Genomic DNA, 57,381 nt, shown 5'->3' on the forward strand with positions numbered 1-57,381 from the left:
TCAGGCAGGAGACCGGGCGCGAGGTGCCGCACACCGTCAAGCCGCGCCGCGCCGGCGATCCCACTTATCTGGTCGCCGACCCCTCCGCAGCGCGGAAAGCGCTGAATTTCGTGCCGCGCCATTCCGACCTCTCCACCGTGATCCGGACCGCCTGGGCCTGGCACCAGAAGGCGCATCCGCTTAAGCAGCCCTGATGACATCGTCGAAATCAATCAGGCAGGCATAAGGTGTGGCCTATGGTCTATTGCGTTCTGACCCGAGCGATCCCGGCCCAACCGGATGGCGCGGCCGGGAACGGCTGTCGAGGCCCTTGGGCAATTTGTCATTGAGCTTCACGACCGCGCATCGAGCATCGCTAACCGGCGCATCTTCCCGGCTGTAGATCAGCGTCGCCTCGAACGTCACATCGGGCGCTTCCCTGGCCGTTCCCGAGCAGGTCGCCATCGCACCGCTGCACACGCCCGCGAGCTTGAGCTCGACCTCGTCAGTCCCGAACACGGTCGGCGGCCCCTCGGCATGTCGCCGCGTGGTCAGAACCGCCGTGAAGCGCTGCTCCTCAATTCGATAAGAGCCGTCGTAGGTGAAGAAGCTGTCGCTGCCGGAGATCCGCCCCTCCGCCAGATGCACGACGCCCGTACCCTGACCGCGCGGGGTCCTGAACCAGGCAGCGTATTTGCCGTCCTTCAGCATGAAAAATCCGTCCCGAAATTCACCTCGTATGTGCGACCAACTCTGGGGCGCGACAATGACCGATGCGGCAAGCATTCCGCCACGGTTAATGCCCTGCAAAGCCAACCAGTCAAATTGCTGCGGACTCGCGGAGCGACGCTGGCAGCGACGTCAAAACAATTCTATGCCGTCATCGGCGGTCTCGACCGCCTCGCCCCGGCGTGCGGCGGCGATCGACGCCAGCCCTAGCGCTCGAAGGAATTCCCGGTGGACGTCCCGCTCGCGCTCCATCGTGTAGTGCGCGAACAGATCGTCGAGCACGGCCTCGTCCTGTGGCTGCGGCCGCCCTGCGCCCGCGCTCGCGGTCTCGAGACGCGCGGCGACCGCGGGCAATGCCGCGGAGCCTTCGCCGAGCTCGGTCATCAGCCCTTGCGCCGAATTCATCAGCCGCTCGAACTCCGCGCCTTCATCGACGAGCCGGCTCATCAGCTTGCCGAGCCGTTCGTTACCGGCCTCGACCTCGCGCAGCGCCTGGAGGATCTGCGGCTCGAGCTCGGCGAGCTGCGTGGGATCGCCCTGCACGCGGAGCTCCTTCAACTCCCTGGCCGATCGCTCGATGCCGTCGAGCACGGGGCGCAAGCGCCCCGCGCCTGCCGAGACCTGGTCGGCGGTCGCCTTGAGCTCGTTGGCGATGACGACGAAGGCGCTGCCGCGGCTGCCGAGATGGCTTGCCTTGAGGCCGGCGTTCATTCCGATCAGCGTGATGTCGACGGTCGCCCCGGCGAGGTCAGCGATCGCGTGGCGAAATTTTGCCAGCGTGTCCTCGACGATCGCGAGCGCCTCGTCGACCGAGCGGCCGGCACCCTCGCAGGTGGCGATCAGGATCGAGGCATGCGCCAGCGTCTGCTTGATACGCGCCAGGAACGACGACGAGCCCCCATCCTCGCCGCCAAACAGCGCGCGGCCGTGGCCGACGACGCCCCCCGCATCGTGCAGGATAGCCGTCAGCGCGCGAACGATCTGGCCGATGTCGCCGCCGAATTCGCGCTGGGCGTCCCTGAGCAGCGCCGCCTGCAACTGGCAGATCGCGCGCGTGCCGTCGTCGCTCGCAACCGCTTGGGGAACGAGGTTCGGGGCGGAGCCCGACACAAGGCCGAGGCCGTGAGAGACGTGCTCGAGACGCTGGCGCGTGCTGTCTCCCGCCTGCAGGGAAACGATGGCGCTGCCGACCGCCTCAGCGATCTTTTTGGTACTGCTGCCGGCAAGAACGGCGAGCTGGCTGCTGTTGCGGCGCTGGTCGCGCAATCCCGAATAGGCCGTTCCGAGCTCGGCGCTCTCGGACACCAGTTGATTCCCGTAGCGGCTCTCGAACTCCCTCTGCCGGCCGGACGCGGTGACGACCGCTTCCGACAAGCGCTGCTGATCCCGCGCGCAGCCCTCGATCGAGCGCTGCACGGCCTTGCCGAGATCGTAGGCCTCCTGCGTGAAGGCCAGAAAGCCCTCGCGATCGGCGTCGAGCGAAGCCGCCTCGATCCGCGCGCTGCGCGCGATGATGGTGATCATCTGGATGTGCTTGAACAGCGGCTTGAGTAGCGCAGACGCCTGCGCGGTGCTCGTGCCGATCGTCGCAAGCAGGGCACTCTCGGCCGGGAGTGCCTGCGCAAGCTCACTGAGCCGCGCGGCGATCTCCTGTAACGCCGTCGCCGCCCGCTCGATCTCGGCGCCCGCGAGCTCCTCGGAGAGCGTCGCGAGGCCCTGGTTCAACTCCTTGAAGATGAGGTGGCCGCGCCCAAGCTCGTGGCCTACGCGCGCGAAGACGTCCTCGATCCGCGAGGAGACGTCATCGATCGCGGCGACCGCCTCAGTGAGCGTACTGGCCGGAATGATGGACATTGTGATCAACCTGCCACTGCGGCGTGCCCGGCCTGATACCAGAGCATGATCTCGCGCGGGATCTGATGCAGCGAGACGACTTTCTCGACGCCGCCATGAGCGATGGCTTCTTTGGGCATGCCGAACACCACGCAGCTCTCTTCATCCTGCGCCCGCGTCGAGGCGCCGAGCTTGCGCATCTCCAGCATTCCGCGTGCGCCGTCGTCGCCCATGCCGGTCATGATCACACCAAGCGCGTTGGCGCCCGCATGCTGGGCCGCCGAGCGGAACAGCACGTCCACGGACGGGCGATGCCGTGACACCGGCGGGCCATCCTTGATGGCGATCTGATAGCGCAGGCCGATGCGCTGGAGCAGCATGTGACGCGCACCGGGGGCGATATAGGCCCAGCCCGGCAACACCGCCTCGCCGTCCTCGGCTTCCTTGACCCGGATCTGGCAGACGCTGTCGAGACGCTTGGCAAAGGCCGCGGTGAAGCCTGCCGGCATGTGCTGGACGATGACGATCGGGGGACAGTGCGGCGGCAGCATTTCGAGAACGTCGTTGAGCGCTTCGGTCCCGCCGGTCGAGGCACCGATGCACACGATGCGTTCGGTCGCCGGCCGGACCTTACCCTGCACCGGGGGTGGAATGATGGCGTCGGCCGTGAGCTTCTTCTCGATCGTGCGCCGCTCCGAACGAGGGCGCACCCGCGCGCGCGCTGCCGACTTCACCGCCTCGCGCAGCCGCGTGGAGCATTCGAGCAAAGCCTGCCGCGTGTCGATCTTCGGCTTTGGCACGATGTCGACGGCGCCGGCCTCGAACGCCTCGAACATCACGTTCGAACCCTCTTCGGTCAGCGAGGAGCAGATGATCACGGGGATCGGACGCTGCGCCATGATCTTGCGCAGGAACGTCATGCCGTCCATGCGCGGCATCTCGATGTCGAGAATCATGACGTCGGGGATCTCGCTCTGGAGACGGCGCGCCGCGGCGAACGGGTCTGAGGCCGTTCCCATCACCTCGATCTCGGGATCATCATTGAGGATCGTCTGGAGGATTTGGCGCACCGACGCCGAATCGTCCACGATCAGCACGCGAACTTTCTCCTTCGGCATCTCGCGTGTCTCCAATCACACCTGAAAAATGGTTGGCTGAACCTGCTTCAAACCCGGAACGGCGCTGTGGATCATCGATTCGGAGTGCCCGACCAGCAGATAGCCGCCGGGCCGCAAATGGCTGCAGAGCTGTTCGACGACCTTGCGCTGCGTCGGCTTGTCGAAATAGATCAGGACGTTCCGGCAGAAGATGATATCGACGTCCCGGTCGACCGGGTAGGACTTGTCCATGAGGTTCATCCGCATGAAATGCGTCATGCGCCGCAATTCCGGAACGACCCGCACCTCACCGCGCGACCTGTCACGCGAGGACAGGAAATACCTCTTCAGGAAATGCTCGGGCACGGGCGCCAGCCCGTCACGGGGGTAGATCGCGGCCTTGGCAAGTCGCAGCACCGCCGTGGAGATGTCGGTCCCGAGGACGCGGAAGTGAAACCGCGATCCGGCCTGCGTCATGTCATCGAGCACCATTGCCGCAGTGTAGGCTTCCATGCCGGTCGAGCTTGCAGAACTCCAAACCTTCAGATTCGCATTCCTGCTTCCGTGGGACTTGAGCAAGGCCGGGATCGCGATCTCCCGCATGAAGGTGAAGTGCTGGGGCTCCCGGAAGAAGTCGGTCTTGTTGGTCGTCACCACGTCGATGAGGTGGGTCAGCTCAGTGTCGAAATGATCCGCCTCGAACAGGCTGTCGACATATTCGTTGAGATCGGAAAAGTTCAGCGCGCGCACGCGCTTGTGTAGCCGCCCCTCCAGCATCAGCCGCTTGCCCTGCGGCAGCTTGATGCCGACCTGGCCCTCGATCAATTCGGCGATGGTCCGGAAGTGGCGGTCCGACAGATGGACGGCCGTATCCTGCACGGCGGGCATCATCGCTGCCTGCCCCACCCGGGATGGCCGCCTGCACTGAATGTCGGGGCCGTACGGGCCATCTTGAATCCCACGCGTTTACACAATCACTGGCGGATCGGCCACCGGGAAGGATGGGCCGATCTCTTGACGGGTCTCAGCGCTGGAAATCGGCGTCCCGATCGTCCTCGCCGTCGTTCATGTCGAAGGCGAAGCCGCCGCCACCGGCCGCCTTCATAGCGCGCGCCGGCTTGGCCTGCGGCTTCTTGGCTGAACGCTCGACGGCCGCCATCGCGGCCGCCTTGGCGCGCAGCTGGTTGACTGCCCGGTCGATTGGGACGGGCGCGTGGCCCTTTCCGCCGTGCTCGATACGGAAATAAGCGATGGTGGACTGAAGTTGCTCGGCCTGCGAGGCGAGTTCCTCGGAGGTCGAGGACACCTGCTCAGACGCGCTGGCGTTCTGCTGGCCGACCTTGTCGAGCTGCTGGATGGCCTGGTTGATCTGCGCGGAGCCGACGTCCTGCTCGCGGCAGGCCGCGGTGATCTCCTCGACGAGCTCTGCAGTCTTCTTGATATCGGGGACGAGCTTGAAGAGCATCGAGCCGGCCTCCTGCGCCACCTTGACCGTCTCGGCCGAGAGCGTGCCGATCTCGGCCGCAGCCGCCTGGCTGCGTTCGGCGAGCTTGCGCACTTCGGAAGCCACCACCGCAAAGCCTTTGCCGTGCTCGCCGGCACGTGCGGCCTCGACTGCCGCGTTGAGCGCGAGCAGGTCAGTCTGGCGTGCAATCTCCTGCACAATGGTAATCTTCTCGGCGATGGTCTGCATCGCATTGACGGCGCGCCCCACGGCGGCGCCGCTGGCTTCGGCGTCCTTGGCGGACTGCGCCGCAATCTTCTCGGTCTGGTTGGCGTTGTCGGCGTTCTGCTTCACGTTCGAAGCCATCTCCTCCATCGAGGAGGAAGCCTCTTCGGCGGACGACGCCTGCTCGGTCGCGCCCTGCGACAGCTGCTCGGCGCTCGCGGAGAGCTCCTGGCTGCCGGCGGAGACGTTCTGGGCCGCAGTCAGGGCTTCCGACACGATCTGGCGGAGCTTTTCCACCATGCGCTCCAGGGCAAGGCCCAGCGTGTCCTTCGCCGACTGAGGCTTGGCCTCGACCATGAGATTGCCCTGCGCGATCTCGTTGGCAACCGCTGCCGTCTTGTTCAAATTGACGGTCATGGCGTTCAGCGACTTGATCAGGTCGCCGACCTCATCATTGCCCACGACATCGATCTTCTGGCTGAGGTCGCCGACCGCCACCGCCTCGGCAAGGCCGACTGCACGAGCCAACGCCCTGCTGATGCCGACCGCTATCCAGGTCGCGGCCGCGATTGCAATCAAGAGGGACGCAATTACAATTGTGAGCAGAACGATCTGCGCGCGGGCCCCGTCGTCTCTCGCCTGCTCCGAGCGGTCGGCCACCTGCTTCTTGACCAAGCTGATGTACTCGTCTCCCACCGCAATCGCTTCACCGCCCGCCTTGCGAACCTCCGTCGCCGAATGCGCGGCTGCTCTTGACTTGTCGATCTTGGCGAGACGGATGGATTCATCCTGAGCCGCAGCCATTCTCAGATAAGCTGCGGAGAGCTTGTCGATCATTTTCCTCCCGTTCTCGGATGCAATCGCATAAAGATCGTCCCGGCTTTTGACGAAGCCGTTGCGGAGGGTCACAAGCTCAGCAGCGATACGGTCGGTCTCCGCATCGCTGGGGGCCAGTATCGCGTTCTTTTCGGCGCGAATCTGCATCAAGATGCCTTTTTGAAGATCCGCCGCCTTCTCGATTCTCCCTGCAGCCGAAGCCAGCGCCTCGCTCGCCCCGACAAGATCACTTAGCTTCAGATAGGCTACTCCACCGGCGATCATGGAGAGCAGGATGACGACGCCGAAGGCGCTCGCAAGCTTGGCTTTGACGGTGAATCTCATTTTGGTCCCGTTGGTTTGAATGGGTACTTACGCTTGCGTACGCTTCAATCTTGCAAACTCAGGCGGCGCGGGGTGCGTCCGCCGCGGCCTCATCTCCTGCCGGAATCTCGTCATTCGCCATCAGCTTGGCGAGATCGAAAATGACGACGAACTTCTCGCCCTTGCGCCCGATGCCCTGGGCATAGTCGGACTGCCACTTGCCCCCGACCTCCGGCACCGGCTCGATCGCCTGCTCGTCTATGTCCGTGACCTCAAATACGCAGTCGGCGACGAAGCCGACACCAACCAAGCGGCCTTTCATCGGCACGTCGAGGATGATGATGCGGGTTGCTTCGGTGGCGGTCACATTGGGCAGGCCCAGCTTGGTCCTGAGATCGACGATCGGATAGCCGCTGCCGCGCACGTCGATCATGCCGAGCAGGAAATTCGGCGCATGCGGCAGGCGCGAGATCGGCCGCATGTCGAGAATTTCGCGGACGTTGCGGATGCTGATGCCGAACGTCTCACCGGCGAGCCCGAGCGTCAGATATTGCGAGGTTGCGGCCATGATGCGGTCCAGGGATCCCAAGGTCTGCGAATGAGCGGGTCCGGCGGAAGGCCGGACCGATTGATCAGCGTTGAAACTCGGCGTCGCGATCATCCTCGCCGTCATGCATGTCGAAGGCAAATCCGCCGCCGGCGACCTTCGTTGCGCGCGCCGGTTGACGGGCAGGGACGGGCTTCTTCTTGCCGCGATCTGCCGCCGCCATGTGCGCCGCCTTGGTGCGGAGCTGTGTGACGGCGCGGTCGATCGGCGCAGGCGAGGCAGCCTCGCCACGTCCGGCCTGCTCGATTCGGAAGAACGAAATGGTCGACTGCAGCTGTTCGGCCTGCGAGGCAAGTTCTTCCGAGGTCGAGGACACCTGCTCGGACGCGCTGGCGTTCTGCTGACCGACCTTGTCGAGCTGCTGGATGGCCTGATTGATCTGCGAGGAGCCGACGTCCTGCTCACGACAGGCGGCGGTGATTTCCTGAACGAGCGCGGCCGTCCTCTTGATGTCGGGCACGAGCTTGGACAGCATCTCGCCTGCTTCCTGCGCGGCTCTCACCGTTTCAGTCGACAGAGTCCCGATTTCCGCCGCGGCAGCCTGGCTGCGTTCCGCGAGCTTGCGGACTTCGGAAGCGACCACCGCAAAGCCCTTGCCATGCTCGCCTGCCCGAGCTGCCTCGACAGCGGCATTGAGCGCGAGCAGGTCGGTTTGGCGTGCAATTTCCTGGACGATCGTGATCTTCTCGGCGATCGTCTGCATTGCCCCGACTGCTCGGCCGACCGCGGCGCCGCTGGCTTCAGCATCCTTCGCCGATTGGGTCGCGATCGTCTCCGTCTGACTGGCATTGTCCGCATTCTGCTTCACATTGGAGGCCATCTCCTCCATCGACGAGGAGGCTTCTTCGGCGGAAGACGCCTGCTCCGTTGCTCCCTGCGACAGCTGCTCGGCGCTCGCGGAAAGTTCCTGGCTGCCCGCCGAGACGTTCTGGGCTGCAGTCAAGGCTTCCGCGACGATCTGCCGAAGCCTTTCGACCATCTTGTTAAGCGACTTGATGAGATCGCCGACCTCGTCGTTGCTGCTGATATTGATGGTTTGAGTGAGATCGCCCCCCGCCACAGCGCCAGCGAGATTCACAGCCCTGGCTATCGCCCGGCTGATGCTCAAGGCGATCCAGGTGGCCGAGCCGGCACCAATGAGCAGTGATATGGCCATGACGCCAATCAGGAGCATCTTGGCTTTGCCAGCATCCCTCTCGGATTCCGCAGAGGCTTCAGCCATCAATTTCTTGACATAGGCAATGTAATCGCTGGAGGTTGCGATCGCGTTCGCCGCATTCGCCGTACCGTCCGAAGAGGCCATGGCAGAAGCCCGGATATTCCCGCCCTCCTTGACGATCTCCGCAACCCTTGCGATGACGCTCATAAGACGCTCGCCCTGTTGACCAATTCCAGCAAACGACACACCGACGGTGTTTGCGGCAGCAGCGACCTGTGTCAGTTCGCCCTTCAGGGCGTCCCTTTGCTGTCCAAGCGACTTCAAGATGAGATTCAGCTCTTCCATCCCGGGGGCTGCAAAGGACAGGGCAACATCGCGCTGCAGACGTGCCGCTTCAAGCCTTGCGGTTTGGAGCGCCGCCAATGCGTTGCTGCGTTCGATGGATGGGGACAGGCGGTTCAAATCGGCCACAAATTTGTCCGCTGCGGCAATCCAGTCTTTGTTTGCGGACTGGCCTTCCGAGCTCCACAGAGCGGCGCCCCGATAGTTCGAGTTCATCAAAGCGAGCTTGATGATCTCATCCTCTGTCGAGTTCATTTTATCATAAGAAGCGGTGAATTTATCGAGTAGGCGCCGACCTGTATCGTTCGCAAAGGCGTAAACCTCGTCGCGCAGCCGTGTGGCGTCCTTGCGGTACTTCTTCACGTCTTCGGAGATCTTTTGCATCTCCGCGTCGGTCGCGGCCAATATGATGTCGCGTTCTGCGCGCATCTGATAAAGTACATTGTTTTGCATCTCGCCGGCCTTGTCGATCCGGCCGGCGCGTTGCACCAACTCCGCCGACGTGTCGACCATCTCCGATAGCTTCACATACGCCATCGTGCCGGTGATTGCGGACAGCGTCAGGATCGCGCCGAACGCGCAAGCCAGTTTCGCCTTGATCGTAAATCTCATCTCTACCCCCGGTTGGGTTCAATTCAGAATGCGTTCCATGTTGGGAACGATGACGAACTCTTCACGCCACTTGGTGATGAACCGGATGAACTCCGGCTTCCAGTGCATGCCGACGCGCGGCGTCTGCTGCACGGCGGTCTGGGAAATCTCCGTAACCTCGTAGACTTTGTCGGCGGTCACCCCAACCAGCACCGGCTCGTTCTCTATCTCGATCTCGATGACCACGATGCGCGTGTCGGCGGAATTTTCAGTCAGCGGCATGCCGAAGCGGATGCGCAGATCCGCGAGCGGAATGACGTTGCCGCGCACGTTGATCACGCTGGGAACGAACGAGCGTGCGCCGGCGACCTTGGTCACCGGTACGGGATCGATGATCTCGCGCACGAGCCCCGCATCGAGCGCGAACTTTTCCTCACCGAGCCCGATCATCACCACCTGCATCGCGTTCGCCTGATGCTCGCTGCTCCGGCCAAGCCCCTCGTTCATCACGCCGCCTCACTGATGTACTTGTCGACCTGTGACTGTGCGAGCGCGACCAGTTGTGTGACGTCAAGGATCAGCGCCGCCGTACCGTCCCCGAGGATGGTGGCGCCGGAGAAGATTGTGACGTCGGCGTGCAGCTTGGAAAGCGACTTGATCACAGTCTGGTGGCTGCCGATGATCTGGTCGGCAACGAGCCCGACGCGGCTCTCGCCGGTCGAGATGATGATCGTCTTCTGGTGCTGGTCCGGCTGACCGGGCACGGTCAGGATCTCGCGCAAGCGCAGAAACGGCACGAGGTTGCCGCGCACGTTGAGGAAGTTTCGGCTTCGTGAGCGCTCGTCCTCGACCGTCAATTCGACGCATTCCTCCACCGCAGGAAGAGGAATGATGTACCGGCCTTCCCCGACGCGGATAAGCAAGCCCTCGATGATCGCGAGCGTCAGCGGCAGACGCAGCGTCACTGTGGTGCCCTGGCCCGGCCTGGTCGTCAGGTCGATCGAGCCGCGCATGTTCTCGATGGTGCGCTTGACCACGTCCATGCCGACGCCGCGCCCAGACAGAGCCGAGATGGTCTGCGCCGTGGAAAAGCCCGCGTGGAACAGGAATTGGTGGATCTCGTGATCAGACAGCGTTGCCCCCGGCGCGATCAGCCCCTGCTCTTCCGCCTTGGCGCGGATACGGACGGTGTTGAGACCGCCGCCGTTGTCCTTGATGGTGACGAGCACCTGCGCGCCGGAGTGAACGGCAGCGAGTTCGATCCGGCCCTGCTCGGTCTTGCCGGCAGCGGCACGGGCGGCGGTTTCCTCGATGCCGTGATCGATGGCGTTGCGAATCAGGTGCACCAGCGGATCGGCCAGGCACTCGATCATGGTCTTGTCGAGTTCGGTCTCCTCGCCCGTGGTGACGAATTCGACCGGCTTCGAGAGATCGCGCGACAGATCGTGGACCAGCCGGCGGAAGCGGCCGAACAGCGAGCCGATCGGCACCATGCGAGCGCCCATTGTGGTGTCGCGCAGGCTGGAGGCGAGGCGCTCGATCTCCTCGGCGATCAGCTTGATCGAAAGATCGGAGCCGACGGCCGCAAGCTGCGTCAGCCGCGCCTGGGCGATAACAAGTTCGCCGACCCGGTCCATCAACTCGTCCAGGCGCTCGGCTTGGACGCGGACGGTGGCGATGCCACGATCGTCGCGCTTGGCCTCGGACTTCGGCTCCAGCTTCGATTCAGATTTGGCTTCCGTCTTTACTGAGGGCGGCGTTGCGACGGGCGCGGCAGTCCCGACCACCGGCGCAGGCACTTCGGCCATCGAGGCCGGCTCCTCCTCGATGAGCTGGAATAGCGGCATTGGCGCAGGCGCTTCGACTTGCTCCAGCGGCGAGAGCGTCAGCTTCATCTCGTCCTGGACGAACATGAAGACGTCGTCGATCGCGTCCTTGCCGCAGACGGCGTGCAGCTTGACGTCCCACTTCAGATAGCAGTCTTCCGGCTCCATCTCGTCGAGGAACGGGATTCCGTCCGTAACAGGCACGACGAAGCAGGGGCCGAGCTTGCAGAGATCTTCCAGCAGATCGAGCGGGTTCGAGCCGTTACGCAGGATGTGGGACTCGAATTCCAGATAGAGGTGCCAGCCCGCCTGCCTGCTCTCGCTGGGGGCCAGCGGCGGCGCCCCGGCGATCTCGGTGAGGCAAGCAAGAGGCTGGTCGGACGACACGAAGCGCTTGAGGTCGTCGAGGATGGCTTCGCCGATGACGTCGTCGGTCGACTGCGGATCCTCAATCAGCGCGCGAATGTAGTCCTTGGCGGCGAGCGCGACCGAGATTAGCTCCTGGGTCGGCTTGATCTCGCCCCTGCGGACGCGGTCGAAAGCGGTCTCGAATTCATGGGTGAAGGAGGCGACCTTGTCGAAGCCGAACATGGCGCCCGAGCCCTTGATCGTATGCAGGGCTCGAAAAGCGGAATCGACCAGCTCACGGTCGTCGGGACGCAGGCCGAGGTCAAGCAGGGCTGCCTCCAGAACTTCGAAGAGCTCGCTGGCTTCCTGGCGAAAGATCTCGGTCGGGTCCATCGCGCTCATGCGCGCACCAGCTTGCCGACGACGGCGAGCAACTGCTCGGGCTTGAACGGTTTGGTGATCCAGCCGGTGGCGCCGGCGCTCTTGGCTTCCTGCTTCACGGTGTCATTGGATTCGGTGGTCAGGAACACGATGGGCATGCCGACCGCGCTCGGAAGCTTGCGAAGCGCCCGGATCAGCTCCAGCCCGTTCATGACGGGCATATTGAGGTCGGTGATGACGAGGTCGAGCTTGCCGGCCTGGGCCTTGGCGAGCCCCTGCGCGCCGTCGCCGGCCTCGATCACGCTGTGACCGGCCGGCTCGAGCACGACCTTGATCATTTGCCGAATGCTAGGGGAATCGTCGACGGTCAGAATCGTGGCCATTAGACGCCATCTTTCTTTTGCGGGAAGTGCTGATCGATCATCGCTTCGCTGGCGAAGCCGGCGCGGCGGAGGGTGTTGCGCAGAGATTGGGAGAATGATGTGAGCACCACTGGGCGGCCCTGGGCCTCGCCCGTCCTGGCGGTGGACAGCAGCAGCTGGACCGAGGTCACGTCGGCCTTGTCGACGTTGGAGCAGTCGATCTCAAGCCGTTCCTGCCGGCCGAACGCCTCTCGGATCAAATCATAGACGCTGCGAATTGCGGCTATGCTGCAATCAGCGGGAAGCCGTAGGGGCCATTTGGGCTCAGTAACATCAGACGGCATTCGTCCCCCAAATTTTGAGGGGATTTGGCGGAGGCATATGGCCGAATCCCAGCGCAACAACTATTTGCGGAGAGCGTGTGCAAACTCCTAACAGGCCCAACCGTACAACTACGGGTCACAATACCAAACACTTCGCGTATGCCTACTGACGTGCACATTTTGCGGTGCATGCGGTTGTGGAACGGGATAGATGTTTGCGCGACGTTAAACCAAGCGAACTATTCGTTTGGGTCACGCTTCGCCATCGAACGAGTCCGGCCGCCGATGCTGACCCAAGCGCTCCTGGTTGATGACAGCCGCTCCGTCCTCAACTTCCTGAAACGTCACATCGAGGCCGAAGGTCTGGTCGAGGCCACCACCTTCCTCGATCCCGTGGATGCGCTGGCTTGCGCGCGCGACCGCGTGTTCGACCTCGTGCTCGTGGACTACGAGATGCCGCACCTGGATGGGATCAGTTTCATCCGCACCTTCCGCGCGCTGCCCGGCTGCGCCGATATCCCGATCGCGATGATCACTTCGCGACAGACCGATGACGTCAAGATGGAAGCGCTGCAAGCCGGTGCAACCGACTTCCTGCCCAAGCAGCCGCAGAGCGTCGAAATGACGGTGCGCCTGCGGAATTTGATTCAGCTTGGTGCAGCCGGACGCAAGCTCAGCGATCGTGCGGCGCATCTGGCCAGCGAAGTCGCGGCAGCGACACGGAAGCTCGGTGAGCGCGAGGAGGAGATCATCCTGCGGCTCGCGCTTGCGGTCGAGTACCGCGACAACGACACCGGCGAGCACACGTTGCGGGTCGCCCGCTACAGCCGCATCATCGCCGAGCAGCTCGGCCTGCCGGCCCGGCTCTGCCGCGACATTTACCTGGCCGCGCCGCTGCACGATGTCGGCAAGGTCGCCATTCCCGACAACATCCTGCTCAAGCCCGGCAAGCTGACCGACCAGGAGATGGCGGTGATCCGCACCCACGCGACGATCGGCGAGAAAATCCTGGCCGACTCGGGCTGCGAGCTGATCCAGCTCGGTGCGCAGATTGCCGCAGCACATCACGAGCGCTGGGACGGCGCGGGCTATCCGAACGGCCTCAGGGGCGACGAGATCCCCGTCGCCGCGCGCGTGGTCGCGGTCGCCGACGTCTTCGACGCCCTGACGACGCGGCGGCCATATAAAGAGCCGATGCCGCTGGACGCGGCGCGCAACTATCTGGTCGAGAACCAGGACCGGCAGTTCGACTCGGCTTGTGTCGAGGCCTTCCTGTCGCGCTGGGACGAGGTCGCGGAGATCGCCGCCGGTCAGCAGACCACGCCGTATCAGAAAACCGAGGTCACGCCTGCTCCCATTATAGAGGCTGGGGAGAGCCGTCCGGTCGAGGACCGTTCGCCCGAGGCGGCCCCGGCCGCCTGACATTATCCATCCGGCCAACAACGTGCCTCAGCTCTGCTTTCTCCGATCGCCGGTTTGAACCTCTTCCTGATAAAGTGCACCAATATCTGAGAGTGATTCCGGTCACACTTGACTGGGCGCTGCGCTGCTAAGCATCAAACCAGGATGGGACCGGTAATACATCGGCCGAATTGGATGAGAATTCCCATGAGAAGCCTGATCGGCGCTGTTGTCGGCGCGTTCTGTTTTGCGGTCCCCGCCCTGGCCGAGACCCCCGCCGCCATCGTCGAGGAGGTGCAAGGCAAGGTCGACGGCATCGCGTTCATGGACTACGTGGCGCCGGGGAAGATCATCAAGCTCGGGCCGAAGGCGAGCATTACGCTGAGCTATCTCAAATCCTGCCAGCGCGAGATCATCAGCGAAGGTGTCGTCCTGGTCGGCGCCGAGCAGAGCACCGTGCAGCTCGGCGAGGTTAAGCGGGAAAAGGTCCCCTGCGATACCAATGCGGCCAAGCTGTCTGAGCGCGAGGCGAACCAGAGCGCCGCGACGACGTTCCGCACGATGCGCTCGGACGCCAAGGGCGCGCCGGCAAAGCTGCCGACGCTCTACGGCATCGCGCCGCTGGTGCAGGCCAAGAGCGGCAGCACCCTGGTGATCGAACGCACCGACGGCAAGGAACCCACGATCAGCATCCCGCTGAGGAATGACGTCATGATCGGCGGAAAATTCTATGACTTTGCCAAGGCCGGGAAGTCGCTGACCCCGGGTGGCAGCTATCTCGCCATTCTCGGCGCCAAGCGCTACGCCTTCCAGGTCGATGCCAGCGCCACGTCATCGCCGACGCCGATCGTCGGCCGCCTGCTGCGGCTCGAATAAGCGGCCTGCGTCGGGGCGATGCGGCGGATCGGCAAGCGGGACATCGTTGCGGCGATCCTGATCGCGCTCGTTGCGGGCGCAGTGTTCACGTCACCGCCGCTTGGTACGCTGCAAGGTCTCTCGCTCGACCTCCTGACGGCGCTACGCGGCAAGATTGCCGGCGACCGCCACGATCCCCCGAAATCGCCGGTCGTCGTCGTGGCCATCGACGGTCAGACCTACGACACGGCGCCGTTCAAGGGTTCGCCGACGCAGACTTGGACGCGCGAGATCGGCCGCGTGCTTGGGAGCATCACCGACGGCGGTGCCAAGGTGATCGGTTTCGACGTGATCTTTCCGAGCTCGATCGAGCAATCGGAAATCCCGTTTGGCGACGCGCCGCTCGGCGCCCGCATGAAGGGATTTGACCGGGATTACCTGATCGCGCTGCGGCAACTCTCCGACGACGGCAAGCTGGTGCTCGGCGAGATCCTGAGCAACGACCATCAGGAAAGGCCCGACCGTGCGCAGCAACTAGCGGTGAGAAACAATATCCGCGCCCTCAACGTCCATACCGACACCGACGACGTGATCCGACGGATGCCGCTGAGCTTTTCCATCGACGGCAAGCCGGTTCCCACGATGGCGGTCGAGCTCGCCGCGCGCGCGCTCGGCGGAAAGCCCGGGATTGCACCGTCCGGTGCAACCGAATTGTCCGGTTATGCGATTCCGAGCGCGGTACCGAACACGCTGACGCTCAACTTTCGAGGGCTGAGCCGCGAGGTTCCGACCTTCTCCTTCGCCGATCTGCGGGCCTGTGTCGAAAAAGGCGACCGCGATTTCTTCCGCCGCGCCTTTGAGGGCAAGGTCGTATTGCTCGGCACCGTCCTCACTTTCGACGACCGCAAGCTTACCTCGATGCGACTGTCCGGCGGATATGACGGAACGCCGGGGCCACGATGCGCCCTGCCCGTCCCGGCAGGCATTGCACAAAAGGCCCGCAGCGACATCGCCGGTGTCTTCGTGCATGCCACCGCCGTCCGCAATCTGATCGAGCGCGATGCCGTGACCGAGATCGGCTTTCCGCTACGGACCATTCTCACGATCGCCTTCGCGGCCATCATCGCCTGCGCGGCTTGCATACTCGCACCGGGTGGCGCCGTGATCGCCTGGATCGTTCTCACCGCCGCTTATACGGCCGTGACTGTCGGCACGTTCGTTCACGCGGTGGCGCTGCCGCTGACGGAGCCGGCACTCGCGAGCCTTGCCGCGCTCGCGATGATGATCGGCTACCGGTTCGTGCTGGCCGATCGTGACGAGCGTTTCCTGCGCAAGAGTTTTGCGTTCTATCTCGCCCCCGAAGTGATCGACACCATGGTGGCCTCCGGCAAGATGCCGGCGCTCGGCGGCGAGATGCGCAACGTCACCATGTTCTTCTCCGACCTGAGCGGCTTCTCCTCCATCGCCGAGAGGATGACGCCTGGCGAGCTGGTGACGCTGATGAACGAATATCTGTCCGCCATGACCGACATCATCGAGAGCCATCGCGGCTATGTCGACAAATATATCGGCGATTCCATCGTCGCCATGTTCGGTGCGCCCGCCGACGATCCCGCGCACGCACGCAACGCCGTCCATGCCGCGCTGAAATGCCACGAGAAACTGGCAGAGCTCAATGCCGGCAGCGCCGCCTTCGCCGGGCACGGCCTGTCGCACCGCATCGGGCTCAACAGCGGCGAGGCCGTGGTCGGCAATATCGGCTCCCGTCGCCGCTTCAACTACACCGTCATGAGCGACACCGTGAACGTCGCCTCGCGGCTCGAAGGCGCCAACAAATACTACGGCACCGCAATCATGGCCTCGGAGTCGACCATGGCGCAGACCGGCGACAGCTTCGCCTGGCGTGAGCTCGACGCAATCCGGGTGCTGGGGCGTAGCGAGACGATCAGGGTGTTCGAGCCGCTCGCGGACAAGGGCGCGGAGAGCGCTGGGCAGAAAAAGGTGGCCGCGGCTTACGCGGAAGGGCTGGCCTGCTGGCGGGCGCGGGAGTTCGCGAAGGCGGCTGAAGCGTTCGAGGGCGTAGCGAAGACTGATCCAGCATCGTCCAAATTCGCGAAACGCGCGAGAGCGCTCACGGCAGCTCCGCTGCCTCCGGATTGGACACCGGTCAACACGCTGGAAGGGAAGTAGCAGCCAACTGCGCCGTCCACCTTCTCTCACAAGAGAAGGAAGGCATCCGCGTTCACCGCCGCTAAAACGGCAGCCCCACATAATTCTCCGCGAGCAGGCGCTGCGCCGTCTCGGACGAGAGCAGATATTCCAGTTCCGTCTGCTGGAGCCGGTCCTCGTATTCGAGCCGGTCGGGGAAGCGATGCAGCAGCATCGTCATCCACCACGAGAAACGTTGTGCCTTCCAGATCCGCGCCAGCGCCTTGGCGGAATAGCCCTGGAGCCCGGAATCATCGTCGTTCTGATAGTGCGCGAGCATGGCGTGGTAGAGATAATAGATATCGGAGGCGGCGCTGTTCAGCCCGCGCGCGCCGGTCGGCGGCACGATGTGGGCGGCATCGCCGGCGAGAAACAGGCGGCCGTAGCTCATCGGCTCGGCGACGAAGCTGCGCAACGGCGCGATGCTCTTCTCGATGGACGGTCCCGTGATCAGGCGACCGGCGACCTCCTCCGGCAAACGGCGCTTCAGCTCGGCCCAGAACGCATCGTCGCTCCAGTCCTCCACCTTGTCGGTGAGCGGTACCTGGACGTAGTAGCGGCTCAGCACTTGCGACCGCAGCGAACACAGCGCAAAGCCGCGCTCGTGCTTCACATAGATCAACTCCGGCGACATCGGTTTCGTGCGCGACAGCACGCCGAGCCAGCCGAACGGATAGATCTTCTCATATTCCCGCAGCACGTTCTTCGGGATCGACTTGCGACTGACGCCGTGAAAGCCATCCGCGCCGACGATATAATCGCAATCGATCCGGACGGTCTCGCCGTTCGAACGATAGGTCACGTAAGGGCGGTCCGAGGTCAGCTCATGCGGCGTCACGTCCTCGGCATTATGCACGAAGTTGCCGTCGAGGCGGTCGCGCGCCTCGTAGAGGTCGCGCGTCAGCTCGGTCTGGCCGTACACCAGCACCGAATTGCCGCCGGAGTGCTTGTGCAGGTCGATCTGGGAGAGCACCCCGTCATGGGCGATCTCGAATCCCTTGTGGATCTCGCCCTCGCGATCCATCCGCTCGCCGCACTGTGCCTCGCGCATCAGCCTGGCGAAACCGTGCTCGAGCACGCCGGCGCGGATGCGGGCAAGCACGTGGTCGCGGCTGGATTTCTCCAGCACGATCGTGTCGATGCCCTTGAGGTGCAGGAGCTGGGACAACAGCAGCCCGGACGGCCCGCCGCCGATGATGCAGACCTGAACTTTCATTTTGCGTCCTCCACGGCACTTTTTTGCAGATTCAGCGCCGCTGACCGATGGAGGCTTTCGTCTTTGTCTTGTACTATTCGAACATGAGAAGCGCAGCCTCCGCCCCGGCAATCCGGGTCTATAATTTGTTCGGCGAGTCCGGCGATCTGCCCGACGTCGTGCATTGCGAGACGATTGCCTCGCGCTCGGTGCTGCACAACTGGACGCTGGCCGTACACCGCCATGCCCGGCTGCATCAGGTGCTGCTGATCGAGCGCGGCGGCGGCGAAGCGACGCTCGACGGGCAGGTGATGCAGCTGAAGCCGATGCAAATCGTCAACGTGCCCGTCGGCCACGTTCATGGCTTCCGTTTCGTGCCTGATACTCAGGGCTGGGTACTGACCATCGCTGCGGAAATACTGGACGAAGCGCTGCTCGACTCCGAAGGACTGCGCGGCGCCTTGTCGCGCTCGGCCGTGGTACGCGGCACGCCGCAGATTCGCACCACCATGAAACAGATCTTTGCCGAACACGCCGCGCGCGATTTCGGCCGAGCGCATGTGCTGCGTGCACTGTCGGCGGCCATGATCGGGCTGGTGGCCCGCGCGCTCATCGGCCAGAGCGGTGGCAACGGCACGGCTGAAAGCGGACTATTCCGCCGCTTCGAGGCGCTGCTGGAGCAGCACCATCTGGAACGCTGGAGCGTTGCGGACTATGCGGGCGCGCTGTCGATGACGCCGACCCATCTCAACCGGGTGACGCGGGCAGCAACCGGCGACACCGCCTCGCACCTGATCCTTAACCGGCTGATTCGCGAGGCGCGGCGCAACCTCGTCTACACCAATTTGCCGGTCTCGACGATCGCCTATGCGCTCGGCTTCGAAGACCCCGCCTATTTCAGCCGGGTCTACGCCGCCGCCACGGGCGTATCACCGCGCGCCTTTCGCGCGCGGCTCCATGGCGGTGAAGGCTGACGCATCGAACGAAAGGCCAAGCGCGCCTATGGTCCGAGGCCGCGCTGCGAACCGCAACAGCCTTTGTTCCCGGCGCAGCCACTTACCTTCGTATATCGAGCCCTACCCTTTGGATAGAGGCCCTTTACCTCGGTACAATTGAGAAGGGAATGCGCGCGCCTTAGCGTGGCTGCATTCGGCGCCCTGGCGCTGGTGGCATGAACCTCCCTAACCTTGGCGCAAGACGGCCACCCCTGTCCGGTCGTCTGCGCCGCTTTTTCAGCAAGCCATCGGCGCTCCCGGTGTTTTCCGGCCGACAACCGCGCCTTGGTGGCTGGGACCGGCCGGCTTTCATGCGAAACTGGGGATTTGTGCATGATGTCTTCGTTTGAGAAGATCGCGCTCTTCATCGACGGCTCCAATCTCTATGCGACCTCCAAGGCGCTCGGTTTCGATATCGATTACAGGCGTCTGCTCGGCGAATTTCATGGCCGTGGTGTGTTGCTGCGGGCCTTCTATTATACGACCGTCATCGAGGATCAGGAATATTCGTCAATCCGCCCGTTGATCGATTGGCTCGACTATAACGGGTATACCGTCGTCACCAAGCTCACCAAGGAGTTCATCGACGCCACCACCGGCCGCCGCAAGGTGAAGGGCAGCATGGATGTCGAACTCGCCGTGAAAGCGATGGAGCTCGCCGACCACGTCGACCAGATCGTGTTGTTCTCGGGCGATGGAGATTTTCGTTCGCTGGTGGAAGCCTTGCAACGCCGTGGCGTCCGCGTAACAGTCGTCTCTACGCTGGCCACCCAGCCGCCCATGGTCGCCGACGAACTGCGCCGGCAAGCGGACATCTTCATTGATCTGGCGGAACTGAAGGCAAGAGTGGGGCGCGATCCGGCGGAACGGCCGGGATCGCGGGAGATGCGTCAACAACCACCGCAATTCACCACGCGCGGAGATCAATCGAAGCGACCGGGTGGAATGATCCCGTAGCACGACCCGGATCGTCACACGTCGAAGAACACCGTCTCTTCCGGCCCCTGCAAATTGATCGTGAAGGAATACACGACCTTGCCGGCGCGTTCGGTGCGCTTTGCGATCAACGTCTTGCGGCGCACGGCCGGCTCGACCAGGTTGAGCACGGGATCGGCGGCGTTGGCGGCCTCTTGGTCCGAGAAATACAGCCGCGTGTTGAGACCGATGTTGATACCGCGCGCGACGATCCAGACGTCGATGTGCGGCGCATTTTTGCGGCCGGTCTTGTCGATGATCGCGCCCGGCTTGATGGTCTCGAAGGTGACAAGACCACTCTCGAAGTCGGAGCCGGCGCGGCCCCAACCGCGAAACTCCTCGTCCGGCGCGCTGGTCGACCGATCGGCCGGATGGTTGTAGCGGCCTACCGCGTTGGCCTGCCAGATCTCCAGCAGCACGTCGCGCAGCGGCGTGCCGCTGCCATCGATCACCTTGCCCTCCAGCGTGATGCGTTCGCCCTGGGTGTTCGGCGTCACCAGCACGTTGGAAAAATTCTTCTCGAAAATGTCGAAGCCGGCCATGGCCGGGATCAGGCCGATATGGACGTAGGGCCCGGCGGTCTGCGAGGCGGTTTCCTTGAGGTAATTGAGCGGCTGCGGCATGGACTCAGTTCCCTGCGGTGCGATTTTCAAAATATGTGGAGCGCTGGCCGCGCAAGACGATGTCGAAACGGTAGGCGAGCGAGTCGAAGGGAGCCGATGCGTTGAGGTCGAGCGGCGCCACGAGGCGCTCCAGCGCATCCTTGTCCGGGATCGTCGTCAGGATCGGGCAGACCGGGATCAGGGGATCGCCCTCAAAGTACATCCGGGTGATCAGGCGTTGTGCGAAGCCCGAGCCGAACACCGAAAAGTGGATGTGAGCGGGACGCCAGCTGTTGACGTAGTTGCGCCAGGGGTAGGGCCCCGGCTTCACGGTGCGGAAATAATACTGGCCGGTGTCGTCGGTCAGCGCGCGGCCGCAACCGCCGAAATTCGGGTCGATCGGTGCCAGATACGTATCCTTCCTGTGCCGGTAGCGCCCGCCGGCATTGGCCTGCCAGAACTCGACCAGCGTGTTCGGCACGCCGCGGCCGGTCTCGTCCAGCACGCGGCCGTGGACAATGATGCGCTCGCCGACGGGATCGCCGTCCTTGGCGTAGTTGCGGATCAAATCGTTGTCGAGCGGGCCGAGATCGTTGTGCCCGAACACCGGCCCCGTGATCTCCGAGACCGAGTTCTCCAGCGACAACAGCGCCTGGCGCGGTGAACGCAGCACCGAGGATTTATAGCCCGGCGCGTGCGCTGGCGGATGCATGGAACGGTCGCGCTGGAAGAAGCCGCCGTCGCCGAGCGGCGGGGTAAGAGGCTCGGGGCGGTCGAGGCGGGGATCCCGCAAGGCTGGCGCCTGGACATTCATCGGCGTGGTCTCTCCCTGAAGCACCCGGGTCCGGGCGCGCGGCTTATCGGGAGATCATCGCGCCGCCTATTCTCAAGATAAATAGATCGATTATAATGAATTGCATGAAGGAAACTAATCATTTGGCTCTGGACGGCCATGCCCTCGAACTGTTCCTCGCCGTGCTGGAGGAAGGTTCGGTGACGGCAGCGGCCACGCGGCTCGGCCTGACGCAATCGGCGGTCAGCCACGCACTGAACAAGCTGCGGCGGATCGCGGGCGATCCGCTGTTTGCCAAATCCGGCCGCGGCATTGTCGCGACCGCGCATGCCCAGGCATTGGCCGCGAGGGCGCGCGCGCTGATCGACGAGATGCGCAGCTTTGCCGGCGGCGTCAGCTTCCAGCCCACGCGCGCGCAGCTCTCGCTGACGATCGCCGCCAATGACTTCCAGCGCGACCTGCTGCTGCCACGGTTCTTCGATCATGTCACCGCACAAGTGAAGAGCCTGAACCTGCGCGTAATCCCCTCGCAGTCGCCCTCGCCCGCGATGCTGCGCGAGAACCGCTGCGATCTCCTGATCACCCCGCTGCCGCCATCCGGCGTTGACATCGTGCAGAAGCGGCTGCTCCAGGACCATTACGTCTGCTACTACGACGCCAGGGCGCGTGCCGCGCCGTCCAGCCGCAGCGCCTATCTCGCGGCGCGCCACATCACGGTGGTCTACACCGACAATGAGCGGCTCGACTTCGATCGCCGGCTGGCAGCCAACGACTTCCACCGCGACATCGCGATCTCCGTCCCGAGCTTCTCCGGCGTGCCGTCCTTCCTGCGTGGCTCGCAGATGCTGGCGAGCATGCCGAGCCTGCTGGCGCCCGGCGTGATGCATGGCTTCGCGCATGTGCGGATTCCGCTGGCCTCGCGCACGCGAACCCTGGCCGAGCTGCCGATGTTCATGGTCTGGCATCAGCGCTATCAGAAGGATCCGGCCCATCGCTGGATCAGAAGCCAGCTCGAGACCGTGGCGGCGACGGCCTCGCGCCCGCCCCCGCGAAAACCTGATCCCCATCAAACACACTGGTTGCGCCGGGACGGCCACGCTAGAATTGTCTCATGACAGTGACCGACATTGCGAGCCGGACCTACAATCACAGCTGGCGGCTGGATCCCATCATCCGCAGCCTGCTCGATACCGACTTCTACAAGTTATTGATGTTGCAAATGATTCGGGAAACTTACCCGAATCAGCAGGTGACGTTCTCCGTCATCAACCGGTCGCGCCATGTGCGGCTCGCTGAAATCATCGACGAGGGCGAGCTGCGCGCCCAGCTCGACCACGCCCGCACCATCCGCTTCACCAAGAAAGAGCTGATCTGGCTTGCCGGTAACACCTTCTACGGCAAGACCCACATGTTCTCGGCGGACTTCATCCGCTGGCTCGCTGAATTCCGGCTGCCCGAATACGAGCTGCGCAAGGTCGAAGGTCAGTACGAGCTGCACTTCCACGGGCCGTGGAGCCATACAACGATGTGGGAGATTCCTGCGCTCGCCATCCTCAACGAATTGCGCTCGCGCGCAGCGATGAAGGGCCGCGGGCGCTTCGAGCTCGACGTGCTCTATGCCCGCGCCAAGGCCAAGCTGTGGACCAAGGTGGAACGCCTGCGCAAGCTGGACGGCCTCCGGCTTTCCGATTTCGGCACCCGCCGTCGCCATGGCTTCCTCTGGCAGCGCTGGTGCGTGGAGGCCGTGAAGGAAGGCCTGGGCCAGTCCTTCATCGGCACCTCCAACGTGCTGCTCGCGATGGACAATGATCTCGAAGCCATCGGCACCAACGCCCATGAGCTGCCGATGGTCGCCGCGGCGCTGGCCAAGGACGACGAGGAATTGCGCTGGGCGCCCTACCGCATCCTCGACCAGTGGCGCCAGACTTATGGCGGCAACCTCCTAATCGCGCTGCCTGACGCTTTCGGCACCAAGGCCTTCCTGCGCGATGCGCCGGAATGGGTCGCCGACTGGACCGGCTTCCGTCCCGACAGCGCGCCGCCGATCCAGGCCGGCGAGGAGATCATGAAATGGTGGGAGTCGAAGGGCCGTAATCCCAAGGACAAGCTGCTCGTGTTTTCCGACGCCATGGACGTCGGCTCGATCGAGGAGACCTATCACCACTTCGGCGGCCGCGTACGGCTCTCATTCGGCTGGGGCACCAACCTCACCAATGATTTCGTCGGCTGCACGCCGGACGGCTCGTTCAATCTCGATCCGATCTCGATCGTCTGCAAGGTGTCGTCGGTCGACGGACATCCGGCCGTCAAGCTCTCCGACAATCCCGAGAAGGCGACCGGCCTGCCCTCGGAGATCGAGCGTTACCTGCGTGTGTTCGGCGACGCCGGCCGGGTGCGCAAGCCGGTGCTGGTCTAGCACCAAGCCAATTCTTCTCGATCGAGTAAACCGCGCAAGACGAATGCAAGACATCGGCTCGCCGATGCCGCGTCAGTTCCGGTTCGACGGCATTTGCAGCGATCTGCAAGCATCCGCTTCAGAGCGCCTTCACCCTGCGACGCAGTCTCCCGGCATTTTCAAGTCGAGTTAAGCACCCTTCGCACGTAATCCGCGTTATGAGCGGATCGCTCCGCTGGGGTCGTTGAGCGACTTGGGGAACGCAAAGTGTTTCGCAGAACAGCGCCGTCGACGAAGGGACGCAGCCTTCTTCACGTCATCAAGCTCGTCTCGCCTTTCGTAATGGTCGTCCTGCTGCAGGCGGCGATCGCCGGATTCAGCCTGGAGGTGATGTCCTCGGTCCGCGCCTATGTCGCGGGCGAAGCATTGTGGTCGCGCTCGCAGAAGAACGCCGTCTATTTCCTCAATCTCTATCTGCATTCGGGCAACGCCAGCCAGTTTGCGCAATATCAGGCCTCGCTGGCCGTTCCGATCGGCGACGAGTTCGCGCGCTGGGCGCTCGAGCGCGATCCGGTCGACGTCGAGACCGCCCGCATCGGCTTCCTGCAAGGCGGCAACCATCCCGATGACGTGCCGGGATTGATCTGGCTGTTTCGCTACTTCAAACAGGTCAGCTTTCTCCAGGAAGCGATCCGCGAGTGGGCCGCCACCGACCCCATGCTGCTGGAGCTGAGCGTCTTCGGCGAGGTCATCCGGTCAGAGCTGGAGAACGGGCCCGTTCAGGACGGCAAACGCCTGCACTTATTGTCATCGCGGCTCTCGGAGCTCAACACGGAGTTTACGGTACACGCCAAACGGTTCTCAACCGTGCTCGGCGAAGGCTCCCGCGCCATCAAGATGACGCTGACTGGCGTCAATATCGTCACCGCCGTGACGCTGATCCTGCTCCTGATCTGGCACACGCGGCGATTGGTGCTGCAACGACAGGCGTTCGAGGATGCCCTGCATGCGGAGAAGGAGCGCCTGGCGCACCAGGCGTTCCACGACTGGCTAACTGGCCTTTCCAACCGCCGCGCCTTCGAGGCCCGCCTGCAGAGCGAACTGGCCAATACCGGAACGGGATCGCTCGGCCTGATCCTGCTCGACCTGGATCAATTCAAGAGCGTCAATGACACTTGCGGCCATCTCGCAGGCGACCGTCTGCTCTGCCAAATCGCGCAACTGTTGCGGCAAGACCGGCGGCCGATTGATTTGGTGGCCCGGCTCGGCGGCGATGAATTCGGCCTGATCCTGCCGCGGTGCCCGCCCTCGGCCGCCGCGGATATCGCCGAACGGCTGCGACGGTCGCTCGAAATGCTCAACTTCGCCTGGGACGATCGTTACTTCGCAGTGACCGCCAGCATCGGCGTTGCCTGCATCGCAGACGGCAACACCACGCTCGAGGACGCGATGCGGCGTGCGGATGCGGCCTGCTACCGCGCCAAGGACAAGGGCCGCAACGCGGTTCAGGTCGACAGCGCGAGAGCAGAGGTCGTTGTTGTCCCCACCCGGACGCGCGAGGCTGCGCGCGCCTGATGCTGCTCGCCCATCACCGCAAAGGCAGAATCCCGAGACCGGCGAGATGTGCGTCTAGGAACTGATCGACCTGCTGGCGCAGCATCTGCGGCGGCACGGCCACCATCCGCTCTTCGAGGCCGAGCGAGATGATCCCGTGCACGGCGGAAAACAAGGTGCGTGACAGCAGCGCGATTTGCACGTCGTTTGCAGTCGGAAGCAGGCGCTCCAGGGGTGGGTGCATCAGCGCGAAGGCGTCCATCACCATCTGCAGGATGTCGTCGGGGTAAGGGCGGTCGTCCTCCATCCGATGCTCAAACAGCGAGCGCAGCAGATTGGCGTGCTCCGCAAAGAATTCGAGGTAGGTCGCGGCAAGCCCATAGAGCTGGCGAACGGGATCCTCAGCCGGAACCTGCCCCAGCCGTACCGTCAGCGCCTGAACGGTCTCCCGATTGACCGTCAGGATCACCCCGTCGAAGTCGCCGAATTCGTTATAAACGCTGCCAACCGAGCAGCCGGCGGCGTCCGCAAGGTCTCGAACTTTTAACGATTTCAGCCCTTTAGACGCAATGATACTGCGGGCGATCTCCACGATTTGCAGCCGTCGGCGAGATTTTTTTCGGTCTCGCAGCGATTCATATTGAACATTGTTCATTTTCAGGATACTCATTTGAACAATGTTCAAGTTAACCCGGAGACCCTGCAAAATGCAAACCCTCGCTGTTGATATCGCCTCCACCTTCGTCGATGACGCTACGGCTATCGTAACCGGATTTGGCGGCGCCCTCCTGCGGTTCGCGATGGGACCGATCGACCGCATCGCAAATGCCTGCGACATTGCCGGCGTCCTGACCGAGCGCCGTGCGACCTTGCGGATGTGGCGGGCCAACCGCGGCCGTGCCCGTCATGAGGGCCGCCGCTTCAGCCTGCTCGGCCGCCTCTCGCCCTTTCGCCGCCTCGCCCACCTCACCTGAGGCGGGCGCAGCAGCCACGTTGGTGCTCGTCTCGAATGCAAGATCAGGTTGCAATGATGGACTTACCATGTCCCGACATTCGAGGCCGATGCCGCGACGTTCGGTGATGCGGTTCAGCTTTTCCTCACCGCCCGGCGCGATATCCCGATAAACGCGCCTCTGCCGAAGTTTGATAGGGCGCGAACAAACCATTTGCGAACCAAACGACATCACGCGGAGACCAACAGGATCGGAAGGTAAAGGCGCAGGGCGGGCCGATCGTCGTCAGCCGCAATTGCCCGTCGCATATCGTCTGGTCCCGACATCCAACCGACAATGTATCAACCTCAGGCAGCCTTTCCAAAAACAGGACTCGTCATGATCAGGGATTTGATGTCGTCACGCCGCTTCGCGCCGCTGTTCTGGGCGCAATTCTTCTCGGCGCTGAACGACAACGTGCTCAAGAACGCACTCGTCATCATCCTGCTTTACAGCGCCGCGACCGGCCACGGAGACGCGCTGGTGACGGTCGCAGGCGCCGTCTTCATCTTCCCCTATTTCATCCTGTCCGGGCTCGGCGGGCAGCTCGCCGACAAATACGTCAAATCCGTCGTCGCAAGACGGCTCAAATTCGCCGAGATCTTCGCCGCAGGCTTTGCCGCGGCCGGCTTCTTCCTGCACTCGGTGCCGCTGCTGTTCGCAGCGCTCGCATTGTTCGGCGTCATTGCCGCGCTGTTCGGTCCCGTGAAGTACGCGATGCTGCCGGACCAGCTCGAGCTCGGCGAGCTAGCGACCGGCAATGCGCTGGTCGAAGGCGCGACCTTCATGGCCATCCTGCTCGGCACCGTCGCCGGCGGCCAGTTCGTGGCCGGCTCCGCGCATATGGGCTGGGTCGCATCGGCCGTGGTCGTGCTGGCGCTGCTGTCCTGGGCCTTCGCCTCCCGCATTCCCGCGACCACGCCGTCTGCACCCGATCTGCCCGTCAACGCCAATCCCTGGACCTCGACGCTCGGCCTGTTGAAGACGCTGCACGCTGACCACCGGCTGTGGGACGGCACCGTGATCGTCTCCTGGTTCTGGCTGGTGGGTGCCATCGTGCTCTCCCTGCTGCCGGCGCTGGTCAAGGACGTCATCGGTGGCACCGAGGGCGTGGTGACGCTGTGTCTCGCGATCTTCGCGATCGGCATTGCCATCGGCTCGCTGTTCGCCGCGAATCTGAGCCACGTTCGGCCGAACCTCGCGCTGGTGCCGATCGGCGCCATCATGATGGGGTTTGCCGGCATCGACCTCGCCTGGGCGATCGGCGTGACCGCCAAGGGCCAGGACATCACCCCGGGCGACTTTGCAACCTCGTTCGCGGGACTGCGCATGCTGGTCGACTTCGTCGCCTTCGCATTCGGCGGCGGGCTGTTCGTCGTTCCGTCCTTTGCCGCCGTCCAGGCCTGGTCCGCACCTTCCGAGCGCGCCCGCATCATTGCCGCCGGCAATGTGCTGCAGGCCGCCTTCATGGTAGCCGGCTCGCTGTTCGTCGCGCTGCTGCAGGCGGGCGGGTTGCACGTCGGCTGGATCTTCTTCGGCCTCGGCATCGCCAGCTTCGGCGCAGTCTGGTTCGTGCTGACCAAGTGGGGCAAGGAAGGCGTGCGCGATTTCGGTGGGCTGCTGTTCCGCGCGCTGTTCCGCACCGAGGTCCGCGGGCTGGAGAACCTGCCACCTGCCGGCACGCGCATGCTGATCGCACCCAACCATGTCAGCCTGATCGACGGCCCGCTGCTTCACGCCGTACTGCCGATCGACGCGAGCTTCGCGGTTGACACCGGCATCTCCAAGGCCTGGTGGGCCAAGCCGTTCCTGCGGGTGGTCAAGCACTACACCATGGACCCGACCAAGCCGCTGGCCGCGCGCGACCTGATCAAGCTCGTCGCCGCCGGCGAGCCGGTCGTCATTTTCCCGGAGGGACGCATCACCGTCTCGGGCTCGCTGATGAAGGTCTATGACGGTACCGCGATGATAGCGGACAAGGCCGACGCGGTCGTCGTCCCGATCCGCATCGAAGGCGCTCAACGCTCGCATCTCAGCTATCTCAGCGGCAGCCAGATCAAGCGCTCGTGGTTTCCGCGGGTGACCGTCACTATCCTGCCGCCGGTTAAGCTTCCGGTCGACCCGTCGCTCAAGGGCAAGGCGCGCCGCAACGCCGCGGGCGCAGCACTTCAGGATGTGATGATTGACGCGATGGTGAAGAACGCCATGCTTGACCACACCCTGTTCGAGGCGCTCGGACACGCCTATCGCGACCGGGACACCGGCAAGGTCATCATCGAGGACGCGCTCGGCACCAAGCTGACCTATCGCAAGCTGATCCTGGGCGCGCAGGTCTTGAGCCGGAAGCTGGAGAACGGCACCGCTATCGGTGAGAATGTCGGCGTGCTGCTGCCGAATTCCGCAGGCGTCGCCGTCGTCTTCATGGCGCTGCAAAACATCGGCCGGGTGCCGGCGATGCTCAACTTCTCGGCCGGCCCGGTCAACGTGCTCGCCGCCATGAGGGCCGCGCAGGTCAAAACCGTGCTGACGTCGAAGGCCTTCATCGAGAAGGGCAAGCTCGACAAGCTAATGGCGGCGATCTCCGCGGAAGTTCGCGTCGTCTATCTCGAGGATGTCCGCGCCTCAATCGGCACGGCCGACAAGATCAAGGGCCTGCTCGCCGGTACTACGCCGCGCGTCGTTCGCCAGGCGAGCGATCCGGCCGTCGTGCTGTTCACGTCGGGTTCGGAAGGCACGCCCAAGGGCGTGGTGCTGTCTCACCGCAACATCCTTGCGAACGCCGCACAGGCGCTGGCGCGAGTCGATGCCAACGCCAATGACAAGGTGTTCAACGTACTGCCGGTGTTCCACTCGTTCGGGCTGACCGGCGGAATGATGATGCCGCTGCTCGCGGGCATTCCGATCTACATGTACCCCTCGCCGCTGCACTATCGGATCGTGCCCGAGCTGATCTACCAGACCGGTGCTACCATCCTGTTCGGCACCGACACTTTCCTCACGGGCTATGCACGCTCGGCCCATGCCTACGACTTCCGCACCTTGCGTCTGGTGATCGCCGGCGCCGAAGCGGTCAAGGATCGCACCCGGCAGGTCTTCATGGAGCGTTACGGCATCCGGATCCTCGAGGGCTACGGCGTCACCGAGACCGCGCCCGTGCTGGCGATGAACACGCCGATGGCCAATCGTCCCGGCACGGTCGGCCGCCTGTCGCCGCTGATGGAAAGCCGCCTCGACCCGGTCCCCGGCATTGAGGAAGGTGGACGCCTCTCGGTACGCGGACCGAACGTGATGCTCGGTTATCTCAGGGCCGAAAATCCCGGCGTGCTCGAACCGCTCGCCGAGGGCTGGCACGACACCGGCGACATCGTGGCGATCGACCCGGCCGGCTTCATCACCATCAAGGGCCGCGCCAAGCGCTTTGCCAAGATCGCCGGCGAAATGGTTTCGCTGTCGGCAGTCGAGAGCATCGCGGCAACGCTGTGGCCGCAGGCCGGCTCGGTCGCCGTGTCGATCCCGGACCAGCGCAAGGGCGAGCGCATCGTGCTGCTGACGACGGAGAAGAACGCCGAGCGTAGTGCCATACAGGGCCAGGCCAAGGCCATCGGCGCATCCGAGCTGACCGTTCCCGCGGCGATCATGGTGGTCGACAAGGTGCCGCTGCTCGGCACCGGCAAGACCGACTACGTCACCGCAACGACGATGGCTCGCGAGCAGGCCTCAGGGGCGGAGCGCGAGGTGGCGTAAGACAAATGCACGAGGTGCCTCAATCAGGCGAGGCGCGATACCCAGGGGTGGTTCTGCTTCATGGTATCGCGCGGACCTCGGCATCCCTGATCAAGCTGGAACGGGCGCTCCAGGCAAGCGGCTTCGCAACGCTTAACATCGACTATGCCAGCCGCCGCAAAGCGATCGCGGCGCTCGCCGATGATATTCATCCAGAGGTCGCCCGCTTCGCCGAACGTGATGCGCCCCTGCATTTCGTCGCGCATTCGATGGGCGGCCTCGTGGCGCGCGCCTATATCGCAAAATACCGGCCGGACCGGCTTGCCGGCGTGGTGATGCTGGGCACGCCAAACGGCGGCAGCGAAGTGGCCGATCTCCTGCGTGGATCTCGGCTCTACCGCGCGTTCTACGGTCCGGCCGGACTCGAGCTCACCACCGGGGCCACGACCGGATCTGACGCCCTGCCCGCCGTGGACTATCCCGTCGGCGTGATCGCCGGAAACCGCTTCATCGATCCCGTCGCCGGTCTCTTCGTTCTGCCGAAGCCGAATGACGGACGGGTCTCCGTGCAAAGCGCGATGCTGGCCGGCATGACCGACCATATCACCGTGAAGGCGTCCCATACCGGACTCCCGCGCCGCGCCATCGCAATTGCGCAGACGATCACCTTCCTGCGCGAAGGCCGCTTCCGACCGTCTGAATCTCAAGAGCCGGCCTCGCTGCGCCGCTCCTGCGCATAGCGCACCAGCGCCGCGAAGCGATAGATGCCATGCACGAACTTGCTGTAGGGCATGGTGATGAACAGCGCGAACACCGAGCCGAGATGTAACGCCAGCAGCGGCCCCATGGCGGCGGTCTCGCGCAGCAGCAAAAGCAGCATGCCGGTGAATCCGGTCAGGAACAACATGGCGATGAATCCGACATCCATGCCGTAGCGGCTCTCATCGAGCAACGCCGGATCGCGCTGCATCTTGGCCGCGAACAGACCGATCGGCCCGACGATGAGGCCGACGCCGCCGAGCGTACCAAGCACGACAGGCAGATCCCACCACGGATAGGGTGCCTCGCGTCCCCACAAATAGTGATAAAGCGTGGCCACCGACGTCGCGGCGAAGCACAGCATGAAGCCGTAGAACGTCAGGTGATGATACAGCTTGCGTCGGTCGGTCGGCTTGTCGTCCTCGTTGTAGCAGCCGACGCCGCCGCCGTGGAGATACCGCAGCTCGCCCGCATCGCGGATCGCCTGGAAGATCGAGCCGCCATCGGCGCGGCCGGCGATCGGCGTGCCGATGTCGCGCCAGAATGCGCGCACGCTCATGACCAGCGCGAGGATCGCATAGAGCAAGGCGGCAGTGAATAATGCGGCCATCGCATTGTGCGGCATCAGTCTGTAGAACGCACCAGGCCCGGTGTGTACGCCGAACAGCACGCCGTGGTCGATCAGGGCCGCAAAGCCGAGGATGAAGGCGGCCATGCTGAGCGCGGCGATGATGCTGATGACGAGACCGTTACGCGCGAAGGCGCCGGACAGCGCCTGCGGCCAGGCATAGGCGGCGTAGGATTCGGCGCGCGCCACTGCCAGCGTCTGCGGGACGTTGACGTTGAACTCATGCGGCGGCGAGAACTGACAGTCGACGTAGCAGGCGCCGCAGCCATGACAGAGATTGGCGAGATAATTGAGGTCGCCGTCGGAGAAGGCGCGGCGCATCTCCATCGCCGGAAACACCGCGCATAATCCCTCGCAATAGCGGCAGGAATTGCAAACCGTCATCAGACGGTCGGCTTCGTCGAGAATCCTAGTTCCGTGCATGTTTCGCCGCTTCCCGTCCCGCAATCCGCCCGAACACGCTGCCGATGGTCATGCCCATACCGGCGGCATAGCCCTTGCCAAGCACATTGCCGGCCATGATCTCGCCGGCTGCGAACATGTTGGCCGACGGCCTGCCGTCAGCCATCAGCATCCGCGCCTCCCTGGTTACGCGCGTGCCGAGATAGGTGAAGGTGATCCCGGGCCGCACCGGATAGGCGAGATAAGGCGGCGTCTCGATCCGCCGCGCCCAATGGGTCTTCGGCGGTGTGATGCCTTCGGTGCGGCAATCATCCAGAATGGTGTGGTCGAAGGTGCCGGGCTGCACCGCGGCATTGAACTCGGTGATGGTCTTTTCCAGCGCGGCCGGATCGAGCTCGAGCTTACCGGCGAGCTCGGCAATCGTCTGGCCGGCGATCGGGGGAAACAGCGTCGGCATGAAGCTCGTGACCACGGTCGAATCGAAGACGATGTAGGCGATCTGGTCGGGCTGCGCCGCGACCAGCCGGCCCCAGATCGCGTAGCGCTTCGGCCAGATGTCCTCGCCCTCGTCGTAGAAGCGCTGCGCGTGCTTGTTGACGACGATGCCGAACACGACCGAATCGTGCCTTGTGATGATGCCGCCGTCGAACTTCGGCGCGCGGGCGTCGATCGCGACCGCATGGCACTGGGTGGGATCGCCGACTTCCTGCACCCCCTTGGCGAGCAGCATCTTCAGGATCGAGCCGCGGTTATACGGCGTGCCGCGGATCAGGAAATTGTCGGCCGCTTCGCCCCAATATTGCTTCAGCCATTCGATGTTGGCCTCAAACCCGCCGGCGGCGGCAACCAGCGCTGTCGCGCGAATTTCGGTTTGGCCCTTGATCGGCCGCTTGAGGCGGGCGGCGAGAAACATGCCGTCCTCGATCACGAGGTCGGTGACCTCGGCGTCGTATTCGACTTCGACGCCGAGCTTCTCGGCAGTGAGATAGAGCGCATTCAGCATCGCGCGTCCGCCGCCGAGGAAGAATGAGTTGGTGCGCCCGAGGCTCAGCGTGCCGCCGAGCGAAGGCTGCCAGCGCACGCCCTGCTCCACGATCCAGTTCAAAATGTCCTTGGACTCCCGGATCATGTGCCGGGCAAGCACCTCGTCGGTCTGCCCGCCGGTGACGCGCAGCAGATCCTCCCAGAACTCCTCCTCGGTGTAAGGACCGGTCAGGATTTCGGTCGGCTCGTCATGGGCGCAACGCATGTTGCGGGTGTGGCGCGTATTGCCGCCACGATAGAATTTTGGTGCGCCTTCGAGCACCAGCACAGAGGCACCGCCGCGTCGCGCGCTGATCGCCGCACACAGCGCCGCATTGCCGCCGCCGATCACCAGCACATCGTATTTGCTGTTCATGCCGTCTGCCCGATGCGACGAGGTTGGAGACATTCTGCCCGCCGGCCGCCCCGGGTCAATCCGGTTGGCTATTGCGCACCTTTGTATACAAAGATATACAGAACTCGAGCAAGCGCCATCCCTGCATGGGCAGGATGCGCGGCGAGGCCACGAGGATACATGGCAAGACGCCCGACAAAGGCAGGCGGCTCGATCGCGCGCGGCGGCGGTGTGGCGCTCGGCGAAGCCGTGTTCCGCTCGCTGTGCGAGGCGCTGCAGGCCGGCAGCTACCGCGCCGGCGACCGTCTGCGCGAGGAAGAGGTCGCCCAGCGGCTGAAGGTCAGCCGCACGCCGGTGCGGGAAGCTCTCGGGCGGCTTGCGGCACGCGGCTTCGTCGAGCCCGCCGGCGGCCGCGGCCTGATCGTACGCAACCTCGACATCGCCGAGGTGCTCGAACTCTACGCCATGCGCGAGATCATGGAAGGTGCCGCCGCGCGTATGGCCGCCGAGCACGCCTCAGCGACCGAGATCGATGCGCTCAGAGATATCGAGCAGGCTTTTGTTGAGGCCTCCGCGACCGACGCGGCCGAGATGGCAGGAGAAATGGCAAGGCTGAACCGCGCGTTCCACGAAGCCATCTGCCGCGCCGCGCGCAACCGCTATCTCGACAACGCCTCAGGCGAATTGCAGGACTGGATCGCCTTGCTCGGTCCCACCACGTTCACCGTATTGGGCCGCCCTTCGACCAGCCATGGCGAGCACCAGGCCATCATCGACGCCATCGCGGCTCGCGACGGCGGCAAAGCGGAGCAGCTCGCGCGCGCGCACATCCGCGAAGCGCTGCGCTGTCGACTGAAGCTGTTGCAAAAGCAGTAGCGGGGCGGCGGCGCTCAAGCGACCAGTTCCGCGACGATCGCCTTCGACACGTCCCGCACATCGCCTGGACTGAGCCGCACCTGCAGTCCGCGTTGACCGCCATTGACGTACACGTGGTCATGCACGAGCGCGCTCTGCTCGATCACGGTGCGCACGAGCTTTCGCTGCCCAAACGGGCTGATACCGCCGACCTTGAAGCCGGTGACACGCTCGGCTTCCGGTGGTTTCATCATCTGCGCCGACTTGCCGCTTGTCGCAGCGGCGAGCTTTTTCATCGAGACTTCCTGGTCGGACGGGACGATCACGCAGACCGGCTTGCCGTCGACCAGTGCCATCAGCGTCTTCAACACACGTGCCGGATCTTCGCCGAGCGCAGCGGCCGCCTGCAGGCCGATGCTCTCGGCGTCGGGATCATAGTCGTAAGCGTAGACGGTGAAGGCAACACCGGCGGCTTCAAGCGCGCGCGTGGCTGGGGTGACTTTGGACATGGACGATGTTTACCACCGTCATTGCGAGGAGCGAAGCGACGAAGCATCCAGAATCGTTCCGCGGAGGCAGTCTGGATTGCTTCGCTTCCGCCGTCGCTCTTCGAGTTAAGGCGGACAAGTCGCTCGCAATGACGGCAGGGTCTTACTCCGCCGCGTCCCGCATCTCGGCACGCTCAGCCCTCGCTGCGCAGAACTTGAATTCCGGAATCTTGCCGAACGGATCGAGTGCCGGGTTCGTCAACAGATTCGCCGCCGCTTCCGCGTAGCAGAACGGCATGAACACCATGTTCTCCGGCACGTCGCGATCGGATCGCACCTTGACCTCGACCGCACCGCGGCGGGTCTCGAGCCGGATGAAATCGCCGGGCGCAAGCTTCTTCCTGTGCATGTCCTTCGGCGACATGAAGGCAACCGCCTCGGGCTCGATCTGATCGAGCACCTGCGCGCGGCGGGTCATCGAGCCGGTGTGCCAGTGCTCCAGCACGCGGCCGGTCGAGAGCACCATCGGATATTCGGCGTCGGGGATCTCGTCCGGCGGGATGACGTGGGCCGGCACGATCTTGCCGCGACCGCTCGCGGTTGGAAATCCGGTGGTGAAGATGATCTCGTTGCCGGGCTTGTTTGGGTCGTCCACGGGATAGGTCACCGCGCCTTCGCGCACCAGCCGCTCCCAGGTGATGTTCTTCAAGGACGGCATCAGCTCTGCCATCTCGGTGAAGACCTCGCCGGGACCAGTATAATTCCAGGGCAGGCCCATGCGCTTGCCGATCTCCTGGATGATCCAGAGATCCTGCCGCGCATCGCCCGGCGGCTTGATCACCTGGCGCGCGAGCTGCACGCGGCGATCGGTGTTGGTGAAGGAGCCATCCTTTTCGGCAAACGCCGAGGCCGGCAGGATGACGTCGGCGTGGAAAGCGGTCTCCGTGACGAAGAGATCCTGCACCACGAGATGATCGAGCATCGCGAGCGCGTGGCGCGCATGCTGGAGATCCGGGTCGGACATCGCGGGGTTCTCGCCCTCGATATACATGCCCGTGATCTCGCCGGCATGGATCGCGTTCATGATCTCGACCACCGTCAGGCCGCGCACGGGATCGATCTCCTTCTGCCAGACCGTCTCGAAATTCACGCGCAGATCGTCGCGGCCGACCGGCTGATAGTCCGGCAGGAACATCGGGATCAGGCCGGCGTCGGAGGCACCTTGCACGTTGTTCTGGCCGCGTAGCGGATGCAGGCCGGTGCCGGGACGGCCGACTTGGCCGGTGATCAGCGCCAGCGCGATCAGGCAGCGCGCATTGTCGGTGCCGTGGACATGCTGGCTGATGCCCATGCCCCAGAAGATGATCGACGACTTTGCTCGCGCATAGGTTCGCGCGACCTCACGCAGGGTCTGCGCGGGGACACCGCAGATCGCCTCCATCTTCTCCGGCGTGAACTCCTTGATCTTCTCCTTGAGGTCCTCAAACCCTTCCGTGTAGCCGGCGATATACTGATCGTCGGTCAGACCTTCGGTGATGATCGTGTGGATCATCGCGTTCAGCATGGCCACGTCGGAGCCCGGCTTGAACTGCAGATGCTTGGTGGCATGGCGCGACAACGACTGCCGGCGCGGGTCCATCACGAACAGCTTCGCGCCATTCTCCTTGACTGCATTCTTGATGAAGGTCGCGGCGACCGGGTGGTTCACGGTCGGGTTGGCGCCGATCACGATGATGACCTCGGCATCCATCGCAGCCGAGAACGGCGCCGACACCGCACCGGAGCTCAGGCCTTCAAACAGCGCCGCCACCGACGACGCATGACACAGACGTGTGCAATGGTCGACATTATTGGATCCAAAGCCGGTGCGCACCAGCTTCTGGAACAGATAGGCCTCTTCGTTCGAGCCCTTGGCCGAACCGAAGCCGGCCAGCGCCTTCACGCCCTTCTCGTCGCGGATCTTGACGAGGCCCTTGGCGGCGATGTCGAGCGCTTCTTCCCAGCTCGCTTCACGGAAATGCGTGAAGGGATTGGCGGGGTCGACCTGGTCGTTGGCATCCTTCTTCGCGTTCGGCAGCCGCACCAGCGGCTTGGTCAGTCGATGCGGATGGTGGATGTAGTCGAAGCCGAAGCGGCCCTTGACGCACAGACGATTGTGATTGGCGGGACCGTCGCGTCCTTCCGCATAGATGATCTTCTCGTCCTTGACCTCATACGTGACCTGGCAACCGACGCCGCAGAACGGGCAGAGCGAATCCACCTTCTTGTCGGCATAGGTGACGCGGGTCTGTTTCTCGTCGAGCATCACGGCCGGCATCAGGGCGCCGGTCGGACAGGCCTGCACGCATTCGCCGCAGGCGACGCAGGTGGACTCGCCCATGGGATCGTCGAAATCGAACACGATTTTCGAACCGTGGCTGCGATAGGCCATGCCGATGACGTCGTTGACCTGAACCTCGCGGCAGGCGCGCACGCACAGACCGCACTGGATGCAGGCATCGAGATTGACGCGCATCGCCGGATGGCTGGCATCGGTCGCCCAACGCTCGGCAGCAGGGAAGCGGCTTTCGGTGACGCCAGTGGTTTCGGCCCAGTGCCAGAATTTGGACTCCGGATCATGCGAGGTCTCGCGCGCCGGCTGATCGGCGACCAGCAGCTCCATGACCATTTTTTGCGCGGAGACTGCGCGCGCGCTCTCGGTCTTCACCTTCATGCCGACCGATGGCGTGCGCTTGCAGGACGCCGCGAGCACGCGCTCACCTTCGATCTCGACCATGCAGGCGCGGCAATTGCCGTCGGGGCGATAGTCCGGCGCGGGCGAATAGCACAGATGCGGAATCTCGCGACCCTGGCGTTTTGCGACTTGCCAGATCGTCTCGCCGGCATTGGCCTCGACCTGCTTGCCGTCGAGTTCGAACATAATTTTCGTCATTCGGCCGCTTCCTTGAACTCGTCAGGGAAATATTTGATCACGGTGGTGAGCGGATTCGATGCCGCCTGTCCAAGCCCGCAGATCGAGGCATCGCGCATCGCCTGGCTCAATTCTTCCAGAAGTGTGCGGTTCCAGACCGGCTTCTGCATCAGCAGCGCAGCCTTCTGGGTTCCGACACGACAGGGCGTGCATTGGCCGCAGCTCTCGTCCTCGAAGAACTTCATCAGGTTCAACGCGGCCGCGCGCACGCTGTCCTTTTGCGACAGGATCACGATCGCTGCCGAACCGATGAAGCAGCCGTATTTTTCAAGCGTGCCGAAATCGAGCGGGATGTCGTCCATCGACGCCGGTAGGATACCGCCGGACGCACCGCCCGGCAGGTACGCGTAGAACTGATGGCCGTCAGCCATGCCGCCGCAATATTCGTCGATCAGCTCGCGCACGGTGATGCCTGACGGCGCGAGCTTCATGCCGGGATTCTTGACGCGGCCCGAGACCGAGAAGCTGCGCAGGCCGTGCCGCTCATGGCGGCCATGGCCCTTCCACCAGTCGGCGCCCTTCTCGACGATGTCGCGCACCCACCACAAGGTCTCGATGTTGTTGATCAAAGTCGGCAGGCCGAACAGGCCGACCTGGAATGGATAAGGCGGCTTGTGCCTGGGCAGGCCGCGCTTGCCCTCGATGCTTTCCAGCAGCGAGGATTCCTCGCCGCAGATATAGGCACCGGCGCCGCGGCGCATGTGCAGCGTCGGACCGCCCGGCGGGAGCTTCGCGATCTCGCGTTCCAGGATCTCGCGCGATGCCGGATATTCGTCGCGCAGGTAGATGTAGATATCCGAGGCCTGCACCACATGCGCGCCAATCAGCATGCCCTCGAGGAAGCGGTGCGGATCGCTTTCGAGATAAACACGATCCTTGAACGTGCCGGGCTCGCCCTCGTCGCCGTTGATCGCCATCAGCCGCGGGCCTGGCTCACCCAGCACAGCGCGCCATTTGCGTCCTGTTGGAAAGCCGGCGCCGCCGAGGCCCCGCAACGAGGCGTCGTCGAGCGCCTTCAGCAGGTCGTCGGTCGGCAGCTCGCCCGAGCGCAGGCGGTTGAGCAGCTTGTAGCCGCCGCCGGCGACATAGGCGTCATAGCCGATATATTTGGGCAGATGCGCGTGGGTGTCGCCAGCCTTCGCGGCCGCCATGACATTGGCCACCGTGGCGTGGTCAACAAAATTGTGGCCGACTTCCGCAGCCGGCGCCGTATCGCAGCGGCCGACGCAGGGCGCGCGCACGACGCGAATGCCGGGACCAGACGCATCTTGCAAATCGGCGAGCAGCTTCTCTCCGCCGAGCATCGCGCAGGTCAGGGAATCGCAGACGCGGATCGTCAGCGGCGCGATATCGGGCTCGCCTTCCTTCACCACGTCGAAATGCGCGTAGAAGGTCGCCGTCTCGAACACTTCGGCGAACGCGAGCTTCATCTCGTCGGCGAGCGCAGCGAGGTGTGCGGCCGAGATCTGGCGGTACTTGTCCTGGATCAGATGCAGATATTCGATCAACAGATCGCGCCGCCGCGGCCTGTCGCCGAGCAGCTGCTCGATCTCGTGCGCGGCGGTAGGATCGACCTGCCGCCCCTTGGGCGTGGACTTGGCTCGCTTCCGTCCCTGGCCCGGATGCTCGAACGAGCGGACTTGCTGCACGTCGTGGCTCATCAATGCGTCTCGTAGCTCTTCTTTGAACAAGTCTGACTCTAGCTCCTGGCATACCAGATGCCAAGAGAATTCGTGCGTTCCGTTAAGCGTTTAAGGGGCATGCAGCCGCGCAGCTCCATGCCCCTGCATCGCTCGACCTGTGGCGCGGTCTCAGGTCTTGGTCATGCACTCTTCGATGTAGAACCAGCGGTCATCGCCGGCGAGGCCCTTGGCTTTCACGTCGGCGCGGCAGGCCTTGAGCTTCGGCTTGTTGGCCGCCCACTTCGCCTTCATGTCTTTCAGCTTCTGCATGGTCAGCTTGATCTTGCCAGACTTGGCTTCTGCCGTTGCAGCAGGCGCCGCCGGTGTCGTTGCCGTCTGAGCGGATGCGCCATGAAGACCCGCGACGAGCAACACGGTCGCAAGGCAAATTCGGGTGCGAAGCATTTCAATCCCCTAAGTCCCATTCCTGGTGATGTCCAAAAGGCGAACGCTGCGGGACGTGATGATCAGTGTCCCGCAGCTGTCTCGACGGCGATCAGAATATCTTGACCGCGCTCTCCAATGTCTTCCAGACACCCCAAAGCAGGGGAACCCCGACGAAGGCCCAGAACAGCGCCGCCTTGGCGTCAAGCCCGCCAAATCCGATGCCGTAGGAGCCGTGCGGCCCCGCGGCAGCGGCGCTGGCGCTTGCCGCCTGCAACTTGGCGACATCGGCGTCTTTCATGTGCCACTTCGAATCGACCGGTTTGATCAGGTAGTTGCAGATTAGGCCCGCGATCAGCATCGCACAGAGGATGTACATGGTCGTGTTGTAGAGCTGATCGCGCGGCACGCCTGCCGCGAGCTGGAACTCGCGGATGTAGTTGACCACGACGGGACCGATGATGCCCGCGGTGGACCACGCCGTCAGCAGCCGCCCATGGATGGCGCCGACGAACTGGGTCCCGAACATATCGGCAAGGTAGGCCGGCACGGTGGCGAAGCCGCCGCCATACATCGACAGAATGATGCCGAAGCCGAGCACGAACAGGAGCTTCGAACCCATCGCCGCAAAGGTCGGCGCCAACGCGTAGAGCACGATGCCGAGGATGAAGAACGTATAGTAGGTGTTCTTGCGCCCGATCTTGTCCGACAGCGATGCCCAGAAGAAGCGGCCGCCGATGTTGAACAGCGACAGCAACCCGGCAAAGCCCGCGGCGATGGCGGCGATCTGCGCCTTCTGCCCCGCATCGAGCGCGTTGAAGCCCACCTCCGGCAGGCCGATCAATTTGCCGGCGAAGATCTCCTGGAGCATCGGCGAGGCCATGCCGATCACGCCGATGCCGGCCGACACGTTCAGGCACAGCACCCACCAGATCAGCCAGAACTGCGGCGTCTTGTGCGCGTCGTTGAGATGAACGTTGCTCTTCGAGATCATCGCGTTGGCCTTCGACGGCGGGGTCCAGCCCTCCGGCTGCCAGCCGGGCGGCGGCAGGCGATAGCGGAACGCGCCGATCATCATGAAGACGAAGTAGATGACGCCCATCGTGACGAAGGTCTCCCAGACGCCGACCGAGGTCGGGGTCTTGAAGTAGTTCATCAAGAGGTTAGCCAGCGGCGCGCCGATCATGGCGCCGCCGCCAAAACCCATGATGGCCATGCCGGTCGCCATGCCGCGGCGGTCCGGGAACCATTTCACCAGCGTCGACACCGGCGAGATATAGCCAAGGCCGAGACCGATGCCGCCGATAACGCCCGAACCCAGCCACAACAGCCAGAGCTGATGGGTGTAGATCCCGATCGCACCGAGGAAGAGGCCGCCGCACCAGCACAGCGTCGAGACGAAGCCGGCCTTGCGCGGGCCTACGCGCTCCAGCCAGCCGCCCCAGACCGCGGCCGCGATACCGAGCAGCACGAAAAACAGCGTGTACATCCATCCCATGCTGGCGACCTTCCAGTCGCAGCTGGTCGTGAATAGCTCCTGAAACAGCGACATGTCTGCACACGCCTTGGGCGCGGTCACTCCGATCGCGCGCGACAGTGGCAGCCAGAACACGGAGAATCCGTAGGCCATGCCGATGCAGAGATGGATGCACAGCGCAGCCGGCGGCACCAGCCAGCGATTAAACCCGGCGGTCGCGATGGTCCGCTCGCGATCCAGAAAACCTGCGCCGGCACTCGAAAGTGTTCCCGCGCTCTCGATAGTAGACATGCATTCCTCCCCTAAAGCCGCCCTTCTGAACGGCTTGCCACGATGATCCTGTCCCTCAGCCCTTGCAGCGCAGCCTGTGTCCCTGCTGCTCCGCACAATGATCGACGCGCGCCAGGATCGTCACGCGCATCCGAGACGTTAACCCCTAACTTCGGGGACTATGCCCGACACCACGCCCGGGCTTCTTTCGACGGCCCATTTGCTCCGCATATCGCAGGCAAGACTCAACCTCCGCGTCTCGGCGGAGGAAGTCAATTGGGGCAGAAGTGATGAGCGATGTCGATAGACAAAAGGTAGGTATCAACCGAGTGACCGCTGGTTAACTGGGCGGCGCACCATTGATATTTCCTATCGAGTGATCGACCTTCTCTATCAGGAACACGATGCGCGCGGCGTTGCGCTCGGTGATCTCCACCGTGTCGCCGGTCTCGCGAATCAGGTTCGGAATGTCAATCACCGACAGAGGATCGGTGCAGTACACTTCGAGCTGATCGCCCGGCTGCAGCGGCTTCAGCGCCTTGCGCGTCTTCAGGGCGGGCAGCGGGCATTTCAATCCGGTGAGATCGAGCGTCGTTCTGGTCATCGGCGCAACATGGCGGCAGGGGTCGATGGCGTCAACGCCAGGACAACGCCAGACTCAGAGCAGATTGGCATAGGACAAGAAACCTACACCCTGTCCCGGCTCGACCTGCGCGATGTCTTCGCCGAGCTCAACGAGGCCGTCGGTCTCGACCAGCGACGACAACAGCCCGGCCCCCTCGCGCGGAAACTTGATTGCCTCGAGTGCGCCGTCCTCTCCGTGCCGCAACGAGGCGCGAACGTATTCGCGTCGGCCCGCCTTCTTCTTGTAAGTGAATGCCGCGCGCACCGGGATCGGCAACAGCGGCTCCGGCAGGCTGCCCGCAAGCGCCAGCACCGTCGGCCGCACCACATGCACGAAGGTGACGAAACTCGCGACGGGGTTGCCCGGCAATCCGATCAGCGGCGTGCCCTCGATGATGCCCATCGCCACGGGACGGCCGGGCTTGATCGCCATCCGCCACAACACCAGTGAACCGATGCTCTCGACCGCCGCCTTGACGTGATCCTCCTCCCCGGTCGAGACGCCGCCGGTGGTGAGGATCAGATCGTGCGTGCCTGCGACTTGCTTCAAGCCATTCGCAAGCAACGCCCGCTCGTCGCGCAAGATCCCGAGATCGCTGACTTCGCAGCCGAGCCGGCGCAGCATGGCCATCAGCATGAAGCGATTGGAATCGAACAGCTGCGAGGCCGCGCGCGGTTCGCCGGGCGAGGCCAGTTCGTCGCCGGTCGAGAACACCGCGACGCGGATGCGCCTGACGACGTCGAGCCTGACAAGGCCGAACGCCGCCGCGAGCGCGACATGTTGCGGCAGCAAGCGCTGGCCTGCGCGTAGCGCGATGTGGCCCCGGGGGATGTCCTCTCCCGCGGGGCGGACATTGGCGCCCGGCTTCAGCCCCGGCGGCAGCACGATTCGACCGGAATCATCGATCCGGACATCTTCCTGCATGAAGACGGTTTCGGTGTCCGGCGGCATCGGCGCGCCGGTGAAGATGCGCGCAGTGTGCCCGGGCTTGATCGGCGCTTGCGCAAGGCCGCCGGCCTGAATGCGGCCGTCGAGCGGGAGGGCCCGATCCTCTGCTTGCGGAATATCCGTGTTGCGCACGGCGTAGCCGTCAACAGCCGAGTTGGTGAAGGGCGGCAGCGGCAGCGGCGCCGCGATATCGCGGGCCAGCACGCGCCCATCAGCATCGATGAGCGCCACGGTTTCGAGATCGACGATCGCGTCGACGCGTGTCGTGATCAGACCAACGGCCTCGTCGACCGACATCATCGGTCCACCGAATGCAAAACAATCGTCCGACAGTTGCGCCATGGTGCCTCGTCAGCGCATCGCAGCGCTTTTCGCGACCGCTTCCTCGACCGGCATCGCCGCGCGCAGCAGCAATGCCGCGGCGGCCTCGATATCGTCGAGATGGACCGTCGGCAGTCGCGTTTCAACGGCGACGTCGGCCGCGATCCCGAAAATTCCGGGATCATCGGGAAACAGCAACGGCTTGTTGTTGGCGGCGCGATGCACCTCGATCTTGCGATGCGGCTCGCGCTTGAAACCCTCGACCACGACGAGATCGACCGTGGACAGCTTGCTCAACAGTTCAGGCAGCCGCGGCTCCGCCGCCCCGCGCAATTCATGGATCAAGGCCCAGCGATTTGACGAAGCAACCAGCACCTCGGCCGCGCCGGCCTCGCGATGGCGCCAGGAATCCTTGCCGGGCAGGTCGACGTCGAACTGGTGATGCGCATGCTTGATCACCGAGACGCGCAAGCCCAGCGCGTTGAAATGCGGGATCAGCCGCGTCAACAGCGTGGTCTTGCCCGCACCGCTCCAGCCTGCAAGGCCGATGACTTTCATTCCAGCTCTATCTCCCCGAGCGACTTGGTGCCTGATGGAACCTCCCCGTCATTGCGAGCGAAGCGAAGCAATCCAGAATCTTTCCGCGGCGGCAGTCTGGATTGCTTCACTTCGCTCGCAATGACGAGAAGAGGCATTTTCACTTTCCGCCGCCATGCTTATATCGGCTTGACCCGAATGTCATGCTAACGTCGCGGCCATGATGAAGAACGACAAAGCCCCGGCGCCCCTGATCGTCCCTGACACCGACGACCCGCGCCTGACCGAGAGCGTGACCGGGACCGACCAGTCCGGCGCCAAGATCGAGATCAAGGTGCCGGTGGAGCGGCCCCTGACGCTCTACCTGAATGCCCAGGAGATCGTCACCATGATGACGATCGGCGACTATCCGGAATATCTGGCGCTGGGCTATTTGCTCAACCAGAACATGCTGAAATATAACGACGCCGTCACCGAGGTCGAATACGACGACGATCTCCAGGTGGTCGTGGTGCGCACCGAACACCACACCAATTTCGAAGCCAAGCTGAAGAAGCGCACGCAGACCTCGGGCTGCGCGCAGGGCACCGCCTTCGGCGATCTGTTAGAGGCGGTCGAGAGCGTCGCGTTGCCGAAGGCGGAACTGCGTACCTCCTGGCTCTACCAGATGACGCAGACCATCAACACCATGCCCTCGCTCTATCTGGAGGCCGGTGCGATCCACGGCTGCGTGCTGTGCAGGGAGGGCGAGCCGCTCTGCTACACCGAGGATGTCGGCCGTCACAACGCCGTCGACAAGATCGCGGGCTGGATGTACCGCCACGGCGTCGATGCATCCGACAAGATCCTCTACACCACGGGACGGCTCACCTCGGAGATGGTGATCAAGACGGTCCGCATGGGAATTCCGATTTTGGTGTCGCGCTCCGGCTTCACCGCCTGGGGCGTCGATCTCGCCCGGCAGGTGGGCTTGACGCTGGTCGGACGCGCGCGGGGCAAGCGGTTCATCGCATTGTCGGGGGAAGAGCGCATCGTCTACGACCAGAACCTCGCTTATGTCGAGGAGGAATCGGCCAAGCACAAGCGCAAGGGTGAAGGTGGTGACGACTAGCTTTCCGACCACGCAAGGCGTGCTGCTCGCCGGCGGCCTTGCACGGCGCATGGGCGGCGGCGACAAGCCGATGCGCACCATCAGCGGCCGCACCATCCTGGAGCGCGTGATCGCACGCCTGGAGCCGCAATGCAGCGGCCTGATCCTCAACGCCAACGGCGATCCCGCCCGCTTCGCTGCGTTCGGTTTGCAGGTCGTCGCGGACGACGTCCCCGGCTTTCCCGGCCCGCTCGCCGGCATCCTTGCCGCGCTCGACTGGACCGCGGCGAACCGGCCCGAGGTGGAGTGGGTGCTCAGCGCCGCCGGCGACTGCCCGTTCCTGCCGCGCGATCTGGTCGCGCGCCTGCATGAAGAACGCATCGCGGCGAATGCCGCGCTCGCGGTTGCGGCGTCAGGCGGCCAGTCGCATCCAGTGATCGGCTTGTGGCGCGTTGGCTTGCGCGACGAACTGCGCCACGCGCTGGTCGTCGAGGACCTCCGCAAGATCGACCGCTGGACCGCGCGCTACCCGCTCGCAACCGTGACGTGGCCGACCGAGCCGCTCGATCCGTTCTTCAATGCCAACACGGTTGAGGATATCGCGGAGGCCGAGCGGCTGGCCGCACTGGATGCGGCGTCTTAATCGAGCTCAGGCCGCCAGCGGCACCGACCAGGCGTCGTAGCCGTAGACCCAGCTCGTATCGGTCCTCTCCCTCAGCCAGATGTTCGCGCGCGACGTCTCCTGCACCCGCGTCGTCCGCTCTTTACGCGTCGCCTCGAAGCGGCGGAATGCGTCGGCGACGCCGTCGCGGTCGATGCCGTCGAGGCAGCGCGACAGCACGGCGGCGTCCTCGATCGCCATGGCCGCGCCTTGCGCCATGTAAGGCGTCATGGGATGGCAGGCATCGCCGAGCAGCGTCACTTTGCCCTCGGCCCAGCGCTCGAGCGCGTCGCGGTCCATGATCGCCCATTTGTGCACGTCGGGGCATGCCGCGAGGACTTGACCTACCTGCGGATGAAAGCCTTCGAACGACGCACGCAAGTCCCGCACGTCGCCCTTGGCCGACCAGGACTCGATGCGAAAATCCGGCTCGGGCTGGCTGGTGACGAGATAGACCTCGCTACGATCAGGCTTGATGTGGTAGATCACGATGTGGCGGTCCTCGCCCCACCATTTGGTGCAGTCATCGATCTTCTCGCCGCTGAGCAGAGTGGCGAGATAGGTGGTGCGATAGGCGATACGGCCGGTGAATTTGACCGGCGCGGTGTCGAACAGGATGTCGCGCACCAACGAATGCACGCCGTCAGCTCCGACGACGGCATCTGCAACAGAGCTGGCGCCATTGGCGAACGTGAGCCTGATGCCATCGCCGGTCTGGTCAAGACCGACCAGTCTGTGATTGAGCCTCACGCACGCATCCGGCACCGCGCTGGCCAGCGCCGCGTGCAGATCGCCGCGATGGGCAAGCAGATAGGGCGCGCCGAACTTCTGTTCCGCGCTCTCGCCGAAAACCATGTCGAACTTGATGTCGCCGCTCTTCCAGTCGCGGTTGTTCCAGGAGCGCGGATAGAACGACTGGCTGCGCATCCGCTCTTCCAGCCCGAGGGCCCGCAACACCTTCATGGCGTTGCAGCCGATCTGGATGCCGGCGCCGATGCGGGCGAACTGCGAGGCCTGCTCGTAGACCATGACATCGATGCCGACGCACCGGAGCGCCGCGGCCGTCGCGAGCCCGCCCATGCCGGCACCGACGATCGCAACCGAAAGCGGCCTTGCCATCGCGTCCCCACCCTGCCTATCGCGCGGCTTAGTGCCGCGTCCTCGATCTACACAGGCCGGAAACCGGCCCGCTCCAGCGCCGCGCGAGCTTCGTCCGAGCCGAGCGCATCGAGAAAAGCCTGCACTGCCGGCCGCTGCTTGCGCGCTGTGACCAGCGCGAAGTCATAATGCTCTTCCGCGAGCGGAATGAAACCGAGGCCGACCGCATGGGCGACCGGCGCAATGGTCATGCCCCAGTCGGCGCGGTGCTGTGCGACGGCCGCGGCCACCGCGTTGTGCGAGCGTGGCTGGTTCCAATAGCCTTCCGGGCGCGCACCACCGAGCAGCCGGTCGATCAGGATGCGCGTGCCGGCGCCCTGGTTGCGGTTGACCATGATGCAGGAGGGATCAGCGAGCGCCGCGGCGACGGCGTCCTTCGCGCTGCGGCCTTCGAAACGCTTGTCGCCCTTGCGGAACACGATGCCCTGCATCCGCCGCCAGCCCGGCACGAGCTCGAGTCCTTCGACGAGGTAAGGCGTATTGTAGGCCTCGCTCTTGTCCTCGAACAGATGGATCGGCGCCAGATCGCATTCACCGCGCCGCGCCGCTGCAAGCCCGCCGAGGCTGCCGACGGCGATCGAGCGCACGGTCAGGCCAGCATGCGCGAGTTGCGCCGTGACGAGATCGAGGCCGGTACAATGGCTGCCGACGATGACGAGATTGGGCACCCGCACATGCGGCGTGAACAGCGTCACCTCGGCTTCGGTCCCGGCCGGCATCTGGTCGGCGAGCGCGTCGATGCGCAAAAATCCGTCGGCCTGCGCGAACGACGTGATCGCCCCGGACCCCTTGCCGGAGGGATAGGCGATCAAACCGTCCTTGCCCTCGACCAGCGAGACCATGACGAATTCGGTGCGGCCGAGCTCGGAAGCAATGCGCACCGGCACGGTCGCGCTCACCTTGGCATCGGAGCGTGGCGGCAGTCCCGCGATCTTGCGTAGCACCGGCACGATCATGTCGTGGAAGGTGAACATCGCGGACGTCGGAAAACCCGGCAGGATCACCACCGGCTTGCCGTCGCACACCGCAAGGCACAGCGGCTTGCCGGGCTTGAGCGCAATGCCATGCGCGATGATGCCGGGTTGGCCAAGCCGGCCGATGATGCGATGGGACAGGTCGCCCGCGCCTTTCGACGTGCCGCCGGAGAGCACCAGCATGTCGGCGTCCGCCAGCGCACGGCGCATGGCGGCTTCGAGCTGGGCTTCGTCGTCGGGAAAGGCGCCGAGGAAAACAGCCTCACCGCCGTTCTCGTCGATCGCTGCCGTGACAATCGCGCCGTTGGTATCGTAGATCGCAGCAGGCGCGAGCACCTCGCCGGGCTGAACCAGTTCGTCGCCGGTGGAAATCACGGCCACACGCGGCTTACGCACGACGCTCACCTCGGCAATACCGCAAGCCGCCAGCATACCGACCTCGCGCGAGCCGATGATCCTGCCGGCGCGCAGCAGCGCCTCGCCGCCCGCGATATCGGATCCTGCGTAGGAGACGAATTGCCCGGGCGAGGCCGCACGACGGACGTCGATCGCATCCGATCCCGCCGGCTGGGTGTGTTCGACCATGACCACGGCGTCGGCACCGCGCGGCAGCGGACCACCGGTGGCGATCGGCGTTGCGGTTCCCGACACCACTTGCAGCGCCGGTGCGGTGCCGCAGTGAATGGTCTCGCCATTCAACCCGAGGCGAACCGGCGCGCCTTCGCCGGCCGCGGCAAGGTCCGCCGAACGCACCGCAAAGCCGTCGACATTGGAACGATCGAACGGCGGCACGTCGATCGGCGCAGTGATGTCTTCAGCGAGCGCCGTACCGAGCGCGGCACCGAGTTTGCGCGTTTCACTCGGAAGCGCGCGCGGGAACAGCACGGCCTCGAAGCGAGCCAGGGCCTCCTCGCGGGAAAGGATTTTGAGGAACTGCTCCTGTTCGAGCGCGCTGCGGACTTGCGGTTGCGGGATCATCGTCATGCCAAAACCCATATCATTCCCGCATCAGATAGGCATCGACCGGCGCGCCCGCCGCAAATCCCTCGTGGCTGGCGGGAACAATTAGCCATGCATCGGCGCGGGCAATTGCGTGGAGCGGCCATTCGCCTACCGCAAGCGGCACCCACGCGTGATGTTCCTCGGCCAGCAGGACCATTTCGGCGATGCCGACGCTGGATGCAATCTTGCCCGCGAGCGGCAAGGTCGTCCGTCGGCGCGGCAGTCGCGCGGACAGCCGGTCGATAAGCGGCAGCACGAGGGCGAGCCAGACCGCAAGCGCATGGCCCGGCGATCCGGGCAAGGCAACGACAGGAACCGTTCCGAGCCGCCCGACCGCGGCGGTGCGTCCGGGCTGGAGCGCAAGACCATGGGCGATCACATCACCACGCTGGGCCAGCGCCGTGATGGCGGCATCCTTGCGACCGACACCGCTGCCGCCGACCGTCAGCAGGAGATCGCAGGCAGCAGGGCCGAATGCCTCCGCGATCGATCCCGCATCTCGCGCGCCGGCCTCGTGCGTTTGCACATCCAGCCCTGCGGCGCGCACGATGTCGGCAATCAGATGCATGGTCACCGTTGCACCTGGTACATTGACAATGCGCAGCCGCGGACGGCGCACGCTCATCCGGTCCAGTCCGGCGGCGCGCGCGAGCAACAGAGCGGCAAAACCGACTGGACACCCTTCTGCCGCGACAGGCGTGCGTCGGTCGATGTCGCTTCCAGCGCGCCTGACGCCTTGCCCCGGCACGCCCTCCGCCAGCACCTGGGCGAGTGGGCCCGACAACTCGATTGCGTCGGCATCGAGCACGCAGTCGCATCCCGCCGGCATCGCGTCGCCGGCATCGACCCAAGCGGGCGCCGTTGTCAGAAGCAGTGGTGAATAGGAGGACGCACCGACCAGATCATTGGCGCACAACGCCCAGCCATCCGCGGCAGCGACGTCACGAGACGGTTCGGCCGCAAGCAGCGGATTGGCCGCCGCGATACAGCCGGCCGCTTCAGTCAGCGGCAACTCCAACGGCGCAAGCGGATCAGGCCCCATCAGCAACGCGGCGAGGGCAGTATCGAGCGGCGTCAGCGATGGCGGCAGGCGCTGGGTCATGCGCCATGATGGACCATGCATCGCCCGGTTTGGCAACCGCTAGCGATGCGAACGTCAGCCGCCCGACTTGTCCGCATTGGGGAAGAACAGCTGTTGTCCGTCCACCTTGTATCCGGCGATCGCCGCCTGCCCGTCGGGCGAGATCAGCCAATCGACGAAGTCTTGCGCCAGCTCCTTCTTCACGTTCGGAAACTTCGCCGGGTTCACCAGCATGACGCCGTACTGATTGAGCAACCGCTTGTCGCCTTCAACGACGATGTCGAGATCGCCGCGCTCCCGACAAGCGATCCAGCTGCCGCGGTCGGACAGCACATAGGCGTTCGCCGTGCGCGCCGCATCGAGGGCGGAGGCCATGTCCTGCTTGGCTTCGCGATACCAGGCGCCCCTGGTGCTGGCGATGTCGATGCCGGCGACGATCCAGAGCGCGAGCTCCGCGGCATGCGTGCCCGAGCGGTCTGCGCGCGTCACGAACGGCACGCCCTTGGCCTCGATCGCCTTCAGCGCGGTCGCGATGTCCTTGCCCTTCACGCCGGCGGGATCGCTCTTCGGCCCGATCAGCACATAGTCGTTGTACATCACGTCAAAGCGCTTCACGGCAAAACCGTCGGCAACGAATTTCTCCTCCTGCGGCCGTGCATGCATCAGCACGACGTCGACTTCGCCCCTTCGCGCCCCGTCGAGAACCTCATCGGCGCGCCGCGCGATCACCGTCACGTCGATGCCGGTCTTTTCACGGAAGATCGGCAGCAGATGATCGAGCAGGCCGGACTCCTGTGTCGCCGTCGTCGAGGCCAGGACGATCGCGCGGTCCTCCGCGGATGACGCCGCAACGCCTGCGGCAAGGCCGCAGAGAAGCGCGAGTGCTACGGACAGGCGGCGGACGGCCATGATCGGGTTCTCCACTGGCTAAACGCGATCATGATGATGGTGGATTGCGCCGCACTCGTGACGCGTTTGCACATTGTGCCCGCCGCATTCGGGAAATTCCGGCAATGCGCCCCGCCGATGACCGCAAAGCTCGCACCACGCGAGCGATTCAGGATCGTTCACCAAGGCAGAAATCGCGCGTGAGGATGTGTTGCAAAGCAGCGAGATGATCGGGCATGGTCATGGCGGACAAATCTTGAAATGCAGAATTCCACCTGCGTCGAACGTCAAAAAGAAGCAAGAATTTGCATAGGAATGCAGGATGGAATTCCTGACGACCAGCGAAGCCGCCGACTATCTTCGGCTCGGCGAACGCAAGCTTTACGAACTCGTCACCACAGGTGCGATCCCCAGCACCAAGGTGACTGGGAAGTGGCTCTTCCCGCGGCACGAGCTCGACCTCTGGGTGCTGTCCGGGCTGGCGCGTCCGGCCGGCATGCTGATTGCGGAGCCGCCGCCGGTGGTCGGCGGCAGCCAGGACGAGCTTCTGGATTGGAGCCTGCGCGAGTCCGGCTCGGGCCTGGGATCGATGAGCGAGGGCAGCGCGCGCGGGCTCGAGCGCTTGCAGCGCGACGAGGTGATGGCTGTGGCCATGCACTTCCACAGCCTCGATGCCGACGGCAATCTTGCCGCCAGCGCCAGTGCGACCGTCCTGCGTGACGCTCCGGACCTGCATGATGCATTGCTGGTCGCGTTCGTGCGCCGCGAGCAGGGTCTCGTGCTGCCGCCGGGCAATCCCAAGCGGCTGCGCGGCCTCTCCGACGTGCTCGCGCTCGGTGCCAGGATGGCGATGCGACAACAGGGCACAGGCGCGCAGATGCTGCTCGATGTGCTGCTGAAGCGCGCCGGCGCCTCGACGCGCGATCTGCGCCGGATCGAGACGCCCGCCCTGACCGGCCCGGATCTGGCCGAGATCGTCCGCGCGGGGCAGGCCGATTGCGGGATCGCGACGCGTGCGGCAGCGCGCTCGGCCGGCCTCGATTTCGTGCCGCTGGTTTGGGAGAATTTCGACCTCGCGATGCGGCAGCGCAGCTATTTCCGCCCCGGCATGCAGGCCCTGATCCGGTTCCTCAGCGAAAAACGCTTGCGGCAGCGCGCCGAGGAGCTGACCGGCTACGACCCCTCGCCGGCCGGACAAATCCGCTTCGCGGCCTGACGTTGACGCCCGCCCCCAAATAGTTGCAAAAGAAACCAATTCAGCCGGGCCATACCCGGAGGCATCACCGGCCAACGCGCCGGGTCAGGGGAGGACAACGTGAAGCCAACGAGATTTGGACTGCCGGTCGCTGCCGGCTTTGCAGCGACGTTCCTGGCGGCGACGCTGCTGCCGGGCACGGCGTCGGCGCAGGTGTCCGACGACATCGTCAAGATCGGCGTGCTCACCGACATGAACGGTCCGGCCTCGGCCCCGACCGGCCAGGGCTCGGTGACGGCGGCGCAGATGGCGATCGACGATTTCGGCGGCACCGTGCTCGGCAAGCCGATCAGCATCGTCGTCGGCGACCACCAGCTCAAGGCCGACATCGGCGGCGCCATCGCGCGGCGCTGGTACGACGTCGACCAGGTCGATCTGATCGTCGACGTGCCGGTCTCCGCGGTCGGGCTCGCGGTGCAGAACATGGCGAACGAGAAAAAGCGCCTGTTCATCACCCACTCCACCGGCACTGCGGATTTCCATGGCAAGTTCTGCTCGCCTTACGCGATCCAGTGGGTGTTCGACACCCGCGCGCTCGCGGTCGGGACCGCGGACGCCGTGGTCAAGCGCGGCGGCGACAGCTGGTTCTTCATCACCGACGACTACGCCTTCGGCCATTCGCTGGAGCGTGACGCCTCCGCGGTCGTGACCGCCAATGGCGGCAAGGTGCTGGGCTCGGTGCGGCCGCCGCTGGCAACGCCCGACCTCTCGTCCTTCGTGCTGCAGGCGCAGGCCTCCAAGGCCAAGATCATCGGCATCGCCGCCGGGCCGCCCAACAACATGAACGAGATCAAGACCGGCTCCGAGTTCGGCGTGTTCAAGGGCGGCCAGCAGATGGCGGCGCTGCTGGCGCTGATCACCGACATTCACGGCATCGGCTTGCAGGCTGCCCAAGGGCTGTTGCTGACGACGTCGTTCTATTGGGACATGGACGACAAGACGCGCGAATGGTCGAAGCGCTATTTCGCCAAGCTGAACAAGATGCCGTCGATGTGGCAGGCCGGCGTCTATTCGAGCGTGATGCACTATCTCAACGCCATCAAGGAAACCGGCACCGACGATCCGCTCAAGGTCGCGGCCAAGATGCGGGAAAAGCCGATCGAGGATTTCTTCGCCCGCAACGGCAAACTGCGCGAGGACAATCTGATGGTGCACGACCTCTGGCTGGTGCAGGTGAAGACGCCGGAGGAGAGCAAATATCCGTGGGACTATTACAAGATCCTCACGACGATCTCGGGCGACAAGGCGTTCGGGCCGCCGGACCCGGCGTGTGCGATGGTGAAGAAGTGACCGCGTAGCGAGAGAGGTCGTCATGGCCGGGCTTGTCCCGGCCATCCACGATCTTTCACACGGCACCAAGAACGTGGATGCCCGGGACAAGCCCGGGCATGACGGCTGTGGGTATACTCCGCGCTACTTCGCCACGCCGATCTCGCGAAAGTACTTCATCACGCCGGGATGGATCAGCTCGGGCTTCGGCGCGGCCGCGATCGTGTTCGCGGCCGTGGTCTCGCAGGCTTGCGCGAGCTGCTTGCAGAATGTCGCCTCGACAGCGTGAAGCGTCTTGGCAAGGCGATAGGCGAGATCATCAGGCAGATCTTCGCGGGTCAGGACAAAACTCCAGGAGCCGAGCGAGGCGATCGGCTCGGACTGCTTCGGGTAGCTGCCGGCCGGCACGGTGAGCGGCTTGAGGAACGCATGTTTGGCGCGGATGCGCGCGATCTCCTCGGCACTGGGCGCGATGAAGCGCGCGCCTGACGCACTCGAGGCCACCGCCGCAAAGCCGGGCCAACCGATGCCGGCGCCCCACAATGCAGCAACACGACCATCCTCGACCATCGCAGGGCCGTCGCCGGCACGGTCGAGATAAACAGCCTTGAAGTCCTCGTCCTGCCTCAACCCGAGACCGTCGAGCACGTAGCGCGCCAGGATTGGCAGGCCCGAACCTTTGGCACCGAATGCGACGGGCTGGCCGACGAGATCGCGGATGGTCCTGTACGGACTGTCCGCGCGCACAACGAACATGCCGGGATTGGAATAGATCGCCGTGAGGATCTTCAATCGCACCGGCGCGCGGCCGATGCCGGCGAAGGCCTCATAGGCCGGCTCGCCCGCGACCAGAGCGAGATCGAGCTCGCCCTTCTCCAGCAGCGGAATGTTCTCGTTGCTGCCCTTGGTGTTGCGGGGCGCGATGGTGATTTGCGGATCGGCCGCGTTCATCACTTGCGCAAAGGCGTTGCCATAGAGCGGAAAGCCGCCGCCGGGCGTCGCGGTGCCCAAACTGATCGTCGTGGTCGGAATGGCCGTGCCTCCGGTTTGAGCTGCGGCGGGGCTTAACAGCAGCGCCGCGCCGAGAAGAAGGGTGATTGCGAATCTCATGGTCGGTTCCGGCGGGGGCGCGTCAACATCGACTTGCGACGATGTAGGCAGCGCCCGGATTTTGTGAAAGCATGCAGCCAACGACAATAGAACAATGGGAGGCTTCATGTTGCGAATTTTGCGTAACAGTATTTTCGGGCTGGTTTTCATTTCAACGCTTTTCAGCGCCGCGCCTCCCGCCTCCGCAGCCGGCTATCCCGACCGTCCCGTGCACTGGATCATCGGCTTCTCCGCCGGCGGCCCGGTCGATATCGTCGCGCGGATCATGGCGCAATGGCTGTCGGATCGTTTTGGCCAGCAGTTCATCGTCGAGAACCGCACCGGCTCGGGCGGCAACATCGCGGCCGCTGCTGCGATCGCCTCGCCGGCGGACGGCTACACGCTGCTGTTCGTCGCGCCCAACAACGCGATCTCGACCTCGCTCTACAAGAAGCTGCCGTTCGACTTCCTGCGCGACACGGTGCCGGTCGCGAGCATCATGCAGCTCACCAACATGCTGGTCGTCTCCAACGCGTTTCCCGCGAAGACGGTTCAGGAGTTCATCGACTACTGCAAGGCCAATCCCGGCAAGATCTCCTTTGCCTCGTCCGGCAACGGCACCTCGGTGCACATGTCGGCGGAGCTGTTCAAGGTGATGACCAAGTGCGACATGGTGCACGTGCCCTATCGCGGCTCGGCCATCGCCTTCCCCGACATCATCTCCAACAAGGTGCAGCTGATCTTCGACAACCTTCCCTCCGCGATGGAGCAGGCGAAGGGCGGCACTGTCCGCGCGTTAGGGGTGACCTCGCCGCAGCGCTGGCCGAGCGTGCCCGACGTGCCTGCGATCGCCGAGACGGTGCCGGGCTTCGAATCGGTCGGCTTCTACGGCATCTCCGCGCCGAAGGGCACGCCGGGCGAAGTGATCGAGATCCTCAACAAGGCCGTCAACGAGGCGCTGAAGGATCCGAAGCTGGTCGCGCGGCTCACTGAAACCGGTGGCATCCCCAAGCCGATGACGCCGGCCGAGTTCGGCAAACTGGTCACCGACGAGACCGAGAAGTGGCGCAAGGTGGTGGAGTTCGCCGGCGTGTCGGTGGATTAGCAGGCGGCCCCGCGGCGGGCCTGTCGCTCGCCGCCAACATTATTTGGGGGGAGCGGCAGGCCTCTCAAAACAAAAGGCGCGAAAACAACCCCATGCACAGTAGAAGACCTGAGCAATCACAGCGGGTTACGGAGGCCGAAAAGCAAGCCCGCCGAACCAACGGGTTCCCTCAGGGCATTTGACCCGTCGGGCAAAACAGGCGCATAAGTACACCCTCGCAAGATTTCGGTAATTTGGAAGCCCCGACCCTGCAGCGCCTATGTCCAGGTCGCCAGCGCCGGCATTGCACCCCCGCCTCCCTCCCTGTAAACGAACCGCGCACCGTTGCCGGCCGCCTCCACAGGCCGTCTCGCGGCGGGGCCTGTAGCTCAATGGTTAGAGCCGGCCGCTCATAACGGTCTGGTTGCAGGTTCGAGTCCTGCCGGGCCCACCACTGGAATCAGTGACTTGTCGATTTTGATATTTTCTACACCGCCAGAAATTCCGACAGAATCAAAAACGATCTTCGCGCAAATAACCAAGTCATCCCAATGGCAAATACTGGAGCCGGCCGTGCGCTACGGCACCCTTGCAGGTGTTGCCTACAACGGAAAGTCTGCACGCACGATCTCTGCTGCTGTTCGATGATCGGACATTCGTTGGCGACGTCCGCAATATGCGGTCCAAAGGCCAAGTAGTTCGTCGCGTGACAGGTGACGTTACGAACCGCCAGCACCCGCCTCGTCATCTTCAGCCTGGAGAATGGTTTCCGATAGCAGAGCCGCCGCCTTTTGAAGTGGGCGTATAAAGCGATCCAACTCGATGAAACTGACGCGAGCGGCCGGCACAGAGACACCGAGGCATGCGATTAGCTCTCGCTGCGGCGACAAAATAGGGACAGCACAACCCACAACTCCCTTCACATATTCTTCGTTAGTTTTAGCCCAGCCGCGCTGCCGCGTATCCTCGAGAACCTTCATCAGCGCGTGGAATTCTACGATCGTGGTTTCTGTGTACTTGGTGAGATGCAACGCGCGGCAAAGCTTCACGCGGGCGCGCTCGGGCAATCTACTCATGTAGATCTTGCCGGTAGAGGTGCAGTGTAGTGGCGCGGCTTCTCCGGGATTGAACTGAAGGCCTTGCGGCTCCGAAACGCGAACGCTGTCGACGTAGGCAACGACATTGTCGCGAACCACGCCGATCTCGCATTGCTCGCCGATTTCCCCTGCGACCGCACGAAGTACCGCGTGCCGCCGCGCCGTGCGAAATGCTGCACCGATGACGGAGGCCGATAACGTGACGAGCTGATTTCCCACGACGTAGCGCTTGGTGCCGAGCGCCTTTTGAAGCAGGCCGCGCTCCTCCAGATTTCCGATGAGCCGATGTGCGGTCGGAAGAGGCAGAGAGAGAGACCTGCCGATCTCAGCCACGGAGACGGCTTTGCGTTGGTCGGCAACGAACCGCACGATCGCGAAGGCGCGATCCAATGGTCCATCCTTTTCAACTCGCTTGATCATTTTTCCGGCCTTGAAAATAGGTAGCGGAATCAATGTGTACCGGCAAAGTTATCATTTTTCGGAATAGAAACTATTGAAATATGAAAATTAATGTTGTTGAAAATCGCAAAGCTCATATCCTTCGCGTTGCCGGTGATTGACCAAGAATGTCGCAACGGAGTCTCACCGTTCCGAAAATTTCGCTCCGCCGCTTGGCCGAGAGCCAAGTCTCGACGGCGCGCTCAACAGGAGATGTGCATGTCTCGTCACTACGACGTGGACGCGGTGAGGAAGGAATTCCCCGCTGTCGAACGGATGGTCTATCTGGACTCCGGGTTTCAAACGCCGCTGGCGCGCCCGGTGAAGGATGCGATCGAGCTTTTTCTCCGCGAAGGCTTTGAGACCGCCGGCCCCAAGAGCGTTTGGCTCGATCGCGTCGAGCAGACCCGGGCCAAGGTCGCCAGATTTCTCGGCGTGACCGCGGACGAAATTGCCTTCACCAAAAACACGTCGGAAAGCATGAACATCGCGGCAA

49 protein-coding genes, 1 tRNA gene and 1 pseudogene (1 of these 51 only partly in view) are annotated in these 57,381 nt (G+C 64.0%); 20 read left to right on the forward strand and 31 right to left on the reverse strand.

Annotation, left to right across the window (positions count from 1 at the left end; all coding sequences use genetic code 11):
* Positions 1–194 (forward strand): annotated as a pseudogene (locus IVA88_RS10755) (UDP-glucose 4-epimerase GalE); the annotation flags it as partial.
* 40 nt (positions 195–234) lie between these two features.
* Here IVA88_RS10755 and IVA88_RS10760 read toward each other — a convergent pair.
* The 11 genes from IVA88_RS10760 to IVA88_RS10810 all read right to left on the reverse strand — a co-directional run bounded on the left by IVA88_RS10760 (position 235) and on the right by IVA88_RS10810 (position 12,407).
* Entirely contained in the window at positions 235–690 is a 456-nt protein-coding gene (locus IVA88_RS10760; protein WP_247497265.1) for a hypothetical protein, read from the reverse strand.
* A gap of 150 nt (positions 691–840) precedes the next feature.
* Complete coding sequence (locus IVA88_RS10765) at positions 841–2,562, reverse strand: chemotaxis protein (protein ID WP_247497266.1); 1,722 nt, start codon at positions 2,560–2,562, stop codon at positions 841–843.
* Positions 2,563–2,567: 5 nt separating this feature from the next.
* Complete coding sequence (locus tag IVA88_RS10770) at positions 2,568–3,659, reverse strand: chemotaxis response regulator protein-glutamate methylesterase (RefSeq protein WP_247497267.1); 1,092 nt, start codon at positions 3,657–3,659, stop codon at positions 2,568–2,570.
* A 15-nt stretch (positions 3,660–3,674) separates the two neighbouring features.
* A complete protein-coding gene (locus IVA88_RS10775; protein ID WP_247497268.1) occupies positions 3,675–4,529 on the reverse strand; it encodes a CheR family methyltransferase in 855 nt (284 codons plus the stop codon).
* Positions 4,530–4,662: 133 nt separating this feature from the next.
* Positions 4,663–6,468, reverse strand: a complete 1,806-nt coding sequence (locus IVA88_RS10780; RefSeq protein ID WP_247497269.1) for a methyl-accepting chemotaxis protein — start codon at positions 6,466–6,468, stop codon at positions 4,663–4,665.
* Between the two features lie 58 nt (positions 6,469–6,526).
* Complete coding sequence (locus IVA88_RS10785; RefSeq protein ID WP_247497270.1) at positions 6,527–7,015, reverse strand: chemotaxis protein CheW; 489 nt, start codon at positions 7,013–7,015, stop codon at positions 6,527–6,529.
* Between the two features lie 64 nt (positions 7,016–7,079).
* A complete protein-coding gene (locus IVA88_RS10790) occupies positions 7,080–9,167 on the reverse strand; it encodes a methyl-accepting chemotaxis protein (RefSeq protein WP_247497271.1) in 2,088 nt (695 codons plus the stop codon).
* 18 nt (positions 9,168–9,185) lie between these two features.
* Positions 9,186–9,653 carry a chemotaxis protein CheW gene (locus tag IVA88_RS10795; protein ID WP_247497272.1) on the reverse strand — a complete coding sequence of 156 codons (468 nt, stop codon included), beginning with the start codon at positions 9,651–9,653 and terminating at the stop codon, positions 9,186–9,188.
* Complete coding sequence (locus IVA88_RS10800; RefSeq protein WP_247497273.1) at positions 9,653–11,722, reverse strand: chemotaxis protein CheA; 2,070 nt, start codon at positions 11,720–11,722, stop codon at positions 9,653–9,655. Before IVA88_RS10800 ends, IVA88_RS10795 begins: the two co-directional genes overlap by 1 nt.
* The gene (locus IVA88_RS10805; RefSeq protein ID WP_018317043.1) at positions 11,719–12,084 is read right to left on the reverse strand and encodes a response regulator; all 366 of its coding nucleotides are present in this window, start codon (positions 12,082–12,084) and stop codon (positions 11,719–11,721) included. Before IVA88_RS10805 ends, IVA88_RS10800 begins: the two co-directional genes overlap by 4 nt.
* Complete coding sequence (locus IVA88_RS10810; RefSeq protein WP_247497274.1) at positions 12,084–12,407, reverse strand: STAS domain-containing protein; 324 nt, start codon at positions 12,405–12,407, stop codon at positions 12,084–12,086. Before IVA88_RS10810 ends, IVA88_RS10805 begins: the two co-directional genes overlap by 1 nt.
* 264 nt (positions 12,408–12,671) lie before the next feature.
* Between IVA88_RS10810 and IVA88_RS10815 the strand changes: the two genes are divergently transcribed.
* The 3 genes from IVA88_RS10815 to IVA88_RS10825 all read left to right on the forward strand — a co-directional run bounded on the left by IVA88_RS10815 (position 12,672) and on the right by IVA88_RS10825 (position 16,832).
* Positions 12,672–13,808 (forward strand): HD domain-containing phosphohydrolase, encoded by a 1,137-nt coding sequence (locus IVA88_RS10815; RefSeq protein ID WP_247497275.1) that lies wholly within the window; start codon positions 12,672–12,674, stop codon positions 13,806–13,808.
* A 186-nt stretch (positions 13,809–13,994) separates the two neighbouring features.
* Positions 13,995–14,663 carry a hypothetical protein gene (locus IVA88_RS10820; protein ID WP_247497276.1) on the forward strand — a complete coding sequence of 223 codons (669 nt, stop codon included), beginning with the start codon at positions 13,995–13,997 and terminating at the stop codon, positions 14,661–14,663.
* A gap of 18 nt (positions 14,664–14,681) precedes the next feature.
* Positions 14,682–16,832 (forward strand): adenylate/guanylate cyclase domain-containing protein, encoded by a 2,151-nt coding sequence (locus tag IVA88_RS10825; protein WP_247497277.1) that lies wholly within the window; start codon positions 14,682–14,684, stop codon positions 16,830–16,832.
* Between the two features lie 61 nt (positions 16,833–16,893).
* Here IVA88_RS10825 and pobA read toward each other — a convergent pair whose 3' ends face one another.
* Positions 16,894–18,066 carry a 4-hydroxybenzoate 3-monooxygenase gene (gene pobA / locus IVA88_RS10830; protein WP_247497278.1) on the reverse strand — a complete coding sequence of 391 codons (1,173 nt, stop codon included), beginning with the start codon at positions 18,064–18,066 and terminating at the stop codon, positions 16,894–16,896.
* A 47-nt stretch (positions 18,067–18,113) separates the two neighbouring features.
* Here pobA and IVA88_RS10835 point away from each other — a divergent pair, with 47 nt between their 5' ends.
* Positions 18,114–19,019 carry a helix-turn-helix domain-containing protein gene (locus tag IVA88_RS10835; RefSeq protein ID WP_247497279.1) on the forward strand — a complete coding sequence of 302 codons (906 nt, stop codon included), beginning with the start codon at positions 18,114–18,116 and terminating at the stop codon, positions 19,017–19,019.
* Between the two features lie 354 nt (positions 19,020–19,373).
* Positions 19,374–19,997 carry an NYN domain-containing protein gene (locus IVA88_RS10840; RefSeq protein ID WP_247497394.1) on the forward strand — a complete coding sequence of 208 codons (624 nt, stop codon included), beginning with the start codon at positions 19,374–19,376 and terminating at the stop codon, positions 19,995–19,997.
* A 14-nt stretch (positions 19,998–20,011) separates the two neighbouring features.
* Here IVA88_RS10840 and pcaG read toward each other — a convergent pair whose 3' ends face one another.
* Both pcaG and pcaH read right to left on the reverse strand, forming a co-directional pair.
* The gene (gene pcaG, locus IVA88_RS10845; protein ID WP_247497280.1) at positions 20,012–20,638 is read right to left on the reverse strand and encodes a protocatechuate 3,4-dioxygenase subunit alpha; all 627 of its coding nucleotides are present in this window, start codon (positions 20,636–20,638) and stop codon (positions 20,012–20,014) included.
* Positions 20,639–20,642: 4 nt separating this feature from the next.
* Positions 20,643–21,431 carry a protocatechuate 3,4-dioxygenase subunit beta gene (pcaH, locus tag IVA88_RS10850; RefSeq protein ID WP_247497281.1) on the reverse strand — a complete coding sequence of 263 codons (789 nt, stop codon included), beginning with the start codon at positions 21,429–21,431 and terminating at the stop codon, positions 20,643–20,645.
* Positions 21,432–21,526: 95 nt separating this feature from the next.
* Between pcaH and IVA88_RS10855 the strand changes: the two genes are divergently transcribed.
* The 3 genes from IVA88_RS10855 (at position 21,527) to IVA88_RS10865 (ending at position 25,380) form a co-directional block, all read left to right on the forward strand.
* Positions 21,527–22,525: a LysR family transcriptional regulator gene (locus IVA88_RS10855; protein WP_247497282.1), complete on the forward strand. Its 999-nt coding sequence runs from the start codon at positions 21,527–21,529 to the stop codon at positions 22,523–22,525.
* Complete coding sequence (pncB, locus tag IVA88_RS10860; protein WP_247497283.1) at positions 22,522–23,826, forward strand: nicotinate phosphoribosyltransferase; 1,305 nt, start codon at positions 22,522–22,524, stop codon at positions 23,824–23,826. The genes IVA88_RS10855 and pncB overlap by 4 nt, the downstream gene beginning before the upstream one ends.
* 246 nt (positions 23,827–24,072) lie before the next feature.
* Positions 24,073–25,380, forward strand: a complete 1,308-nt coding sequence (locus tag IVA88_RS10865) for a GGDEF domain-containing protein (protein ID WP_247497284.1) — start codon at positions 24,073–24,075, stop codon at positions 25,378–25,380.
* A 13-nt stretch (positions 25,381–25,393) separates the two neighbouring features.
* Here the strand turns inward: IVA88_RS10865 and IVA88_RS10870 are convergent, their stop codons facing one another.
* Entirely contained in the window at positions 25,394–26,014 is a 621-nt protein-coding gene (locus tag IVA88_RS10870; RefSeq protein WP_247497395.1) for a TetR/AcrR family transcriptional regulator, read from the reverse strand.
* A gap of 52 nt (positions 26,015–26,066) precedes the next feature.
* On the opposite strand from IVA88_RS10870, the gene IVA88_RS10875 reads away from it, so the two are divergent.
* From IVA88_RS10875 to IVA88_RS10885, 3 genes are all read left to right on the forward strand, one after another.
* Positions 26,067–26,333, forward strand: coding sequence for a hypothetical protein (locus IVA88_RS10875; RefSeq protein WP_247497285.1), 267 nt, complete (start codon positions 26,067–26,069; stop codon positions 26,331–26,333).
* Positions 26,334–26,690: 357 nt separating this feature from the next.
* A complete protein-coding gene (locus IVA88_RS10880) occupies positions 26,691–30,095 on the forward strand; it encodes an acyl-[ACP]--phospholipid O-acyltransferase (protein ID WP_247497286.1) in 3,405 nt (1,134 codons plus the stop codon).
* Positions 30,096–30,100: 5 nt separating this feature from the next.
* Positions 30,101–30,814 (forward strand): alpha/beta fold hydrolase, encoded by a 714-nt coding sequence (locus IVA88_RS10885; protein ID WP_247497287.1) that lies wholly within the window; start codon positions 30,101–30,103, stop codon positions 30,812–30,814.
* On the opposite strand, the gene tcuB is transcribed toward IVA88_RS10885, so the two are convergent.
* Together tcuB and tcuA are read right to left on the reverse strand one after the other, a co-directional pair.
* The gene (gene tcuB / locus IVA88_RS10890; RefSeq protein ID WP_247497288.1) at positions 30,778–31,884 is read right to left on the reverse strand and encodes a tricarballylate utilization 4Fe-4S protein TcuB; all 1,107 of its coding nucleotides are present in this window, start codon (positions 31,882–31,884) and stop codon (positions 30,778–30,780) included. The two genes, IVA88_RS10885 and tcuB, sit on opposite strands and share 37 nt — an antisense overlap.
* On the reverse strand, positions 31,871–33,262 hold the full coding sequence (tcuA, locus tag IVA88_RS10895; RefSeq protein ID WP_247497289.1) for an FAD-dependent tricarballylate dehydrogenase TcuA: 1,392 nt from the start codon (positions 33,260–33,262) through the stop codon (positions 31,871–31,873). Before tcuA ends, tcuB begins: the two co-directional genes overlap by 14 nt.
* A 159-nt stretch (positions 33,263–33,421) precedes the next feature.
* Between tcuA and IVA88_RS10900 the strand changes: the two genes are divergently transcribed.
* The gene (locus IVA88_RS10900; protein ID WP_247497290.1) at positions 33,422–34,117 is read left to right on the forward strand and encodes a GntR family transcriptional regulator; all 696 of its coding nucleotides are present in this window, start codon (positions 33,422–33,424) and stop codon (positions 34,115–34,117) included.
* Between the two features lie 14 nt (positions 34,118–34,131).
* On the opposite strand, the gene ybaK is transcribed toward IVA88_RS10900, so the two are convergent.
* From ybaK to mobB, 8 genes are all read right to left on the reverse strand, one after another.
* Positions 34,132–34,605 (reverse strand): Cys-tRNA(Pro) deacylase, encoded by a 474-nt coding sequence (gene ybaK / locus IVA88_RS10905; RefSeq protein WP_247497291.1) that lies wholly within the window; start codon positions 34,603–34,605, stop codon positions 34,132–34,134.
* A 142-nt stretch (positions 34,606–34,747) separates the two neighbouring features.
* Positions 34,748–37,516 carry a formate dehydrogenase subunit alpha gene (fdhF, locus tag IVA88_RS10910; protein ID WP_247497292.1) on the reverse strand — a complete coding sequence of 923 codons (2,769 nt, stop codon included), beginning with the start codon at positions 37,514–37,516 and terminating at the stop codon, positions 34,748–34,750.
* Positions 37,513–39,216 carry an NADH-ubiquinone oxidoreductase-F iron-sulfur binding region domain-containing protein gene (locus tag IVA88_RS10915; protein ID WP_247497293.1) on the reverse strand — a complete coding sequence of 568 codons (1,704 nt, stop codon included), beginning with the start codon at positions 39,214–39,216 and terminating at the stop codon, positions 37,513–37,515. Before IVA88_RS10915 ends, fdhF begins: the two co-directional genes overlap by 4 nt.
* Before the next feature lie 150 nt (positions 39,217–39,366).
* On the reverse strand, positions 39,367–39,642 hold the full coding sequence (locus IVA88_RS10920) for a hypothetical protein (RefSeq protein ID WP_247497294.1): 276 nt from the start codon (positions 39,640–39,642) through the stop codon (positions 39,367–39,369).
* A 91-nt stretch (positions 39,643–39,733) separates the two neighbouring features.
* Complete coding sequence (locus IVA88_RS10925) at positions 39,734–41,389, reverse strand: OFA family MFS transporter (protein ID WP_247497295.1); 1,656 nt, start codon at positions 41,387–41,389, stop codon at positions 39,734–39,736.
* Positions 41,390–41,708: 319 nt separating this feature from the next.
* The gene (locus tag IVA88_RS10930; RefSeq protein WP_247497296.1) at positions 41,709–41,972 is read right to left on the reverse strand and encodes a sulfurtransferase TusA family protein; all 264 of its coding nucleotides are present in this window, start codon (positions 41,970–41,972) and stop codon (positions 41,709–41,711) included.
* Positions 41,973–42,026: 54 nt separating this feature from the next.
* Positions 42,027–43,283 carry a gephyrin-like molybdotransferase Glp gene (glp, locus tag IVA88_RS10935; protein ID WP_247497297.1) on the reverse strand — a complete coding sequence of 419 codons (1,257 nt, stop codon included), beginning with the start codon at positions 43,281–43,283 and terminating at the stop codon, positions 42,027–42,029.
* Positions 43,284–43,292: 9 nt separating this feature from the next.
* On the reverse strand, positions 43,293–43,820 hold the full coding sequence (gene mobB / locus IVA88_RS10940) for a molybdopterin-guanine dinucleotide biosynthesis protein B (RefSeq protein ID WP_247497298.1): 528 nt from the start codon (positions 43,818–43,820) through the stop codon (positions 43,293–43,295).
* A 199-nt stretch (positions 43,821–44,019) separates the two neighbouring features.
* Between mobB and fdhD the strand changes: the two genes are divergently transcribed.
* Positions 44,020–44,910, forward strand: a complete 891-nt coding sequence (gene fdhD, locus IVA88_RS10945) for a formate dehydrogenase accessory sulfurtransferase FdhD (RefSeq protein ID WP_247497299.1) — start codon at positions 44,020–44,022, stop codon at positions 44,908–44,910.
* Positions 44,897–45,532, forward strand: a complete 636-nt coding sequence (gene mobA / locus IVA88_RS10950; protein ID WP_247497300.1) for a molybdenum cofactor guanylyltransferase MobA — start codon at positions 44,897–44,899, stop codon at positions 45,530–45,532. The genes fdhD and mobA overlap by 14 nt, the downstream gene beginning before the upstream one ends.
* Positions 45,533–45,538: 6 nt before the next feature.
* Here the strand turns inward: mobA and IVA88_RS10955 are convergent, their stop codons facing one another.
* Genes IVA88_RS10955 through IVA88_RS10970 form a run of 4 tightly spaced genes read right to left on the reverse strand, consistent with a single transcriptional unit; the run spans position 45,539 to position 50,674 of the window.
* Positions 45,539–46,669 carry an FAD-dependent monooxygenase gene (locus IVA88_RS10955; protein WP_247497301.1) on the reverse strand — a complete coding sequence of 377 codons (1,131 nt, stop codon included), beginning with the start codon at positions 46,667–46,669 and terminating at the stop codon, positions 45,539–45,541.
* Between the two features lie 47 nt (positions 46,670–46,716).
* Complete coding sequence (locus IVA88_RS10960; RefSeq protein ID WP_247497302.1) at positions 46,717–48,666, reverse strand: molybdopterin biosynthesis protein; 1,950 nt, start codon at positions 48,664–48,666, stop codon at positions 46,717–46,719.
* A gap of 13 nt (positions 48,667–48,679) precedes the next feature.
* Positions 48,680–49,786, reverse strand: coding sequence for a molybdopterin-binding protein (locus tag IVA88_RS10965; RefSeq protein ID WP_247497303.1), 1,107 nt, complete (start codon positions 49,784–49,786; stop codon positions 48,680–48,682).
* 54 nt (positions 49,787–49,840) lie between these two features.
* Entirely contained in the window at positions 49,841–50,674 is an 834-nt protein-coding gene (locus IVA88_RS10970) for a substrate-binding domain-containing protein (protein WP_247497304.1), read from the reverse strand.
* Between the two features lie 301 nt (positions 50,675–50,975).
* On the opposite strand from IVA88_RS10970, the gene IVA88_RS10975 reads away from it, so the two are divergent.
* Together IVA88_RS10975 and IVA88_RS10980 are read left to right on the forward strand one after the other, a co-directional pair.
* The gene (locus IVA88_RS10975) at positions 50,976–51,869 is read left to right on the forward strand and encodes a helix-turn-helix transcriptional regulator (protein ID WP_247497305.1); all 894 of its coding nucleotides are present in this window, start codon (positions 50,976–50,978) and stop codon (positions 51,867–51,869) included.
* A 99-nt stretch (positions 51,870–51,968) separates the two neighbouring features.
* Entirely contained in the window at positions 51,969–53,198 is a 1,230-nt protein-coding gene (locus IVA88_RS10980) for an ABC transporter substrate-binding protein (protein WP_247497306.1), read from the forward strand.
* Between the two features lie 123 nt (positions 53,199–53,321).
* On the opposite strand, the gene IVA88_RS10985 is transcribed toward IVA88_RS10980, so the two are convergent.
* Positions 53,322–54,287, reverse strand: coding sequence for a TAXI family TRAP transporter solute-binding subunit (locus tag IVA88_RS10985; RefSeq protein WP_247497307.1), 966 nt, complete (start codon positions 54,285–54,287; stop codon positions 53,322–53,324).
* 106 nt (positions 54,288–54,393) lie between these two features.
* On the opposite strand from IVA88_RS10985, the gene IVA88_RS10990 reads away from it, so the two are divergent.
* A complete protein-coding gene (locus IVA88_RS10990) occupies positions 54,394–55,371 on the forward strand; it encodes a tripartite tricarboxylate transporter substrate binding protein (protein WP_247497308.1) in 978 nt (325 codons plus the stop codon).
* Between the two features lie 357 nt (positions 55,372–55,728).
* Positions 55,729–55,804: transfer RNA gene (locus IVA88_RS10995), tRNA-Ile, on the forward strand.
* 265 nt (positions 55,805–56,069) lie between these two features.
* On the opposite strand, the gene IVA88_RS11000 is transcribed toward IVA88_RS10995, so the two are convergent.
* A complete protein-coding gene (locus tag IVA88_RS11000; protein WP_247497309.1) occupies positions 56,070–56,867 on the reverse strand; it encodes an IclR family transcriptional regulator in 798 nt (265 codons plus the stop codon).
* 237 nt (positions 56,868–57,104) lie between these two features.
* Here IVA88_RS11000 and IVA88_RS11005 point away from each other — a divergent pair, with 237 nt between their 5' ends.
* Positions 57,105–57,381: the 5' end (the start) of an aminotransferase class V-fold PLP-dependent enzyme gene (locus tag IVA88_RS11005; protein WP_247497310.1), read on the forward strand. It continues 884 nt past the right edge of the window; 277 of the gene's 1,161 nt are visible here — the first part of the coding sequence; it begins with the start codon at positions 57,105–57,107; its stop codon lies off the right edge, out of view.

The sequence above is a fragment of the Bradyrhizobium sp. 149 genome, assembly GCF_023073915.1.
Classification (GTDB): domain Bacteria; phylum Pseudomonadota; class Alphaproteobacteria; order Rhizobiales; family Xanthobacteraceae; genus Bradyrhizobium.

Coding starts and splice junctions, on each gene's coding strand:
- IVA88_RS10760 (WP_247497265.1), bottom strand. CDS start 690: ATGCTGAAGGACGGCAAATACGCTGCCTGGTTCAGGACCCCGCGCGGT.
- IVA88_RS10765 (WP_247497266.1), bottom strand. CDS start 2,562: ATGTCCATCATTCCGGCCAGTACGCTCACTGAGGCGGTCGCCGCGATC.
- IVA88_RS10770 (WP_247497267.1), bottom strand. CDS start 3,659: ATGCCGAAGGAGAAAGTTCGCGTGCTGATCGTGGACGATTCGGCGTCG.
- IVA88_RS10775 (WP_247497268.1), bottom strand. CDS start 4,529: ATGATGCCCGCCGTGCAGGATACGGCCGTCCATCTGTCGGACCGCCAC.
- IVA88_RS10780 (WP_247497269.1), bottom strand. CDS start 6,468: ATGAGATTCACCGTCAAAGCCAAGCTTGCGAGCGCCTTCGGCGTCGTC.
- IVA88_RS10785 (WP_247497270.1), bottom strand. CDS start 7,015: ATGGCCGCAACCTCGCAATATCTGACGCTCGGGCTCGCCGGTGAGACG.
- IVA88_RS10790 (WP_247497271.1), bottom strand. CDS start 9,167: ATGAGATTTACGATCAAGGCGAAACTGGCTTGCGCGTTCGGCGCGATC.
- IVA88_RS10795 (WP_247497272.1), bottom strand. CDS start 9,653: ATGAACGAGGGGCTTGGCCGGAGCAGCGAGCATCAGGCGAACGCGATG.
- IVA88_RS10800 (WP_247497273.1), bottom strand. CDS start 11,722: ATGAGCGCGATGGACCCGACCGAGATCTTTCGCCAGGAAGCCAGCGAG.
- IVA88_RS10805 (WP_018317043.1), bottom strand. CDS start 12,084: ATGGCCACGATTCTGACCGTCGACGATTCCCCTAGCATTCGGCAAATG.
- IVA88_RS10810 (WP_247497274.1), bottom strand. CDS start 12,407: ATGCCGTCTGATGTTACTGAGCCCAAATGGCCCCTACGGCTTCCCGCT.
- IVA88_RS10815 (WP_247497275.1), top strand. CDS start 12,672: ATGCTGACCCAAGCGCTCCTGGTTGATGACAGCCGCTCCGTCCTCAAC.
- IVA88_RS10820 (WP_247497276.1), top strand. CDS start 13,995: ATGAGAAGCCTGATCGGCGCTGTTGTCGGCGCGTTCTGTTTTGCGGTC.
- IVA88_RS10825 (WP_247497277.1), top strand. CDS start 14,682: ATGCGGCGGATCGGCAAGCGGGACATCGTTGCGGCGATCCTGATCGCG.
- pobA (WP_247497278.1), bottom strand. CDS start 18,066: ATGAAAGTTCAGGTCTGCATCATCGGCGGCGGGCCGTCCGGGCTGCTG.
- IVA88_RS10835 (WP_247497279.1), top strand. CDS start 18,114: ATGGAGGCTTTCGTCTTTGTCTTGTACTATTCGAACATGAGAAGCGCA.
- IVA88_RS10840 (WP_247497394.1), top strand. CDS start 19,374: ATGATGTCTTCGTTTGAGAAGATCGCGCTCTTCATCGACGGCTCCAAT.
- pcaG (WP_247497280.1), bottom strand. CDS start 20,638: ATGCCGCAGCCGCTCAATTACCTCAAGGAAACCGCCTCGCAGACCGCC.
- pcaH (WP_247497281.1), bottom strand. CDS start 21,431: ATGAATGTCCAGGCGCCAGCCTTGCGGGATCCCCGCCTCGACCGCCCC.
- IVA88_RS10855 (WP_247497282.1), top strand. CDS start 21,527: ATGAATTGCATGAAGGAAACTAATCATTTGGCTCTGGACGGCCATGCC.
- pncB (WP_247497283.1), top strand. CDS start 22,522: ATGACAGTGACCGACATTGCGAGCCGGACCTACAATCACAGCTGGCGG.
- IVA88_RS10870 (WP_247497395.1), bottom strand. CDS start 26,014: ATGAACAATGTTCAATATGAATCGCTGCGAGACCGAAAAAAATCTCGC.
- IVA88_RS10875 (WP_247497285.1), top strand. CDS start 26,067: ATGCAAACCCTCGCTGTTGATATCGCCTCCACCTTCGTCGATGACGCT.
- IVA88_RS10880 (WP_247497286.1), top strand. CDS start 26,691: ATGATCAGGGATTTGATGTCGTCACGCCGCTTCGCGCCGCTGTTCTGG.
- IVA88_RS10885 (WP_247497287.1), top strand. CDS start 30,101: ATGCACGAGGTGCCTCAATCAGGCGAGGCGCGATACCCAGGGGTGGTT.
- tcuB (WP_247497288.1), bottom strand. CDS start 31,884: ATGCACGGAACTAGGATTCTCGACGAAGCCGACCGTCTGATGACGGTT.
- tcuA (WP_247497289.1), bottom strand. CDS start 33,262: ATGAACAGCAAATACGATGTGCTGGTGATCGGCGGCGGCAATGCGGCG.
- IVA88_RS10900 (WP_247497290.1), top strand. CDS start 33,422: ATGGCAAGACGCCCGACAAAGGCAGGCGGCTCGATCGCGCGCGGCGGC.
- ybaK (WP_247497291.1), bottom strand. CDS start 34,605: ATGTCCAAAGTCACCCCAGCCACGCGCGCGCTTGAAGCCGCCGGTGTT.
- fdhF (WP_247497292.1), bottom strand. CDS start 37,516: ATGACGAAAATTATGTTCGAACTCGACGGCAAGCAGGTCGAGGCCAAT.
- IVA88_RS10915 (WP_247497293.1), bottom strand. CDS start 39,216: ATGAGCCACGACGTGCAGCAAGTCCGCTCGTTCGAGCATCCGGGCCAG.
- IVA88_RS10920 (WP_247497294.1), bottom strand. CDS start 39,642: ATGCTTCGCACCCGAATTTGCCTTGCGACCGTGTTGCTCGTCGCGGGT.
- IVA88_RS10925 (WP_247497295.1), bottom strand. CDS start 41,389: ATGTCTACTATCGAGAGCGCGGGAACACTTTCGAGTGCCGGCGCAGGT.
- IVA88_RS10930 (WP_247497296.1), bottom strand. CDS start 41,972: ATGACCAGAACGACGCTCGATCTCACCGGATTGAAATGCCCGCTGCCC.
- glp (WP_247497297.1), bottom strand. CDS start 43,283: ATGGCGCAACTGTCGGACGATTGTTTTGCATTCGGTGGACCGATGATG.
- mobB (WP_247497298.1), bottom strand. CDS start 43,820: ATGAAAGTCATCGGCCTTGCAGGCTGGAGCGGTGCGGGCAAGACCACG.
- fdhD (WP_247497299.1), top strand. CDS start 44,020: ATGATGAAGAACGACAAAGCCCCGGCGCCCCTGATCGTCCCTGACACC.
- IVA88_RS10955 (WP_247497301.1), bottom strand. CDS start 46,669: ATGGCAAGGCCGCTTTCGGTTGCGATCGTCGGTGCCGGCATGGGCGGG.
- IVA88_RS10960 (WP_247497302.1), bottom strand. CDS start 48,666: ATGACGATGATCCCGCAACCGCAAGTCCGCAGCGCGCTCGAACAGGAG.
- IVA88_RS10965 (WP_247497303.1), bottom strand. CDS start 49,786: ATGACCCAGCGCCTGCCGCCATCGCTGACGCCGCTCGATACTGCCCTC.
- IVA88_RS10970 (WP_247497304.1), bottom strand. CDS start 50,674: ATGGCCGTCCGCCGCCTGTCCGTAGCACTCGCGCTTCTCTGCGGCCTT.
- IVA88_RS10975 (WP_247497305.1), top strand. CDS start 50,976: ATGGAATTCCTGACGACCAGCGAAGCCGCCGACTATCTTCGGCTCGGC.
- IVA88_RS10985 (WP_247497307.1), bottom strand. CDS start 54,287: ATGAGATTCGCAATCACCCTTCTTCTCGGCGCGGCGCTGCTGTTAAGC.
- IVA88_RS10990 (WP_247497308.1), top strand. CDS start 54,394: ATGTTGCGAATTTTGCGTAACAGTATTTTCGGGCTGGTTTTCATTTCA.
- IVA88_RS11000 (WP_247497309.1), bottom strand. CDS start 56,867: ATGATCAAGCGAGTTGAAAAGGATGGACCATTGGATCGCGCCTTCGCG.